The organism is Halobacillus sp. HZG1, from assembly GCF_035818575.1.
Lineage (GTDB): Bacteria > Bacillota > Bacilli > Bacillales > Halobacillaceae > Halobacillus > Halobacillus litoralis.
Map to the genome: position 1 here is coordinate 1 of NZ_JAYLVQ010000083.1, position 40431 is coordinate 40431.

The 40431-nt window shown below is 43.7% G+C and carries 41 protein-coding genes and 1 riboswitch; of the genes, 16 read left to right on the forward strand and 25 right to left on the reverse strand.

Annotated features, from left to right (window positions below; translation table 11 throughout):
* Positions 1-290: 290 nt before the first annotated feature.
* Positions 291-1736, reverse strand: a complete 1446-nt coding sequence (locus VKA52_RS17775; protein WP_326316666.1) for a carbon starvation CstA family protein — start codon at positions 1734-1736, stop codon at positions 291-293.
* A 364-nt stretch (positions 1737-2100) separates the two neighbouring features.
* Complete coding sequence (locus tag VKA52_RS17780; protein WP_160914160.1) at positions 2101-2268, reverse strand: aspartyl-phosphate phosphatase Spo0E family protein; 168 nt, start codon at positions 2266-2268, stop codon at positions 2101-2103.
* Between the two features lie 277 nt (positions 2269-2545).
* On the opposite strand from VKA52_RS17780, the gene VKA52_RS17785 reads away from it, so the two are divergent.
* Entirely contained in the window at positions 2546-2926 is a 381-nt protein-coding gene (locus VKA52_RS17785; RefSeq protein WP_326316667.1) for a RidA family protein, read from the forward strand.
* A 100-nt stretch (positions 2927-3026) separates the two neighbouring features.
* On the opposite strand, the gene VKA52_RS17790 is transcribed toward VKA52_RS17785, so the two are convergent.
* Positions 3027-3257 (reverse strand): excisionase family DNA-binding protein, encoded by a 231-nt coding sequence (locus tag VKA52_RS17790; RefSeq protein WP_160914156.1) that lies wholly within the window; start codon positions 3255-3257, stop codon positions 3027-3029.
* 116 nt (positions 3258-3373) lie between these two features.
* On the opposite strand from VKA52_RS17790, the gene VKA52_RS17795 reads away from it, so the two are divergent.
* From VKA52_RS17795 to VKA52_RS17815, 5 genes are all read left to right on the forward strand, one after another.
* On the forward strand, positions 3374-4222 hold the full coding sequence (locus VKA52_RS17795) for a DUF1206 domain-containing protein (RefSeq protein ID WP_160914154.1): 849 nt from the start codon (positions 3374-3376) through the stop codon (positions 4220-4222).
* Between the two features lie 229 nt (positions 4223-4451).
* Entirely contained in the window at positions 4452-4907 is a 456-nt protein-coding gene (locus VKA52_RS17800) for a hypothetical protein (RefSeq protein WP_326316668.1), read from the forward strand.
* Positions 4908-5005: 98 nt separating this feature from the next.
* The gene (locus VKA52_RS17805; RefSeq protein ID WP_326316669.1) at positions 5006-5755 is read left to right on the forward strand and encodes a VCBS repeat-containing protein; all 750 of its coding nucleotides are present in this window, start codon (positions 5006-5008) and stop codon (positions 5753-5755) included.
* Between the two features lie 178 nt (positions 5756-5933).
* Entirely contained in the window at positions 5934-6755 is an 822-nt protein-coding gene (locus tag VKA52_RS17810) for an STAS domain-containing protein (protein ID WP_160914148.1), read from the forward strand.
* Between the two features lie 12 nt (positions 6756-6767).
* A complete protein-coding gene (locus VKA52_RS17815; protein WP_326316670.1) occupies positions 6768-7760 on the forward strand; it encodes a Gfo/Idh/MocA family protein in 993 nt (330 codons plus the stop codon).
* A 38-nt stretch (positions 7761-7798) separates the two neighbouring features.
* On the opposite strand, the gene VKA52_RS17820 is transcribed toward VKA52_RS17815, so the two are convergent.
* The 4 genes from VKA52_RS17820 to VKA52_RS17835 all read right to left on the reverse strand — a co-directional run bounded on the left by VKA52_RS17820 (position 7799) and on the right by VKA52_RS17835 (position 12866).
* Complete coding sequence (locus tag VKA52_RS17820) at positions 7799-8281, reverse strand: GNAT family N-acetyltransferase (protein WP_326316671.1); 483 nt, start codon at positions 8279-8281, stop codon at positions 7799-7801.
* Between the two features lie 102 nt (positions 8282-8383).
* Positions 8384-9685, reverse strand: a complete 1302-nt coding sequence (locus VKA52_RS17825) for a Na+/H+ antiporter NhaC family protein (RefSeq protein ID WP_326316672.1) — start codon at positions 9683-9685, stop codon at positions 8384-8386.
* Positions 9686-10036: 351 nt separating this feature from the next.
* A complete protein-coding gene (locus tag VKA52_RS17830; protein WP_326316673.1) occupies positions 10037-11365 on the reverse strand; it encodes an aspartate aminotransferase family protein in 1329 nt (442 codons plus the stop codon).
* A gap of 118 nt (positions 11366-11483) precedes the next feature.
* A complete protein-coding gene (locus tag VKA52_RS17835; RefSeq protein ID WP_160914139.1) occupies positions 11484-12866 on the reverse strand; it encodes a YjiH family protein in 1383 nt (460 codons plus the stop codon).
* Positions 12867-13054: 188 nt separating this feature from the next.
* On the opposite strand from VKA52_RS17835, the gene VKA52_RS17840 reads away from it, so the two are divergent.
* Entirely contained in the window at positions 13055-14305 is a 1251-nt protein-coding gene (locus VKA52_RS17840; protein ID WP_326316674.1) for a cytochrome P450, read from the forward strand.
* Positions 14306-14346: 41 nt separating this feature from the next.
* Here VKA52_RS17840 and VKA52_RS17845 read toward each other — a convergent pair whose 3' ends face one another.
* Complete coding sequence (locus VKA52_RS17845) at positions 14347-15408, reverse strand: AI-2E family transporter (RefSeq protein WP_326316675.1); 1062 nt, start codon at positions 15406-15408, stop codon at positions 14347-14349.
* A 208-nt stretch (positions 15409-15616) separates the two neighbouring features.
* Entirely contained in the window at positions 15617-16315 is a 699-nt protein-coding gene (locus tag VKA52_RS17850; protein ID WP_326316676.1) for an RsbR, positive regulator of sigma-B, read from the reverse strand.
* 275 nt (positions 16316-16590) lie between these two features.
* Between VKA52_RS17850 and VKA52_RS17855 the strand changes: the two genes are divergently transcribed.
* The 3 genes from VKA52_RS17855 to VKA52_RS17865 all read left to right on the forward strand — a co-directional run bounded on the left by VKA52_RS17855 (position 16591) and on the right by VKA52_RS17865 (position 17760).
* Positions 16591-16746 (forward strand): Fur-regulated basic protein FbpA, encoded by a 156-nt coding sequence (locus VKA52_RS17855; RefSeq protein WP_160914131.1) that lies wholly within the window; start codon positions 16591-16593, stop codon positions 16744-16746.
* Positions 16747-16774: 28 nt separating this feature from the next.
* On the forward strand, positions 16775-17077 hold the full coding sequence (locus tag VKA52_RS17860; RefSeq protein ID WP_160914129.1) for a MerR family transcriptional regulator: 303 nt from the start codon (positions 16775-16777) through the stop codon (positions 17075-17077).
* Positions 17078-17229: 152 nt separating this feature from the next.
* Positions 17230-17760 carry a YceI family protein gene (locus tag VKA52_RS17865; RefSeq protein ID WP_206947188.1) on the forward strand — a complete coding sequence of 177 codons (531 nt, stop codon included), beginning with the start codon at positions 17230-17232 and terminating at the stop codon, positions 17758-17760.
* Positions 17761-17920: 160 nt separating this feature from the next.
* Here the strand turns inward: VKA52_RS17865 and VKA52_RS17870 are convergent, their stop codons facing one another.
* From VKA52_RS17870 to VKA52_RS17915, 10 genes are all read right to left on the reverse strand, one after another.
* Positions 17921-18244 carry a CHY zinc finger protein gene (locus VKA52_RS17870; RefSeq protein ID WP_160914125.1) on the reverse strand — a complete coding sequence of 108 codons (324 nt, stop codon included), beginning with the start codon at positions 18242-18244 and terminating at the stop codon, positions 17921-17923.
* Positions 18245-18266: 22 nt separating this feature from the next.
* Complete coding sequence (locus VKA52_RS17875; RefSeq protein ID WP_326316677.1) at positions 18267-18440, reverse strand: hypothetical protein; 174 nt, start codon at positions 18438-18440, stop codon at positions 18267-18269.
* A 95-nt stretch (positions 18441-18535) separates the two neighbouring features.
* Complete coding sequence (locus tag VKA52_RS17880) at positions 18536-19729, reverse strand: MFS transporter (protein ID WP_326316678.1); 1194 nt, start codon at positions 19727-19729, stop codon at positions 18536-18538.
* A 15-nt stretch (positions 19730-19744) separates the two neighbouring features.
* Positions 19745-21391 carry an SLC13 family permease gene (locus VKA52_RS17885; RefSeq protein WP_237417486.1) on the reverse strand — a complete coding sequence of 549 codons (1647 nt, stop codon included), beginning with the start codon at positions 21389-21391 and terminating at the stop codon, positions 19745-19747.
* 204 nt (positions 21392-21595) lie between these two features.
* The gene (locus tag VKA52_RS17890; protein WP_160914120.1) at positions 21596-22870 is read right to left on the reverse strand and encodes an exo-beta-N-acetylmuramidase NamZ family protein; all 1275 of its coding nucleotides are present in this window, start codon (positions 22868-22870) and stop codon (positions 21596-21598) included.
* 67 nt (positions 22871-22937) lie between these two features.
* A complete protein-coding gene (locus VKA52_RS17895) occupies positions 22938-25040 on the reverse strand; it encodes a glycoside hydrolase family 3 N-terminal domain-containing protein (protein ID WP_442788861.1) in 2103 nt (700 codons plus the stop codon).
* A 330-nt stretch (positions 25041-25370) separates the two neighbouring features.
* Entirely contained in the window at positions 25371-26777 is a 1407-nt protein-coding gene (locus VKA52_RS17900; protein ID WP_326316679.1) for a Na+/H+ antiporter NhaC family protein, read from the reverse strand.
* Positions 26778-26827: 50 nt separating this feature from the next.
* Positions 26828-26935: riboswitch (SAM riboswitch) on the reverse strand.
* A 70-nt stretch (positions 26936-27005) separates the two neighbouring features.
* Positions 27006-28079: an ABC transporter substrate-binding protein gene (locus tag VKA52_RS17905; RefSeq protein ID WP_326316690.1), complete on the reverse strand. Its 1074-nt coding sequence runs from the start codon at positions 28077-28079 to the stop codon at positions 27006-27008.
* Between the two features lie 27 nt (positions 28080-28106).
* Complete coding sequence (locus VKA52_RS17910) at positions 28107-28880, reverse strand: ABC transporter ATP-binding protein (protein WP_160914114.1); 774 nt, start codon at positions 28878-28880, stop codon at positions 28107-28109.
* Positions 28881-28902: 22 nt separating this feature from the next.
* On the reverse strand, positions 28903-29724 hold the full coding sequence (locus VKA52_RS17915; protein WP_326316680.1) for an ABC transporter permease: 822 nt from the start codon (positions 29722-29724) through the stop codon (positions 28903-28905).
* A 122-nt stretch (positions 29725-29846) separates the two neighbouring features.
* On the opposite strand from VKA52_RS17915, the gene VKA52_RS17920 reads away from it, so the two are divergent.
* From VKA52_RS17920 to VKA52_RS17935, 4 genes are read left to right on the forward strand one after another with little or no spacing between them, the layout of a single operon-like run.
* A complete protein-coding gene (locus VKA52_RS17920) occupies positions 29847-30170 on the forward strand; it encodes a PadR family transcriptional regulator (protein ID WP_160914111.1) in 324 nt (107 codons plus the stop codon).
* Entirely contained in the window at positions 30167-31033 is an 867-nt protein-coding gene (locus VKA52_RS17925) for a permease prefix domain 1-containing protein (protein WP_326316681.1), read from the forward strand. Before VKA52_RS17920 ends, VKA52_RS17925 begins: the two co-directional genes overlap by 4 nt.
* Before the next feature lie 14 nt (positions 31034-31047).
* Positions 31048-31296, forward strand: coding sequence for a hypothetical protein (locus VKA52_RS17930; RefSeq protein WP_326316682.1), 249 nt, complete (start codon positions 31048-31050; stop codon positions 31294-31296).
* A gap of 8 nt (positions 31297-31304) precedes the next feature.
* Positions 31305-32333: a hypothetical protein gene (locus tag VKA52_RS17935; protein WP_326316683.1), complete on the forward strand. Its 1029-nt coding sequence runs from the start codon at positions 31305-31307 to the stop codon at positions 32331-32333.
* A 68-nt stretch (positions 32334-32401) separates the two neighbouring features.
* On the opposite strand, the gene VKA52_RS17940 is transcribed toward VKA52_RS17935, so the two are convergent.
* Genes VKA52_RS17940 through VKA52_RS17955 form a run of 4 tightly spaced genes read right to left on the reverse strand, consistent with a single transcriptional unit; the run spans position 32402 to position 35115 of the window.
* Positions 32402-33109: a hypothetical protein gene (locus VKA52_RS17940; protein ID WP_326316684.1), complete on the reverse strand. Its 708-nt coding sequence runs from the start codon at positions 33107-33109 to the stop codon at positions 32402-32404.
* A complete protein-coding gene (locus VKA52_RS17945) occupies positions 33106-33855 on the reverse strand; it encodes a hypothetical protein (protein ID WP_326316685.1) in 750 nt (249 codons plus the stop codon). Before VKA52_RS17945 ends, VKA52_RS17940 begins: the two co-directional genes overlap by 4 nt.
* Positions 33824-34741 carry an ABC transporter ATP-binding protein gene (locus VKA52_RS17950; RefSeq protein ID WP_326316686.1) on the reverse strand — a complete coding sequence of 306 codons (918 nt, stop codon included), beginning with the start codon at positions 34739-34741 and terminating at the stop codon, positions 33824-33826. Before VKA52_RS17950 ends, VKA52_RS17945 begins: the two co-directional genes overlap by 32 nt.
* Positions 34738-35115: a GntR family transcriptional regulator gene (locus VKA52_RS17955; protein ID WP_326316687.1), complete on the reverse strand. Its 378-nt coding sequence runs from the start codon at positions 35113-35115 to the stop codon at positions 34738-34740. The genes VKA52_RS17950 and VKA52_RS17955 overlap by 4 nt, the downstream gene beginning before the upstream one ends.
* Positions 35116-35283: 168 nt before the next feature.
* Here VKA52_RS17955 and VKA52_RS17960 point away from each other — a divergent pair, with 168 nt between their 5' ends.
* Complete coding sequence (locus VKA52_RS17960; RefSeq protein WP_206947166.1) at positions 35284-36618, forward strand: short-chain fatty acid transporter; 1335 nt, start codon at positions 35284-35286, stop codon at positions 36616-36618.
* A 134-nt stretch (positions 36619-36752) separates the two neighbouring features.
* On the opposite strand, the gene VKA52_RS17965 is transcribed toward VKA52_RS17960, so the two are convergent.
* Positions 36753-37532, reverse strand: coding sequence for an ion transporter (locus VKA52_RS17965; RefSeq protein WP_160914319.1), 780 nt, complete (start codon positions 37530-37532; stop codon positions 36753-36755).
* A 76-nt stretch (positions 37533-37608) separates the two neighbouring features.
* Positions 37609-38961, reverse strand: a complete 1353-nt coding sequence (locus tag VKA52_RS17970) for a hypothetical protein (RefSeq protein WP_326316688.1) — start codon at positions 38959-38961, stop codon at positions 37609-37611.
* 453 nt (positions 38962-39414) lie between these two features.
* Between VKA52_RS17970 and VKA52_RS17975 the strand changes: the two genes are divergently transcribed.
* Positions 39415-40212: a CAP domain-containing protein gene (locus VKA52_RS17975; RefSeq protein ID WP_326316691.1), complete on the forward strand. Its 798-nt coding sequence runs from the start codon at positions 39415-39417 to the stop codon at positions 40210-40212.
* The last annotated feature ends 219 nt before the right edge of the window (positions 40213-40431 follow it).

The following is a 40431-nucleotide window of genomic DNA, read 5'->3' on the forward strand; positions in this document are numbered from 1 at the left end:
AGGCACTCATACTGGGCAAAGGGGTTCGTTTCTCACCCTTTTTCGTATGGGGTGGTTGGGAAGCTGCGAGACTCCCGTGGGAGAAAGGAGATCGGCGAGATCCCGCAGGGCGTAGCCCGAGGAAGCTCGCCACTCCCCCACTGGAAAGCGAGTAGCTTCCCAGCCACCCCTGACGCTCAACCCGGGCAACGAACCCTGGAAAGTCTCGAAACTGAGTCTTCAACAATCCTGCCATTATCTCTAATAAATATTTAAAAGCCGCTTAACCATGGGGTTAAGCGGCTTTTGGATTATCCTGCTTTTGATGTAATGATTGGATCTTCTTTTCTTACTTTTTGTTTAATGACTTGCCATACAAACCATGTTGCGACAACAATCCAGATGATGGAACCTAAGATCATGGACGTAGAATACTCCAATCCAAAACCTTCAGGAGCGTAGAAAATATAAGAACTTACTACAGCTGTCATGAAAAGAGCGGGGACACTGCAGATCCAGTGGAACTTGTGGTTCTTCAATAAATACATAGCTCCTGTCCAAAGCATGACTGTCGCTACCACCTGATTGGACCAACCTACATATCTCCAAAGGAAGCTGTAATCCATTTGTGTTAACAGGAATGTTGGAATCGCAACAGGGATCGCGAAGAATAGCGGTGTCCACTTTCCTTCAAATTTCTTTTTACTGACCTGACGCGCAAAGTCCACAAGCATCATACGCGAAGATCGCAATGCCGTATCGCCCGTAGTAATAGGCAGGATAATGACACCTAGAACGGCCAGAATACCACCAAGCGTGCCCAGGGTAGTACTGCTGATTTCATTGATAACCCCGGCTGGCCCTCCTTCAGCTAGTGCTGTTTGAAGTCCACCTGTATTACCGAAGAACGTCATGCCGGCAGCTGTCCAGATCAAGGCGATAATTCCTTCAGCAATCATCGCGCCATAGAATACTTTTCTTCCTTCACTCTCTTTTTTCAGCGTTCGAGCAAGAATTGGACTTTGAGTACTGTGGAAGCCGGATATAGCTCCGCAGGAAATCGTCACCATCAGCATCGGCCAGATCGGTAGTTCATCTGGATGGAGGTTGCTGACCGTCAAATTAGGAATCGGATGCTCAAAGAAGAACATTCCTACTCCGATGGAGACAGCCATGAAGATTAAGATTGCCCCAAAAAACGGGTACACTTTCCCAATAATTTTGTTTATGGGTAAAAGGGTTGCCACAAGAAAATATGAAAAAATAATTAAAACAGATGTAAAAAATCCCAAGGGCGTGATTTCTGCCATTAATTGAGCCGGGCCGGCAGTGAATGCTGCGGCAACCAAGACCATAAGACCAATAGATAGAAGATTGATCACCGACCGGGCAGGGCGGCCTAAGTATTTTCCGACAAGCGTCGGGTATTGGGCACCATCGTGACGAAGGGAAAGCATTCCTGAGAAATAGTCATGGACAGCTCCTGCAAAAATGGAGCCCACAACGATCCAGATAAAAGCTACGGGACCGTATAACGCTCCCATCACGGCTCCGAATATAGGTCCAAGCCCAGCGATATTTAATAGCTGGATAAGACTCGCTTTCCACCAGCTCATAGGCACATAGTCAAAACCATCGTTCTTTTCATATGCAGGTGTGTTTTTTTGATCATTGATCCCAAAAATTCGTTCAACCACCTTTGCATAAAAAAGATATCCGACGACAAGTAAAGCAATAGATGCGATAAATGTGATCATCGCTGAGCCTCCTTTCAAAATTGAATGTAAGGAGTATTCTAGCGATGATTATGTCGAATCACAACCCTTTTTCTGAATATTTATATTTTTATCTTTTTTTTCTTAAATATAAAGCGATTCCATGAAAATTCCCTTACTTATAGGAATCATCCTGCTTCCAATGCGATGCATGGCAAGGTTAATTGAGCACAAAAAAACTCCTGCGATTCAACGCAGAAGTTTTCAGGTTTGTTATGTAACCTGCCACCCTATAGAAATGGTTAAGTTTCCCGCAGTCGTTTCGATTGCAAGGGTGGCATTGTTTTAAAGATACCATAGTGACTGCAGCGTTTCAAACACCTAAGGCCCTATGTATTCATATCATTTAATTAGAGCATTGGTATTGTCTATGTTCACTAAAACGATTCAGTAGATCATCTAACTCTTGTGAAATTCTCAATAGTTCAGCATCCGTTGGATTATTGTTATAAATCTCATACATGCGCGTTCTTAATTCTTCTATTTGCTTTTCTAAACGTTCTTTATAAGGCATGATCTCAGCTCCTTCACTCGTACCTTACCCTAAATAAACCACTCTAAACTACTATTTTAAAATATTTTCCAAAAATAATTATTCTTCCTATTAATTACCTTTTTCTCTACATATAATATCGGACAAAAATATTTCTGTATAAGTCTTTTCCGCCATTTTTTCAGTACTTTCATAGAGATTACAAAAAAATTGTCGACATTTCCCGGGGAATGATTCTATTTCTCTATCACAAAAATCATGATAGGATGAATAAAACCTACATAAAGGAGTGGCAGTCATGTTTAAAGCTGTTTCTACAAATCAAGCCCCAAGTGCGATTGGTCCATATTCTCAAGCCACAGACCTTGGACATATCGTATTTATTTCTGGTCAGATCCCTCTAGATCCTGAGACAATGGAATTTGTTTCTAGTGATATTACAGAACAGACACACCAGGTTATGAAAAACATTCGTGCAATACTGGAAGAAGCAGACCTCTCTTTCAAGAATGTTGTAAAAATGAACATATATTTGGACTCCATGGATGATTTTGCAGCGGTCAACGATGTGTATGCGAGTTATTTGGCTGAACCGTACCCTGCCCGTGCAGCTGTAGAAGTTAGCAAACTCCCTAAAGGAGCAAAAGTGGAAATAGAAGCGATTGCTACGCGAGAGTGAATCTGCATTCATAATATTCGAACATCAACGTGTTTTTGTGTCCACTTTATTCCAAAAGAAGCAGAGCTCATCAGGCTCTGCTTCTTTTTTGTTTTAATCATTAATCTTCATCTTTAACATCCGGATCCTCAGGGAGTGGTTCACTCAAATATTCTTGAATCATTTTCCGGTAGTTCTCTATCTGTTCCAGATGATTGTGGAATTGGTTCTTATTGATTAAATACTGCCTTCCATCATGGATGGCTTTAATTTTATGATTCAAAATCAAATGCCTGAGGTAGTCTTCAGGAAGATCGAGATATTCTGCTGTTTCTTCAACTGTTAAATACATAACCTGTCACCCTTCTTTCCCTTGCATTATATCATTTCTTTTTTTACGGAAAGTTTCTTTTTCTATAAATGTGGGAATTACATTAGAAAATATATCAACGAAATGAGAGGGATACTATGGCTTCTACGATGGCCACAAACAAAAGTAAGCGTTCAGAAGCAAGTGAAGAAATCAAACCTTGGGTAAGGAGGTTCGGAAGGATCGGGTACATGGCCAAGGGGATTGTTTATGCCCTGATTGGGATATTAACTCTGATGGCCGCTATTGGCGTGGGCGGAAAAACTACCGGAACGAACGGATTGTTCCGCTCCCTTGCCGGTGTCGCTTTTGGAGAAATATTACTTTGGATTATTGGTATTGGTTTGGTCGGATATATTTCCTGGCTCGCTACAAAATCCATCATGGACCCCAACAACGAAGGAACAGATGGGAAAGGATTGATTACTCGGTTCGGGTACATTGTTGGTGCTGTCATTTACGGTTCCCTGGCTTTCAATGCCATTAAAATCGCACTCAATGCTGGTTCCAGCAGCGGTAACTCAGAGCAGACGCTCTCAGCTAAACTCTTATCCCAGCCTTTTGGCCAGTGGCTTGTCGGACTTCTTGGAGCTATTGTTATCGGGTATGGTCTTTATGAAATTTATCAAGGCAGCACAGGGAAATTCATGAAAAAAATGAATACAGGTGAAATGGACCGTCATAAAAGGAATGTAGCCGAAAAATCCGGAAAATTCGGATTATCCGCACGGGGCATCGTACTCGGGCTCATCGGATTCTTTTTCATTCAAACCGCCTTGACTGCAAACCCTGATGAGGCCAAAGGGCTGGACGGGGCACTTTCTGAAATTGCCCAACAGCCTTTCGGGCAAATATTACTGGGAATAGCTGCGGTTGGATTAGTTTTATATGGCGTCTACCAAATGGTGCGTGGACGTTACGCACGCATGAACTTCGGAAAAAAATAAATCCCATTAGAAAAAGCCTTTCCTCAGTGAGGAAAGGCTTTTGATTTTTGTCGCGAATATACCGACGACCACATTCGTCGTTTAGCTTTATAAAAAGCATGTACTTCGTCTTACACAAACAGCTCATCGCTCAAATAATATACCATAATTATTATCTGAAAGCAACAAAGCGTTTACGCCTCTCCTTATGCTATACTAGGGCTACTAAAAAACACCTCAGGAGGAGCTTATGCTTACATTTGAAGAAAAACTGAACATCATTGAGGAATTTCCTGAACTTGATAAGAAAGAGATTTCTCTCGGAAGAGTGAATTTCCATTATGAAGAGAGCGTCTATGATAAAAAAATTGTTGTCTACCGCCTCCACCCGAATGGCAACGGTTTTGTTTATGCCGGGGAAATGGATGGTTATAATACAGACGACAAAGGGATGGTCAATATAAAGGAGATCGGCCGTGATGAACTCCGCACGTTGATCCGGGATGCGATCGAATCCTTGTCCCTCTCCCCTGCTGAAAAAAATCCAGTCATGGAGGAATGGCTGAACGACAACGACCAGTCCCTGGTTCTTATGCGTGAAGAAGATGGCTTTCATGTGTACGCGGAAGAACAGCTGGAAGGCACGTTCAATTCCTACGAAGAAGCAGTAAACTTCCTTGAGCAGGAAGGCTTCAACCGCCTTTAATGATTCCTGAGCCGTTATATACGGCTCTTTTTTATATCTTGCATAATTGTCACGTCACGCCCATTTTGCATAAAGTATTAAAAAAAGGTGGTAGTCTCATGTACACGTACCCCTATTTTTACAGGCAGCAGCAACCCTCAGCAACTTCAAACATTCTTTCCTATGCTAAGGGTGATGTAAATGGAGACTTTATCGAAGATCAAGTTTATCTAGTCGGTGAAAAAACACCGGACAGTCCTTATATTATAAACATCACTCTGATCATTCAGGATGGCCAAACAAACCTTTTTTATAGCGTCCCGTTAAAAACGAACATGGCTTATCAACCACGACTTTTTCTTGGGGACTTCACAGGGGATGGCGTCGATGACATTTTGATTAGCATGGACTCTGGCGGTAGCGGCGGTTATGGATTCTATTATTTGTATTCTTTTTTAAACAACCAAGCACAAGTCCTCTTCGACTACGAAACATTTGATGAAACATACGAATATGAAGTCAACTATCAAGACCAGTATAAAGTTGAAGTCCTGAACAAGACTCTTGGTCTAACTTTTATTATCAACCTTAGCAACAGAGACTCAGACTATCTATCAGAACTTTATAATAAGGATGGGACATTAAAAGCACCGCTCCAGGGCTCCGTCTCCGGATTGAATACCCTTTACCCTGTTGATTTTGACGGTGACGGGGTTTATGAGTTGTTCGCTTTCCAGCGAATTATCGGACAATATAATGCAGATGGACTGGGTTTGGTTCAAACCCCGCTGACGTGGAAAGACAGTGGTTTTGTCCCTTTTTTTGATAATCAATATGTGGCAGTTTTAGGAATGAGCACGGACGTGTAAACCTGGCACTAATCCCCCTTGTACCTGGTCCTTTATTCAATCTTTCTGGTACCAGGTACATGATTGATTCCCTGGCCTTCAATAACTGAAGAAATTCATGATGAAAATTTCACATTCATCGTTATACTAAGATAAAATGGGGTATAAGAAAAACTAACGTTAATGGAAGGAGAACGATATGGAACGATTAAATGAACGTTTAGCCCAATATTTTAATGATAACCAAACCACATTGGTGAACGAATTACTCCCAAAAACCTTGGACAAGCTTCAAATCAACTATACAGATCAAGATCTGAATTACCATTTTGAAATGCTTCGTCTACTTCTTGACCGCGTAGCCAAAAGTCTTCTGCAGCACCCGGATGAAGCGAATGCAGCTGCCATTGGTTACGACACCGAAAATTACCTCTACTCTAAAGGGGTCCTTTTAAAACAAACCGTAGATGTACTGAGTGTTTTCCGTCTTTCTCTTATGAAGCACATGAGGAGTTCCAACCTCATTCAGGAGGCAAAAATAGAAGAAGGCTTTGTCGTGGCGGAAGAAGTGGTGAACGCCTTTGATGCTGCGATTCGAGCTACGACAGACAGTTATAATAAAACAAAAGAAAGAGAACATGAAGAAATGGAAAAGCACTTGAATTCCGTTTCCACCCCTGTCGTTCTGATCGATGAATTTCAAGCCGTCCTTCCATTAGTTGGAGAATTTTCCACGGAACGTTTTGATGTGGTCAAGGATCATACGCTACATAAAATCAAAGAGCATGGATTAAGGCTGCTTTTCATTGATTTTTCGGGAATCGCTACGTTCAATGAAGTTTTCATAAATGATTTGTTCAATTTGACAAAAACCATTAAATTACTGGGAACGAGAACGGTGTTGACCGGGATAAGAACAGAAATGGCGATTGCAGCTATCCAGTCTGAAATGAACTTCGAGGAACTGGAGACCTTTAATGATCTTAAGCAGGCTTTGATTACCATTAATGATAACGATTAAGGAGCTGAACCGATGATTCGCGTAGCTTTATTAAGCAAGTGGCACGTGCATGCGGTTGATTATGCACGTGAAGCCTCCGAAAATCCTTCTGTTTCCATTTCGAAAGTTTGGGATGAAGATGTAGAGCGGGGGAAAATCTGGGCAGAAGAACTCGGAGTACCTTTTGATGACCAACTGGAACGCGTACTTTCAGATCCAGAAATTGATGGTGTCATTGTCACAAGTCCAACAAACGCCCATAAGGAAATCATCACGGCCGCCGCAAACCACGGAAAGCATATTTACACAGAGAAAGTCCTCTCCTTCAATAGAACGGATGATGAAGAAATTTTCTCTACTATTGAAAATGCTGGCGTGAAATTTATGGTCTCCTTACCGAGATTAACTTCCCGTTATTATCTTTATGCTCAAAAAATCATCAATGACGGTACACTGGGAACTGTCAATATGATCCGCTGCCGTGTGGCCCATAATGGAGCGGTACCCAATGAAGACCATAAAAACGGCTGGCTCCCAGAACGTTTTTTTGACAAGGACCAATGTGGAGGCGGTACATTAATCGACCTTGGAGCCCACCCGATTTATTTAGCAAATCGCCTTGCCGGAGAACCCAAGGCTGTGTCTGCCCAGCTGCATTCACTCATGGGGCGCGGTGTGGATGACCACTCTGTCGCCACGGTAGAATATGAATCTGGTATCCTGGCAGTATTGGAATCAAGTTTTGTATCATCCGGAAGCCCTTTCCAGCTCGAAATTTACGGAACGAACGGGACACTTATGGTGGAGGGAAGCGAAGTGCGGATCAAAAGCCGTACCCACGGAATGGATGAGTGGACGTCCCCTGACCTCCCTCCCGCCACGCGCTCTCCTATGCAGCAATGGGTGGATGATATCCTCCTTCAAAAGAACCCGGACATTACGAAAGAAGATGCTCTTCGCTTGACCTCCGTCAATGAAGCAGCCGCTCTTTCACACAAAAATGATAAGAGAATAATCATTGAATAAAAAACACCTGACCCATCATGTACATGATGGGTCAGGTGTTATTTCAGCTCTTTTTTTAATGTTACTAATGGCCTTTTCTTACCTCGAAACCATTCCTCTATCATTTCCCCAGTGGGTCTAAATCCATTCTTTTCAAAAAAGCGTAAGCTTCCCTGATTATCCTCATAAACTTCAGCGAAAACGTTCTCCATGCCAAAAAGAGTCTGAATCTCTTCAAGAAATAAATGCAAAGCCTCAGTTCCAACCCCACAGTTCCTCTTTTCTGCGATCACCATACCGATAAAATCCCTCTCTGGCGTTCGAAACAATTCCACTTTTCCAATTAAGCGTTCATCCAAAACCACAGCTTTCATGTACAAATTCGGGTTTTCACCATTGAAGTAGGCTTCATAAGCATTAAGAAATTGCTCATATGTACGTGGAACATCCACACCTGTCTGCACTTGTAATTTTTCATCCATTTCCCACTTATGCAACACTTCAACGTGACTGTGGTTAATGCCTTCAATGGAAACTTCCATAAATCAATCTCCTCTTTAAGAATAAACCCGGAACACATAAATTCAGTACCAGACGGAACGCCTGGTACTGTGATTATTCCCTATTCTTTTATTTTGAACCCATTAATTTCGGACTGTAAATTTAGGAAAACGAAACACGATAGCCAGAAGCCCGGATATTGCAAGCAGGATGGGATAAAAACAGTAAGGGACAATACTGACAGGTGATAGGCTGGCTACTCCTGCTACGGACAAGATTTGAGCACCATAAGGGAGCAATCCTTGAACAGAACTTGAGAAGATATCCAGTAAACTCGCTGACCTCTTCGAGTCAATCTCAAACCTTTCTGAGATTTGTTTAGCAAGCGGCCCAGCTGTCATGATCGAGATCGTATTGTTGGCCGTCGATACGTTCACGGCACTTACCAACCCTGCAATGCTGAATTCTCCACCTCGATTCGAATGAGCACCTCGACTTATCTTTTGAAGAAGAAAATCAATGCCCCCGTTTTGACGAATCAATTCCACAAGGCCGCCCAGCAGAATCACCAACAAGGCTAATTCCTGCATGCCTGCAAAACCATCTCCTACAAGGGTCACAAATTCCATCACTGAAAAGTCTCCCATAATGAGGCCGATCAAGCCCGCAAAGCCGATACCTCCCATAAGGACATAGATGACATTGATTCCCATAACGGCAAAAATAAGAACTCCAAGATACGGCAGCACTTTTACAATATTGAACGGATGGTCCTCCTGAAGCGTCGACGCTGCATCCGTTGTCAACACACCAAAAATAACAGCCGTCACAATCGCGGCAGGAAGCACGATAAAGAAGTTTGCTTTGAACTTGTCCTTCATTTCTGTTCCCTGCGTACGGACGGCCGCAATCGTCGTATCAGAAATAATGGAAAGGTTGTCACCAAACATCGCTCCACTGACAATCGCTCCCATCGTCAGTGCCACCGCAACATCTGTCTGCTCTGCAATCCCCATGCCGACAGGGGCAAGAGCAACTATTGTCCCCACAGAAGTCCCCATGGAGATAGAGATGAAACAGGCGATAATAAACAAGCCTACGATAAGCAAGTTGCCTGGCAGTACACTCAAACCTAAATTGACAGTTGAATCAACAGCTCCCATCCCTTCAGCGACTGTAGAAAAGGCGCCGGCCAATAAGAAGATGATCACCATCAAAATGATATTGGAATGCCCTCCGCCTTCCGTCAATTGTTGCAGCTTCGTTTGAAAAGCTGTTTTTCTATTCATGAAAAGGGCAACGAGAATAGCAGCAAAAACAGCCACCAAAACAGGCATTTTATAAAAGTCACCGGTCAATATTCCTGACCCGATGAACAACAGGATGAATACCCCGAACGGAATCAATGCCCATCCATTCCCCTTATTCAAATCTTTCGTTTCCATAAAAATCCTCCTTTGTCAGGATTCGTTCATAATATCCACTTAAGAAGCAAAATGACCTTGATAAGCTCTTTCATACTCTACAACACGAGAAGATGAGATATCAAGTCTGAGAAGCTTTCCCAGCCTACAGATTCACGATTCTATCCGAGTACAGGGTACATCTTCCACTATCCCTCCCATCCCATGTCAGCCGCTCCGATCTTCCATGTTTTTTTGATCGATACATTAAAGAACGTTAAGGACTATCCAAAACCCCCAAAAAGATGAAGGGATGAGCGAAACTTATGCATGTAATGACCTCCCCTATTGTAAATAAATGAGGCGTAGCTGAATGTTCAGCTACGCCTTTTTTTATCTTACAGTTATAGAAGAATGCCCGATCTCTTTTTCGTAGGCAATCAATGCTTCTTCAAACATCTTCAACCCTTCGTCAATTTGCTCCTCTGTTACAGTTAATGGAGGGATCATCCTGATGATTTCCGTTTTATTGCCACCAAAATAAAACAGGACCCCATGTTCCAGTGCTTGATCCAAAATTTTAAAAAGCCCTTCACTGTCGGGTTTCTTCGTTAACGGATCAATAATTTCAATCCCGATCATCAACCCAATCGCTCGAACATTTCCAATTACCGGATGGTTGGCCTGCAGCTCTCTTAGCTTATTTGCTGCATGCGCTCCCTGCTTTTTTGCATTTTCCAGCAGGCTCTCTTCTTCCATCACATCGAGAACGGCATTGGCAGCAGAACAAGCGATGGGGTTCCCGCCGAAAGTCGTAGCATGACTTCCAAGGGGCCATTGATGCATCAACTCTTTGGAGGCCACCGTTGCACTCAAAGGCAGTCCATTCGCAATTCCTTTAGCAATAGCCATGATATCCGGAACCACACCGAATGTATCAGCTGCGAACCATTCACCTGTTCTCCCAAAACCTGTCTGAACTTCGTCAAAGATGAGTAAAAGATCATAGGTATCGCATAGTTCTCTCAGCTTTTGCAGCCACGCTTTCGGAGGTACAACATACCCTCCTTCGCCGAGTACAGGCTCTACGATGACCGCGGCGACCTCCTCAGGGGTTACCTGATGGTCAAACAACCGTTGAAAGTCCCGCTCTAACTGACGGACTACATAGACTTCCGGATCTTCTCCATTCGGACAATCTTCAACCCTTGCAAAAGGAATAGAATAGGAGCCTTGAGGTTGCAGAAACTGACGGTATTTACTCTTTGAACTTGTTACACTTAAAGCTCCCATTGACCTTCCATGGAACCCTCCGATGAAAGAAACGATATAAGGCCGTTTTGTTACATGTTTAGCTAATTTGATAGCTCCCTCTACTGCTTCCGTTCCGCTATTCCCAAAAAAGAAACAGTCCAGGTTTCCAGGCATAATTTCAGCAAGGCGATCAGCCAACTTAAGGATAGATTCATAGATAATGACGCCTGAAGGTCCATGCGCAAGACTGTCTGCTCCCTCTTTAATGGCTTCCACTACCTTCGGATGACGATGACCGACATTTGTCGTAGCGATTCCAGACGTAAAATCCAAGTACTTCTTCCCGTCTACCCCATAATAGTAACAACCTTCTTCTTTTACTACTGGTAAATTAGGATGATCTTTAGCCATACTTGGTGCGAGCCTCTCCGACATCCGTTCTAATCGATGTGTCCAATGCTGTGTCATAATGTTCCTCCTGATGTTAAATGAAAATTTCATGGTGTTTTACGTAATTCTCATTAGGAATGGTTTCTAGAATGTTTGTTTTAGGGTTAAGACATTCTATCCTTTCCCTGGAAAATTGTTAAAAGAATAATAGATGAGCTAACAGAGCAGCAATTGGTAGTGTAATGACCGTACGCTGCAGGAAAATCACAAAAAGCTCGAAGAAGTTGATTGGAATTTTGGACTTAATCAATAGAATTCCGATTTCAGACATGTAAATCAACTGCGTTAGTGACATGACTCCAATAATGAAACGGGTAAGTTCTGATTCAATTCCACTCCCTACCACAGCAGGCAGGAACATATCTGCAAATCCAACGATCATCGCTGGTGCTGCCTCCGCGGCTTCTGGAATTTGCAACAGATTCAAAAATGGAACGAATGGGTATGAAAGCCATGTGAATACAGGTGTGAATTCGGCAATGACCAGGGCAATGGTTCCAAGAGCCATCACCAGCGGGATGAGACCGAACCAAATGTCCGCTACATTGAAAATCCCTTTTCTCACGATTGATCCAGCGCTTTTCACTTGATCCGCTTTAGCTACCGCCTGGTCAAGACCGAATTTAAATGTCGACGTCCCTTCTGGCACGATTTCATCAATCTGTTTTCCGACCGGCTCATGGTAGGTTTCTTTTTTCAAGGAAAGCGGCGGGATTCTTGGACAAACGACTGCAGCGACAATTCCACAAATCACTACGGTAAAGTAAAAAGATACAAACATATGGTCAATGGATAAAAACTTAGCAATCACCAGACTGAACGCAATGGACGCAATGGAGAAATTACTAGCCACGACTGCCGCTTCACGTTTGGAATAGTAACCATTCTCGTACTGCTGAGTGGTCAACAGCACACCTACCGTCCCGCTTCCCATCCAGGAAGCCATCGCATCTACAGATGAACGACCAGGCAATTTGAAAAGGGGATGCATCACTTTTCTTACGACCGTGCCGATCAGGTCCATCAGACCGAACTCCAGCAGCAACGGCATAAATAAACTCGCAAAAAGAAACCAAACCATAAGCACAGGAATTAGATCATAGAGGACAACGCCCCCTGTCAGTTCGGAACCGATAAAAGAAGGTCCTGCCTCTGTAAGCGTAAGGATAGCAAAAGCTGCTCCCAGAAAACGCAAAATCATCCAGAACGGTCCAACATCAAAAACATTCGCAATGAATGGATGATTTCTTATTGTATTGTTGGCGCCCTTAATTGCAAGACTACCAATGGCAGAAATAGAGATGACAATGGTCATAAATAAAGGAATCCAGGTACCGATCGCTGCTTGAAGTCCATCTGCCATTAAACCGAGTCCGATCGTCACTCGTCCATCAACAGAGATGGGGACGAGGAATAATAAGACCCCGACCAAAGATGGTAGAAGAAATTTCATCCATTGCTTCATTGTATAGGATGTGGATGTTGGAATAGTGCTTACTTTTGATTGTTGAATAGCCATGATTCGTCCTCCTCTGTCATTTTTATGCAAAATAAAGTATAAATACACAACTCATGATAGTTAGTAACTATACATTTTCATGCATGAAAATTCAATAGGTTTTATCAAGTTTTTTAAGACGGTTTATTCTGGTAAAGAAAAAGGAATAAAGACAATTAGAAGATTGCTAGTATAGGAGGCGTTACATAATGACGGTTAAGGTACCGAAAGACAAGACGATCGATAATACACTCGCCATTTTTAAAGAGGGCTACAACTTCATACCAAAACGCGTGCAGAATCACCATTTGGATGTATATGAAACGAGGGTACTTGGAGAAAAAGTGGCTCTACTGAGCGGAATCGAGGGGGCGAAACTTTTTTACGACACCAGTCTTATGAATCGAAAGAATGCACTCCCTAAAAGAGTATTGAAAACTTTATTCGGTGAAAATGCGATTCAGACGATGGATGGCGAGGCGCACACTCACCGCAAATTGCTGTTCATGTCACTGATGACTCCTGAGGCTCTACAGGAACTGTATGAAATCACAACGAAAAACTGGGCACGTTTCACTAAAAAATGGAGCGGCATGAAAAAAGTGACGCTTTACGACGAGTCCCGTGAATTGTTGTGCCGGACTGCGTGCGAATGGGCCGGCATTCCATTAGAAGAAAAAGAGGTAAAGAAAAGAACCAGAGATTTGAGTAACATGATCGATGGATTCAGTGCGGTCGGCCCGAAACACATCGAAAGCAGAAGAGCGAGAAAACGGTCGGAAGATTGGATAGAAGGCCTCATTTTACAAACGCGACAAGGGGATCTTCATGCAGAAAAAGGAAAAGCTATATATGAAATGGCTATGCATAAAGATTTGGAAGGTCAGCCGTTAGACGCTAGAATGGCAGCCATTGAAGTGTTGAATGTGATCCGCCCACTTGTAGCCATATCCAAATTCATCGCTTTCGGCGGTGTCGCTCTTCATGAACATCCAGAAATTCAGACACGTGTTTCCCTGGATGACGAATATTTATTCCGATTTGCGCAGGAAGTACGGCGCTACTTTCCTTTTGTCCCGTTTCTCGGAGCAAGAGTGGACCATGATTTCACATGGCAGCAGTATCCGTTTAAAAAAGACCAGCTCGTCTTGATCGACATTTATGGAATCAACCATGATCCTAAAGTGTGGGAAAATCCGGATCAGTTCAACCCTGAAAGATTCATCGACTGGGATGGAGGATTGTTCGACTTGATCCCTCAAGGTGGAGGCGGATATTATACAGGACACCGCTGCCCAGGGGAATGGCCGACCATTGAAGTTCTGCAAGCCAGTTTCCGGTACATGACTAAACACTTAGGGTATGAAGTACCAAAACAAGACTACAGCTATAATTTGAAAAAGATTCCGACTCTACCGAAGAGCGGGTTTACGATAAGCAATGTTCACTTTAAGAATTGATGAACGAAAAAACCGTCCAGGAGATTTCCTGGACGGTTTTTTCAAGGGTGATAAAGACGGTAAAAATCATACCCGTGTTTCAGTAATACTTTTATTACAGAATACGTAGGAACAGCGATGATCATCCCCACCACACCATATAAAGGGGCCGCCACTACCAGTAACAGAATGACTGTTAATGGGTGGATATCCAAACGTTCTCCGAAGATTAAAGGGGCCACTAAATTCCCCTCTAATTGTTGAACGACAATGAACGTGATAATGACATAAATGGCCATGGAGGGTTCCTGCATAAGGGCAACCACAATCGCCGGAATCGCTCCTATGACAGGGCCCACAAAAGGAATCACACACGTCAACATCACAAATATCCCTAGTATTAATGCATAATCAAGTCCAATAATCACGTAACCGATATAGGTCAAAACACCATCCACAGCTGCAATTGTCGCTTGTCCGATAATATAGGATGAGACCGTATAATCTAAATCCTTAAGCAGCTTCTCTCCGCGTGGTTTATGTTTCTCAGGCAGGGCCCTTTCTAAAAAAGGAACCAGTTTATGGCCATCCTTCAAAAAGAAAAACAAGACGAAGGGAACGATAATCAGGACCGTAGTCGCTCCTGCAATAGTGGAAAAAACACTCATCATGTGTTCCCCGATTTGTTGAGTCAACCCACCGAAATATTCAGTGACCCGCTGTTTAATCGAAACAACGGAGACCATCCCCATATCGTTTTCCTCAAGTTTCTGTCCTGCTTCTTCCGCCGTCTGTCTTAGTTTTTCAGGCAGTTCCGATATATCCGTAATCTGCTTTTTTATCGTACCTGCCAAAAAACGGATGCCCCCGTAAATCATCCCACCAATTCCTGCAAAAACGATCAGAATAGCCACAGGCAGAGGAAAGAATTTTGATTTCGCCATAGCATTCACGAGAGGCCTCAGGATATAAAAAAGGAACCCGGCAATCAGCATCGGATAAAATAAAGTTCCAAAGATCGTCTTGACCGGATTCAATAGCTCTAGTTTTTCTAAGAAATAATACAAGATAAGTATAAGTATAGCTGCTGTGATGTACTTAAAGAATGAGTGTTTGATCCACATGTTCCTCACCGTCCTTTTACCCCAATAATTCACTAAATGGACGGATCGTAAACTCAATGATCAGAGGTACTTAATAAAATCCTTCCATTTTTGACAACTCCCTCAAATTTAATACACACCACAAAAAAAGACCTACCCATGGGCAAGTCTTTTCAAGAATCATGTTGGATGATATATCGTAATCCTGCATACGTATTCTTGAATGTTTTCAGGCCTTTGTCAAAGTATTGAAACGAAAGAGCCAGCCTTGGTGTGATCCCAACCACGAGACATTCAGTCCCTTCCCTACTAGTTGAAGCGACTGATTCAGCTGCTTTAAGTGTCTGCTGAACTGGTCATTGAACTTATGGATACCGCTCAAATCTAATAAAGCGTATTGTATATCACCCTCTGTACATTTTTTCAGTAAAGAAGAAATCAGGTGATCCACTCTTTTTTCATCCAAATCACCAATGAGCGGTACAGCCACAGCATGGTCCCACACTTTTAAAATAGGAATGGAAAGCGATTCAATAAGATGGTCCTTCCGCTCCTCTTCTTCAGTCTTTGTCGTTACATCCATTAACATGATGGTATAGTAACTTGTTTCTCCCTCTGCATTTTTCATTGGAGTGATCACGGTATCTGCGACAAATCTATTCTTGATGTTGATTCTCACTTGGTGTTTCTTACTCAGCCCTTCCATAAGTCCCCGTTGTTTAAACGGATAAGAATGGAACTTATCCATATTTACACCAATTAAATCATCAGGACTCTTGTATCCGAATAACGGAGCGATATCTGAGAAAAGATCACGGGCCGCATCATTCATCCACACCAGATCATAATTGTGGTCTGCAAGCAAGATACTCTCTCCTATGCTATTAAGCGCATCTGTCATCGTGAGATCTGAAGTCATTATAGCCATCGTTGCTCCCACCTTATCCAATTAATTTCCTTTATTATAATCTCTTTTCCTTTTCTGAGGTAGAGGTGAAAAAAGTCGAATGTGTTCATGTTAATAAATATAACAACCGAATTATTTTATGTTAGATTTTCTAACATATTAAGTGACATACAGATTTTTTTCAGCTATTCTATATTCATCAGATACGAATAGGAGGAGATCATGGTCCCTTTTGCAACCCGACGATCCATTGCGCCAGAGAATGAAAGATTCTACACATACGGGAGTGAACCTTAATGAAAAACCATTTGAGGACCGCCGTTGAAAGTATGAAAGAACATTACATCCAAAAACTTATTGATGCAGGGATGTATCAAGCCTCTGATGAAATGCTCCAGTCGTTGACATTAACGGAGCTCGAAGCTCTTGCTTCAAGGATTGAACGGCCATAAGGAGGCGCAACATCGAGGAGGAGAAGTGATGTCATCTTACAAGCACAAAAAGGTCATTTCGATTGGTACAGTCAATGAACTCACAGGCCTTTCCCTCAGGCAAATACGATATTATGAAGAGAGGGAATTGATTTATCCAGAACGTACCAAGAGAGGAACACGAAAGTATTCCTTTTCTGATGTTGAAACCCTCTTGCAAATTGCTGACAAACGGGAAGAAGGTGTACAAACCTACGAGATCCGAAAAGATTTACAGTCTTCCCACAAAGGAAAGATGATGGAGCGCATGCTTCGCGGGCAACTGAATGCCCATTTTCGAATGAATAAATGAATTCACTTACAGGCAGCCCGGACACCCCTAGGTCCAGGGCTTTTTTTTGCACACTTTAAATATCTCGACATAAAATATCTTGACTTCAAAATAAATAGAGCGTATAGTTTTATTTAGAATTCAAACTATTTTATTTCAAAGGGGAATATAAAATGACTAAATTAACGTTAGATCAAGTCCACAGCAGCTTGAACTTCCAAATTAAACATATGATGGTATCCAAAGCGAAGGGTGAATTTGAAACATTCGACGTGGAATTTTCCGGTGATCTCAATGATTTACCCTCTGCCGAAGTGACCGTTACCATTCCAGTGACTTCTATTAATACTGGAAACGAACAGCGCGACGGTCACCTTCGTTCCGGTGACTTTTTCGAAGCCGATCAATATCCGAACCTTGTGTTCCGCAGCACTTCCATCAAGAAAATATCAGATGATGAATTTGAAGTTACCGGTGATTTCACAATCAAAGAAATGACTCACACGGAAACCTTCACCGTTGAATATAACGGAACTTCCAAGAGTCCACTGGATGGCAGCACAATCGCTGGTTTCGATGTGAGCGGGAAAATCGATCGGGAAGCATATGGCTTAACCTATAATGCGGCCCTTGAAACTGGCGGAGTTCTGTTAGGGAAAGATGTTAAATTCGAAGGGAACTTTGAGTTTGTTGTAGGAGAATAACGTGAAAAAAAGCTGAGTCCGGTTACAGACTCAGCTTTTCCATGTTTTCAATTTCTTTAATCAAAAAGGTTAAGGGCATAAAGTCCCTTGGATTTAAAAACAGGACCCTCCCCCTGCTGCCTTGCCGAAGATATGAAAACTCCGCCATCAAGATCTAAAGCTACATATCAAAATATAGAGGATAATGCAGTTGGCAGCCTTCATTAAAACCATGCTGACAGACAGGACATTGAGACGATTTCATATATTCATCAATGGTCAACTCATGGTCACAGCTGCCACAGAGAATCGCCCGCTCCTCCCAGGAGCTCTTCGGCCAGCGCTGCGGTTCATGACCCGCCTCTTCCTGATGACAGGAATAACACGCATAATATTCCCCGCAACAGTAAAAACGGATGGCAATTACATCCACCTCACTGTGATAGTGCGCACACCTGGTCTCGGTATCTACTTGATTTCCTTTCACGAGAGGTGCGTCTCTCATTCTATTCTCTCCTTTAAATCTTTTATCTATCTTCATGACGGGAAGCTTGATCCATTTTTTCATGAAGTCGTTCTAAGGATACTTTCATTTCTTGATGATCATACTCCTGCTTTTCGATCATCCCCTCAAGATTTCTTACTTTTAAAAATAAGTAAAGCATAATAGCAAACTCAGCCACATAGATGATCCAACCCACACGAATCCTCCTACTATATCCATCTTCACTCGATTATAACACGAGTAATTACCAAAATAAGGTGTACCAGGTCATCCAGGAAATGGATAAATCTATCAATCGTTCTGATAATAGGGCAGAAAGATAAATAGAAGGATGAGCAGGAGAGTTACACTTAAAACACCTATCCAGTGATAGTTCTCCCATAGGGTGCCGATGGCGGTACTTCCGATGGCTACGCCAAGGTAATAGCTGATCAAGTAGAAGCCTGATGCCCCGCTTTTATGATGGGTGGCGGATTTACTGACAAGAGCGGCAGCCATGGAATGAGCAACAAAGAATCCCATGCAAATGAGAGACAATCCCAAGAGCACAAACATTCCAGATGGAAGCGCGGTTAGACTCGCCCCAACAAGGAGGACAGTCACCCCAGTGAACATGACTTTTTTCAGACCAATTACATCAGAGACCCGTCCTGCAAGAGGAGGCGCGAGAACTCCGAAAATATAGGCAAAGTAAGTGAAGGCAATCCATTTCAAGGACCAGTTGAACGGCTCTCCCTGCAAATGAAAAGGGAGATAAGTCCAAATGGCCGTAAAGACGATTTGAAGCAGCACCCCCATCAAGAACAAGGCAAGCATGGAACGACTTTTCAAGTGGACAAGCATCCCTTTCAAATCATCACCGATGGCCTGATTTGTTTTTTCGAAAAAGCGTTCTTTCGGAAAAATGATGAAAAACAGAAGAGCAGAAAGCAGCCCGAAACCCGCAAAGATATACAATGTCGACTGCCAGTTAAGCAAATCCGTCACGTATCCGCCAACTACTCTCCCTCCCATTCCACCGAGGGCATTGCTGGATATGTATAAGGTCATAGCTAGTCCCAGGTGTTTATGAGCTACCTCATCTCCCAAATACCCCATTGCTGCAGCCGGGATGCCCGCTAAAAAGAACCCCTGGATCAACCTAAGCAACACCATCCACCCGAATGTCGGAGTCAATGGCAAGAGGATGAGGGTTCCAGCTGTGATAAACAAAGAAACTTTCATGACAACAGCACGGCCATATCGATCGGCAGAAAAGCCGAGAACAAAAAGGCCGACAACCATAGCCATAACACAGGAAGACATGAGAAAACTGGACTCCGTAGCCGATACTTGGAATTGATCTGTAAACACAGGGAGTAGTGGCTGGAAAACATACAACGTGGAGAATATGGATAAGGAAGCTAACATCAAAGCGATGGTCACCCGCCAAAATTCACTCTGTTCAGGTGTGTACGGTTGTCTGTTTGGTTGTGCAGCTTCCATATCCATCATCCTTTGTTATGAATTAAAACGGTCTGGGAATGTCGTTAAATCGATCCCCCAAACGAACGGCAGGTAAAAGTAAATGGCGATGGTAATCAACACGACCGCGACAATATTCAACCAGAGTCCGGCCTTAGCCATGTCCGGAATTCTCAAATATCCACTTCCGAAAACGACGGCGTTCGGAGGTGTCGCAACCGGCAGCATGAAAGCACAACTTGCTGCTACACCCGCCGCAATCATTAAACTGTATGGGTGAACCGAAATGGCGCTGGCCAAAGAGGCCATAATGGGGAACATCATCGTCGCTGTCGCTGTATTCGATGTGATTTCCGTTAAGAAGATGACTAGCGCTGCAACGATAACAACGATCAGGATCAGACTGACACCCTCTAAAATCGTCAGTTGCGTACCAATCCATTCAGCTAGCCCCGTTTCCTGGAATCCTGCGGCAATAGCCAGACCCGCTCCAAACAGAAGCAGGATTCCCCACGGCAGCCCTTTCGCTGTCTCCCAGTCCAGGAGGTAATCCCCTTTCTTGTTCTTGGAAGGAATGAGAAAAAGGAGAATGGATGCGCTCATAGCGATCATCGTATCGTTAATATTTTCATTGATATTTACGAGTAAAAATGACCGGGAAATCCAAGCCACTGCTGTCACAGCGAACACCGTCATGACGATTTTTTCTTCTACACTCATGACCCCTAGCGCACGCCTCTCTTCCCCGATGACTTTCCTGCCCCCAGGCAATTCTTTAATTTTCATAGGGTACGCAATTTTCACTAAATAGAACCATGCGAGTGCCAGGAATAGAATCGTCAACGGAACACCGAAAGCCATCCAGCCAGCAAAGCTGATTTCTATTCCGTACGTTTGTTCAACGACAGCTTTGAAAATCGTATTCGGCGGCGTTCCTATCAGAGTAGCTAGTCCCCCAATAGAAGCACTATAAGCGACCCCGAGCATAACTGCTTTTCCGAAATTGAAGTTTTCATGGTCCACGGCTTCCCCTTTTTTCTTCAATTGTTCAGAAGCTTGATAGATGACCGCCATGCCGATCGGGACCATCATCATGGCCGTCGCTGTATTGGAAATCCACATCGACAAGGTGCCTGTTGCGACCATAAAACCAAGGACGATTTGTTCTGTGCTTGTTCCTACGGATGCGATAATGAACAAAGCCATCCGCTTATGCAGGTTCCACTTTTGCATCGCAAGGGCAATGAGAAAACCTCCCATAAAGAGGAAGATCGTATTATCTCCATAGGAAGAAGCTGTCATCCCCCCGTCCAATCCTCCAGTGAGAGGAAAAAGAATCAACGGCAGAAGAGAAGTCGCAGGGATCGGAATCGCTTCCGTAATCCACCATGTAGCAATCCACACCGTACTTGCCAACACAGCTACGGCGCTTTGCGACAACCCGTCCGCTTCTAAAAACAAAAGTGTAAGCGCAAACAAAATCGGCCCTAAAAAAAGCCCTACTTTTTGACGTGTATCAAAGGACGGACCCGGGTCCTGACCTTCCGTCTTTTGGTTCGTTTCCTTCGCTGCTGATGAACCGTTGGAATTTCCAGTGACTGTAAACCTCAATAAATCCTTCGCTTCGTCGTGCATGGACCAAAGGCGGCTCCATACACCACTTATCAATGACTGCGCACCCATCCAAGTTCCCTCACTTTCTATTAGTCAAATATGTATGAATATTTCCAAATTTTATCATAAAATGTCCCCTCTTGTAACGAATCTGCCTCCACTTAAGACTCCGGAATCAGCACCTGCCGATTAATGGTAAAAATACACACACCAGGTCATCCATATTATGGATGACCTGGTGTGCCAAATTATTCCTTATAGCTTTATTACTTCTTAATATAAGAGGTAGTGTTTTCTTACTTTATTGAATTCTTTCAGTCCATCTTCCCATTGGTCCTTCATGTCTTCTACGGACTCTCCATTTTCAATAGCTTCACGGACCCATCCGTTTCCAATAAGATAATCGAAGAAGGAGACGCCTGCTGAGTTTTCCGCACGGAATTGGAAGTCTTCCGGATACATATCATGAATCGTCTTCACAAGATATACGCCCGTCTCTACCGCGTTGAATTCTTCACGATCGATCACATGGATCTGCACGCCATGCGTCAACTCCCCTGCATGCTTCGAGAAGGATGGTGTAAAGGATGCTGCTCTGAACCTTACCCCTGGCAGGTTGTAGGCGTTCATCTCTGCAGCTAAATCCGTACTATTGATGAAAGGAGCACCAATCAATTCGAACGGTCGTGTGGTGCCGCGCCCTTCAGAAACATTCGTCCCTTCGATCAGTGCCGCTCCCGGATAAACGAAAGCTGTATCCACAGTCGGCATATTCGGTGAAGGAGCGACAAATTCAAGTCCTGTTTCATCATAGTCCATGCTCCGCTTCCATCCTTGCATTTCCACAACCGTCAAATCTGCGCCAATATCAAACTCGTTATTGAATAACTTCGCAAGCTCCCCGACCGTCATGCCATGGCGAAGCGGAATCGGATAGTTTCCGACGAAGGACTTGTAATCTTCATCCAATACCGGACCCTCCACTTTTTCTCCACCCAGCGGGTTCGGACGATCAAGCACGATGAATGGAATATCATTTTCCTGAGCTGCTTCCATCGCATAAGCCATCGTGTAAATGTACGTGTAAAAACGTGTCCCTACATCCTGGATATCAAACAGGAGCACATCAATGTCTTCTAACATTTCCGGAGTCGGCTTGCGCGTCTTTCCGTAGAGACTGTACACAGGAAGTCCTGTCTCTTCATCTGTGTAAAACTCCACATATTCACCAGCCTGAGCACTGCCTCTGACACCATGCTCCGGTCCGTACAAAGCCGTTAGATTTACATCTTCATCATTGTGAAGCAGGTCTACGATACTGTTCAAATTTTGATCAACACCGGTAGGATTTGTAATCAACCCTACATTCTTGCCTTCAATCAAATCTTTTTCTTCATCTAAGAGGACTTCCACTCCAAGCTTGAAAGACTCTGTTTTTTTATCGTGCCCTTTGTGTTTCCCAGGATTGCCGTTATGATCTGCGAAAACAACGGAGAATGTCGACCATGTCATCATCAATACCAAGGCAAGCATCAACCACTTTTTCAAAATAAACCTCTCCCTTTTGATTATATTGAAGAAGGGCGTGAAGCCCCTCTTCCTAAAAAGTCATGTACTAGTAACTCAACCCCGTACCATATTCAAACAAAGTGCCTCCATCAGCTCCTGGAATCGTCACAGGGAGCTGTCCAGTCGGGTTGTTTGCACCGAAAATGGTAGCAGCCGTTGCTTCAAAGCTTGCATCTCTGAATCCGTACTGAGCGATATAAGCATCCACTCCTGGATAAGCCATGACGTCATAAGGGTTTCGAATGCCGACTCCGATTACTTCTGCATTCGTATTTGCCATCACATCCTGCATGAGCTGCATTTGAGGATGAGTGGCTGAACGCGTGTACACATTGTACGTGTACGTACCGAAGATAACCTTGTCTGCTTCTGCCACCGTTTGCTTTTGCTCAGCTGTTAATTCACGTTCCCCTGTTTTGATTAAGGTCGTATTTGAATGATGAGCAGATACAGCCTTTTCAAGATCACCAATAAAGGAGTTTCCAATCACCACGATCTGCTTATCACCCGATGCGTCTGCAGGCAGAACCCCATCATTTTTCACTAGTGTAATGGAACGCTCCGCCGCCTCTTTTTCAACCGCTTTATGGGCTTCTGACCCGACGACTTCCTCCGCTTCTGTAATTTTCTCATCAATCGGCTGAGGCGTTTCTTCTTTAATGATGCCTCGATTCAACTTCAATGTAAGGATTCGTTCAACAGAATCTTCAATCGTAGCCATCGGGATTTCGCCAGACTCGACAGCTTCATAGACACCTGAGGCCACTTCTTCGAGACCTACAGGCATAAGCGCAATATCTGTCCCGGCATTGATCGCACGAATAACAGCATCCACCGGTCCGAAATGGTCAGCAATTGCTTTCATATTCAAAGCATCAGTAACGACGACTCCTTCGTAATTCATCTCTTCACGCATCAAACCTGTCAGTACTTTTTTAGAAAGAGTGGCTGGAAGCGCAATTTCGGAACCATCCTTCTGAGAGATTACTTTCGTATCATCGATTTTCGGGAACGTAATATGCGCAGTCATGATCGCATCAATGCCCGCATCCATTGCTTGTTGGAAGGGATACAGTTCAACTTCCTTCAGCCGCTCAAGGTCATATGGGACTTCAGGAAGACCGAGGTGGGAATCTGTCGCTGTATCCCCATGGCCCGGAAAGTGTTTTGCCGTTGCGGCTACTCCATGTTGCTGCAGCCCTTTCGTATACGCCACGCCCATTTTCCCAACAAGTTCAGGATCTTCTCCGAAAGAACGAACACCGATGACAGGGTTGTCAGGATTATTGTTCACATCCATGACAGGGGCAAAGTTCATGTTAATACCAAGAGAGGAAAGTTCAGCCCCGATTACAGATCCTACATCTTCCGCGATCTCTTCCGAACGAGTAGCACCCAGAGCCATGTTTCCAGGCATGTCCGTTCCTGACTGAAGACGAGTCACAATCCCGCCTTCCTGGTCAATCGTCATAAGCAGTCCATATTTTTCAGAGGCTGCTTGATAATCAGAAACAAGCTTCGCTGTTTGTTCCGTGGTCACAACGTTTTCACGGAATAAAATGACACCACCCAGATGATATTCCTGTACCATTTCTTCGATTTCAGGAAGCATTTCCGTCACGTTTTCACCTTCCCATTTCCTGAAATCAGGCATGAGCATCTGGCCGACTTTTTCCTCCATAGTCATGTTGGAAAGAGCATGTTGGACGAGGTCGTAACGATCACCATCCTGCTTTTTGATGGTCGGTTTAAATTCCGGCTTCCCTTTTTTGGAGTGGTCCGGTTTAAAATCAAGGGCAATCCGATCTTTAAAATCACCGTTCGATACCGTCACCCATGTACGTCCAGGTTTTCCTGTAAAGGTGACTGTACCGTCATCCTCCACAGTGGCAACGTTCGAATTCTTCGATTTCCAAACGAGTCCTTCCTCCACTTTTGTAAAATGTCCGTCTTCATACACATTCAGTGCGGAAAGAGTAAACTCATCCCCTTCCATCGTTACATCTGCCTGTGGTACGTTCTCAAAGATGATTAAATCCGATAATCCTCCATCTTCAGCCGCTTCCACCTTTGTACCCATCAACCACGACGGCAGCATCATCCCAAGGGTCAGTGTAAAGATAAACATCCATTTCCCCGCCATTCTCATTCACCATTCCTCCTTGATTTATCTATTTGTAAAAGGTGCCTTTCTATCCAAAAAGACCCTTTCGCAAAACATTTTCTAAAAAGCAGTTCTTCTATAAAGTCGGTATAGGAGAAATATTGTTGTAAACGTTTACATTTTGTAATAAAAGCGTAACGGAAATAGATATAGTCGTCTATACCACTTAAGGCCCGAATCATCCTTTTCTCCTTCGATTTCCAAAGCTTTCCTACTATTCCAATCGACTCATTTTAAAATAATATGTCAACTTTTCTTAAAATTAATGTAAAAAAAGTACATAAAAAAGGTACCTGGACCAGGTACCTTTCTCTCTTAAGAAGCACTTCTCATTACGGCTTTTCTTTTTTCTACGGTGAATTTTGGGTATCTGAAAGCGATCGCTAAAAGTCCGGCTGCGGCTGTGAGTAAAGGATAAATGCAAAACGGAACAATCGCGACAGGAGAAATACCGGCCACACCTGCCACTGCTAAAATCTGTCCACCATAAGGAATGATTCCCTGAACGGAACTGGCAAAGATATCGAGGATACTTGCGGATCGGCGCCCTTCGATACCGTATTCATCAGAAATCTGCTTCGCCAGCGGGCCTGCTGTAATGATGGAAATCGTGTTGTTCGCAGTAGAAAAATTGACGGCCGTCACAATCCCTGCAATACCAAGCTCCCCGCCACGGTTCGAATTCACTTTCCGACTCACGGCTTGTAATAGAAACTCGATCCCTCCATTTGCACGGATCAATTCCACAAGACCGCCGAGCAAAATCGCTATCATTGCGAGCGTCTGCATATTCGTAAATCCATCCCCTACCAAAGTGACGAACTCCATTCCGGAAAACTTACCAAGCAGAAGGCCGACACCTCCGGCGGAAACAATGCCACCAATCAAAACATAAATGACATTCACTCCGGCAATCGCAAAGCCCAGCACGCCTAAGTAAGGTAAAATCTCTACAATGTTGTACGCATAGTTTTCATCCAGGCTTGCCGAGGCATCCGCTGTCATTACAGCAAAAATAACGGCCGTGATGATGGCTGCCGGTAAAACGATAAAGAAATTCGCTTTGAACTTCTCTTTCATTTTCGTGCCTTGCGTACGGACAGCTGCAATGGTCGTATCTGAAATAACGGAAAGGTTGTCCCCAAACATTGCACCACTGACAATGGCACCCATGACCAGGGCAAGGCCAATGTCCGTCTGTTCTGCCACGCCTACGCCGATAGGGGCGAGGGCAACCACCGTACCTGTTGAGGTCCCCATGGAAATCGAGATGAAGCAGCCGATGACAAACAAACCGACGACCATCCAGCCTCCAGGGAGATAAGTCAAGCCGAGATTGACGGTGGATTCAACTGCACCCATTCCGGATGCTACGGCAGCAATTGCGCCCGCCAGCAGGAAGATGACCACCATTAGTATGATGTTCGGGTGCCCTCCTCCTTTCGTCAACTGGGAAATTTTCGTTTGGAAATCCGTTTTCCGGTTCATGGCTAAGGCGAAGAGAATAGCTGCGAATAGGGCAACTAGAACGGGCATTTTATAAAAATCACCCGTGATGACCCCTGATCCGATGAAAAGTAAAATAAAGACCACAAATGGGATGAGTGCGAAAGCATTGCTGCTTGGTTTTGTCATGATTTGACCTCCTTTTTTATATAACTCATCAGAATAGTTGGTTTTATCCCGAGAAAAGTTCCTGATCCAAAAGAAGGCGGCCAACAAAAAAGAGCCTTCTTACATAAGAAGGCTCTTGAAACGTATCCGTTCATTCCTTCTTATCTCTCAAGTGATCATCACTTGCTGGACTTAGCACCGGCCAACTGATGTTGGTGGTTGCTGAAGCTTCACAGGACCAGTTCCTCAGCTTCTCTTGATAAGAAATATTCGATTGAGTTAATGGTAACTTTACAATAAAAAAGATCCGCTGACAAGAGATTTTCAGAAAAAGTGTTATCGATCGTAGCGCCCGATCATTTCCATCGCTTCTTCAGAAAGAGACGTGTCGATGGCATCATTGAAGTTAATATCTCCACTGATAGCACCGTTCGCATCATACATCTCGAACTGTTTCTTAATATCGTCAATAAACATTTCTCCGTTAGGGTCAAGCCCCGTCACACCGACTTTCTTCCAAACTTCTGCGTCCTTAAGCGCCGTATGTTTGGTCATGATATCAATCACTTCATCAAGACCTTCATCATGAAGGAACGCATCATTATAATCACGGACCCCCTTCAGATAGGCAGCCATAAAACGTACAGAAACGTCGGTTTCTTTTTCAATGAAATCGGGGGATCCCAGCACCATCGCAATCTGTGCATCCGGAGCGAAATCTGTAGCGTCACCGAAACGAACGTGCAGGTTCTGTGCTTCTCCCTGAGTGATCAGTGGCTCGATTTGAAGAGCAGCATCAATCGATTTGTTCCCCATGGCGGCAAGCATGTTTCCAAAGTCAGACATGAGAACAAATTCGACATCGTCTTCTGTCAGACCGGCATGTTCAAGCATGCGCTGAAAAATATAATCATCCACAGCATTTCTCGATGAAACGGCAATCCGCTTTCCTTTCAAGTCGCTGTACTCTTTGATTTCATCCTGCAGATCTTCACGAATCACAAAACTGAAATAGGAGCTGCCATCGAAATAATGCCCTTTATCGGCAATGATCTTCACGTCAATCCCCTGGGCGATAGCATTGAAGAAGGAAGCCGTGGAAACACCACCGGCAATATCCACTTCCCCTGCTGCCAGAGCTGGAAGCATATCGTCACTATTGGCGAACGTTGTGAACTTGATATCAATGTTGTAATCGTCAAAGTACCCTTTTTCTTCAGCAATATAAAAGCCAGCCCCTGAAGCTGCTCCATCTTCAGCTATTACTACCGTCGCCTTCTTATCTAATGGAGCAAAATCACCGTCTGTGAGGCCACCGCTGCCTGTATCTCCCCCGTAATCACTGGAGGAACACCCGAACAGCACAAAGATAATCAACAAAAAAGAAAACAGATGACATACTTTTTTCATCATGGGATTCCAATCCCCTCTCTTCCTCTATTTACGCGAACGCTGTACTTCTTCCTGAAGATGATTCCAAATCTCCACAAAATGCTCCGCCATCAAAGGGTCCGCCCGTACCTGCTCCATATTTCTCGGGCGCGGCAGATCAATCCGCTTTTCATCGATAATCGTGCCGGGCTGCGAGCTCATTAACAAAATCCGGTCGCTAAGTAGGAGCGCTTCATCTATGCTATGGGTAATAAATAAGACCGTTTTCTTCGTTTCTGACCATATATTTAAAAGTTCTTCCTGCAATATGAATTTATTCTGCTCATCGAGCGCAGCAAAAGGTTCATCCATAAGAAGGATTTCCGGATCGTTCGCAAATGCTCTCGCAATGCTGACACGCTGCTTCATCCCACCGGAAAGCTCTTTTGGATAGAGCTTGGCGAATTTCTCGAGCCCTACTTTATTCAAATAATAAGCGGTCCGCTCTTTGATTACATCTGCAGGCATGTGTCTCATCTTTAACCCGAAACTCACATTCCCTTCCACGGTCAACCATGGAATGACTCCTCTTTCCTGAAAAACCATCGACTGCAGCGGCCGTTCTTTTTTACTCTTTGCAATCGTGAAGGAGCCACCACTTGGTTTTTCTAACTCCGCCAGAATCCTTAACAGCGTCGTTTTCCCACAGCCACTCGGCCCGACGAGACAGACGAATTCACCATCCGCAATATCAAGAGAAATCCCCTCTAAGGCCGTCACGCGGGTCTCTTTTTTATAAAAAACCTTTGTTAAATCCTGAATCGATATTTTAGCCTCCATCCCCTGTCGCTCCTTTCATCAGTTAGCGCCATGGCAGCAATTTGGCCTGCAGGCCCCGGAGAATGATCGAAAATAAATAGCCGAAGAACGAAATGAGCACAAGCCCGACAAACATTTCTTTCAACAAAAAGGCTTTATACGACGTCCAGATCAAATACCCGATCCCTGAATTGGCTCCCATCATTTCCGCTGCGACAATCGTAAGCAGTGCGATCGCCTGCCCCATCTGAATCCCTTCGAGCATGACCGGAAGCGAACCCGGCAATGCAATCTTGAAAAAGAACTGCTTCGAATCGGCCCCATAATTCTTTGCCACATCCAAATAAATGCGGTCAATGTTTACAACGCCCGCTACTGTGTTTATGACGACAGGAAAAAACACACTCCCCGCAATCGTCACCACTTTGGAAACTTCACCGACACCGAATAAGATGATGATGATCGGCAGGAGCGCAAGGGTCGGGATCGGCATGAGTGCCATGATAAGAGGTGAAAGGAAATGGCGGATGGGTCCATAAAGTCCCATCAAAAGGCCGATCACAATCGCCGGTATGACCCCAAGCAGGAACCCGGCAAAAATACGAAATAAAGAAATCCCGACATGATGGAACAGCTCCCCACTCATCCCCATCGCCCAGAACGTCCCAACGATCTCTGTCGGAGGCGGAAAGAAACGGGCATCAATCAGTCCCGTTCGCGATAAAAACTCCCATAGCAATACAATGAAAATCGGCGAGGATATGGTCAGTATCTGCTTCAGACGGTGCTGCATCTGCCGCTTTTTCCACTCTTGTTTTTCCATTTGTAAAGGGTCTGTCACAGATTCCCTTTGATCATCTTTCATTCTCACCACCTCTACTGCTAATTTATGTGCGGGTGCCCAATTGTGTGAAAAATCATGACCTTGCTTTACGATGTACATCGTATTACAATGTTTATAGAAATTAATGGAAAAGGAGTGTGAATATGGATAGGGAGATTATGAAAGGGAGCATAGACATTCTCATGCTCAATCTTGTCAACAAGCGGGATATGTACGGATATGAAATCGTCAAACACTTAAAAGAAGAAAGCAATCAATTGTACAACATGAGTGAAGGAACCCTTTACCCTGCTCTCAAGCGTTTGGAGAAAAAGGAGTGGATGACATCCTACTGGTCAGAAACTGACTATGGACGGAGGAAATATTACAGGATTACCGATGAAGGTCGTACGGTCCTCCTGCAAAAGCTTGAGGAATGGAAGAGTGTCAATGACCTCATCACCAAAACGACAGGGGAACTTCCATGAAGAAATTAGAAAAACATGTCAATCAGATCCTGAATCAGATGCAGAGTACTGACGACGAGCGGGATGAAATTAAAGAAGAATTATTGGCACACCTAAAAGCTTCTAAGCAAGACTACATAAACAACGGGGAAACAGAGAAAAGAGCTGAAAGACTGGCAATCAACGATTTCGGTGCTCCTGGACTGATCGGAGATGGTTTACAGGAAACCCTCTACCCGTTTCAGCGTGGACTGCTTTATGGAATTGGAGTGGCTACTCTGCTATTAGGCGTGTTCATACACCTGATTATGACCTTTTCATTCGGGGATCCTGAACCAGTCTGGCTCTTCATTCAACTCGTTTTTGGCAGTTTGGTCACACTAGTAGCGATGAACATCTCCTGGGTCGGAAAATATTTCTGGTCTGTCAATACCGTCGTCTTCCTTTCAGCATTATGGAACGGATTCAACCTTGTCATCATTACACAATTTTATTCACTTCAAGTCATCCTGTTCATGACCTACATTTTCACTCTTATCCTCTTGTGTCTGATTTTTATCGTTCGTAATTCATACTTCGCTTCCTTAAAAACGAACAACGATCCCAAAGCAAAAACGGTAACGAAAATCAGTCATATCATGAATATTATTTTTGGTGTGATCATCAGCACAGCAGCGTTATTTATGGTCTGGGGAATGCTTGTTTTCACAGGCTTTACGTGGAGAGGTCTCCTTCCAATCGGTGTCATAGTTGCCTGGCTTGGTTTTTATAAGTTCCAGATGTATTTGATCGGAAAGCGTCCGGTTTTAGCGATTTTTACCGGTTTATTATTTATGGCCGCCGCAACCGTCTCTCCTTTCACCATTCTGTCAACATTTATGTAAAGGAGGATATTGGGATGGAAGAATTACTAAACAGTGTTGGCTGGCCTGTTCTTCTAGGTTTTGTGATGATCCATATCCTTCTGTTGTTATTCAAACGCAGAAAGGTTGTCCTGTTCATCAGCCAAGTGATGGCTGGAGCGGGGGCTCTCTTAATGGTTATAGGACTGATTGAGCACCTGCTCCTGGGTGTTTATGGTGCTATCGTTCTGCTCTTAGGGATAGTTTTCCACTTTATTACAAAAGATCAAATGGAAAGTAGGTGAATGGAGCATTGTCTTTAAAAAAGAAAAACTTACTCTTTATAAGTGGCGTGTTCATTCTATACTTATGTCTTTATTGGACAGGGACTTTTGCGGCTACTCCGACCGGCTACACAGGAATTGGCAAGGAACCTGCCCTCTCTCCAAACGACGAGGAACTGACCTTCACTTATTTTCAAAATGATCATGGCGCTCTTTACTCAGCACCAATAGAAGGCGGCATGGCTAAACTTCTATTAAAACCAGAAGAAGGTAAAGATGACTTGCAGCCTGCTTACTCTCCAGACGGCGAGTCAATGCTCTTTCTACGTGAATGGGAAGGCGAAGAGCACATGCACAAACAGCTGATGCTTTATAAAGATGGGGGTTTACGCCCTCTCCTTGGTGAGGAGGAATACGTCCCTTACGCTGCATTCGCTCCTGACGGCGAACACGTATATTTTGTGAAAAACAGCAAGTACACAGAAACATATAATAACCGGACCCAGCCCAACGGCTTTGACATCTACAAAATGAACCTGAATACAGAAGAAATTGAACAGATAACCAACATGAATACAGTCTCGATCTCTTCCCTGCAAATCATCGAAGGCGGAAAAAAACTGATGTACAGCAAAAGCTACGAAACATCCAGCATAAAAATACTCGACCTGGAATCCGGAAAGACTAAAACCATCCTTCCTGTGTCGTCGGATTATTCAAAAGCTCAAAGTCCAACGCTGTCTTCACCAACACGATCACCAGAAGGAAAAGTGATTGCCTTTGCGGATGTTGCATCAAAATCGAGCAACGGTACGTTTCAGTACGAAATTTTCACGATGGATACAAAGGGGGAAAACATTAAACAAATCACTAATTTCTCTGACTACGCCGGCCATCCACGTTTTTTCCAACATTCCAATCATCTGCTCGTAACGGTAGACCGTAACTTTGCCGGCAGGGAACCAGATTATGAGTATTGGGTTGTTGAAAGAGATGGCAGCAATAGAAAAGAAATTCATATTAATATCCCTGAAAAAGAAACAGAACCCCCGTCATAAAAGGAGTTCTGTTTCTTTTATTCTTCAATATTATGAAAAACATACCCTCTCAAGGAGAAGCTGTTTTTCTATGATGGGTCCACTTCGGTATAGTTACTCTGATCAGCAAATACCTCCAGTCCTTCAGGGACACGGATATAAAGCGCAGAACCGTTCCAGTGCGAAACAATTGAATCCATCCACATCGTCCCTTCCTCTCTGTTAAACATGCGGAAAGGAAACTCAGAACCAAACATTTTATATTTCAGATCCTTTGTCTCTCCTGGATAAATTGTGAGGGTTGTCATGTCCATATGAACCGCCGGTGTGTACTTTTCTTCCACTTCGAACCCGTCAATCATCAACGGTGTCTGATAATAAGAAGCTTCTATAGTATCTGTAAGTCCATCCGTATGTTCGACAAAAATATTGATGCTGTTCACATCATTTGCCCCAACTTGAAGAATCAATTGTTCTTCATTAAAAGGAAACGACCATTCATGGATGAGCCATTTTTCCATTTCGTTTATCTTCCCTTGAAGAACGGCATCATAAAACGCCTGAGACGTTTGTTCTTCCTTTCGCTCGCTCTCCTTTCCTTGCAAATCCGTGTTACCAATAGGAAGCGCAAGGAAAACAACTGCTGACACCACTAACAGGCACGAATAACCGATCAGCATCCAGAGTCCTGCTCTACCTCTTCCAAAACCGAATCGGGAACTTTTATTAATGAGGAGAATCAAACCAATAATAACTGCCAACAATAGAAAAATTGGCAGAAACGCTGCAACAATCATCGTTTCACCTCCAGACGATTAGAAACGAGGACAGCCAGTGCGTAAAAAATGGTGGTCACAGCAATCGTTTTCAGAGTAAAAAGCCATGCCTGGTTTTCTTCAAAAATGAATTGAAAAAAATACTCCTCCACTTGAAAGCCGCCTCTGGATAACAAAATCATCAATCCTACCACAACGACAGGCAGAACGATGACAAGCATTTTGTTTAACTGAATGATCATGCCAGCCAAGTAGCCTAAGCTGCTGAACATAAAAACGATAAGAATGGTAGCAAATATTCCTTGCAGCCAAGTGCCCACATCCCCCATCCCTTGAATGAGAAGCATCTCTTCCCCCGGCAGGATGACATACGCAAGCAGTTTTAAAGCAAAACTGGAGAGCAAAGCCGTCAGCGCGCCGATGACACAAATCGTAAACAAGAAAGCAATCGTAGACAGTGTACTCGTTTTCCTGTTTGTTACAAATGCGAAGTCATCTTCTCGATAGGCTTTCGTCGTTAACAGAAAGGCCGTTAGAAATCCCCAGAAAATCGTGAAGCCTACAATGATATCTGCAGTAAAATAGGTGATTTTAACATCGTATCCTGTTCTCCCGCTACCCATCTGTCCTGTTCCGTTCAGGGAAAAGAATAAGCCGAGAAGCTGGATAACGACAAGAGATGTGAATACGCCTGTATAAGCCCTCCATTTATATCCGATCTGCCGCTTGACGATTTCAGACGTCTGCACTTCGATCAAAGACATCATCCACACTCCCCTTTCCATTTTGAGATTCAGTCAGGTAGATACATAGATCATTCGCTTTAACGGGGGAAACTTGAACCCCCGATTCCTTCAGGCGCTGATAGTCATCACCCGTAAGATCATTTTTAATCACGGCATAGCATGTATCAAAGGCCTGTTCTTTTTTCCACAGCATCTGTTTTTCTTTCAGAAATGAATCAACCGCATCCTTCTTTCCTGTGAGCCCCACTCCATACTCCTTCAATTCATCCATCGATATATGCAGACTCAAAGCTCCCTCATGAATCACGAGTACTTCTTCAAGTAAATCTTCCATTTCCTCCAAATGGTGCGTCGATAATAGAATCGTTCTAGGATGCGCCAAATAATCCTTCAGTAACGCACGGTAAAAGTCTTTTCGTACCGCTGCATCCATCCCTGTCGTTGGTTCATCAAAGATGGTAAGCGGCGATCTTGACGCAAGACCTACGATCATATTGAACGTGCTTTCCTTCCCTTTGGATAGTTCATTGTGACGCTGTTTCGGTTCAAACTCGAAAAAATGGAACAAACGGAGGGCCAGTTCATGATCCCAATGATGATAAAAGCGTCTTCCCTCCTCAAGAATTTCTTTTAAGGTGAGCGCTGTAGGGAAATTCATAGCATCATCAATATAAATGGTATTCGCAGACACGAATAAATTGTTAAACGGCCTTCTGCCGAAAACTTCGATGACTCCTGACTTTTCCTTTAATAACCCCGCTAGGATTTTCAAAACTGTCGTTTTCCCAGCTCCATTCCTGCCGATCACGCCGACAATTTTATTCTCATCCACAGAAAAAGAAAGATCATTCAACGCACGCTTCCGATAGAATTGTTTGTTTACATCCTTACATTTAATGGCCTTCATCCTTGTTCCCCTTTCCAAGCATCCCTGATGAGCTTTAAGATGTGTTCCTCAGAAAGCTCCAGTCTTCCGGCTTCTGTGACGAGATCCTCGACTAATTTTTTCAGCGTCTGATTTTTACGCTTTTCGACAATAATCGCTTTAGCGTTGGTCGAGACAAATTTACCAAGTCCTCGTTTGTCATAGAGGACCCCTTCTTCTGCAAGCTTCGTCAGACCTTTGGCGGCTGTTGCCGGGTTGATGTTATATAAGTCGGCCAGTTTATATTGAGAATACACTTTTTCGTCTGCCTGGAAATTCCCATGCAGAATTTCGCTTTCCAGCCACTCAGCAATTTGAATATAGATTGGTTTTAAGCCATCGGTATCGAGAATCAATGAATCACCTTCTCTCTGAATGGGTGCATTAGTGTTGTAATGTAGTATATGTCTTTTTCTAACTTTTGACAAGGAAAAATTTATCTCGGACCTTGAAATTTCCTCCTCACTAAAGGACACTTAACAAGGAGGGTTGAAAGCGATTACATAATTAGGAGGTTGTTTAGGATGCTTCGAGGAATCACAAACTTTTTTGACCGGATGGTGCAGCGTTTCTTACCCGATGCGTTTTTGTTTGCCATCATTCTGACACTCGTCGTTTTTGGATTAGGGATTTTCTTCACAGGCAGCTCACCAGGACAGATGGTGCAATTTTGGGGAGATGGCTTCTGGAACCTGCTCGCATTTGCCATGCAGATGTCATTGATCGTTGTGACGGGATACATACTTGCAAATACCCCTTTAGTTAAAGCTGCATTATCTAAAATAAGTACGCTTGCGAAAACTCCGGGACAGGCCATTGTATTAGTTACTTTCGTAGCTGGAGTCGCTTGTGTGATCAACTATGGTTTCGGCCTTGTAGCCGGAGCACTCCTTGCCGTTCATGTAGCGAGACGTGTACCGAATGTGGACTATCGTTTATTGATGGCCAGTGCTTACAGTGGATTCATCCTATGGCACGGAGGGTTTTCAGGGTCCATTCCATTGACCATTGCGACAGAAGACCATTTTTTATCTGATTCAATAGGTTCCATCGCTATTACGGAGACATTGTTCAGCAGCATGAATATCTTCATCATTGTGACTTTACTTCTCTCACTTCCTCTACTTAACTTGTGGTTACTGAAATCCAGTGGAGACCTCAGTAAAAACAACCTGGACTTCTTAGAAAACGAAGATAAGGCGGAGCAGCAAATGGCCGCAACAACTGCCGACCTGACCCCAGCCGAAAGGATGGAAAACAGCAGGATCATCTCTTATTTAATTGGGGCGCTTGGCCTGGCCTTCATCGTGTATCACTTTATTAGGAACGGATTTGACCTCAATATTAATATTGTGAACTTTATCTTCTTATTCCTCGGAATCCTTTTTCACCAGACACCAAGAAGATTTCTGAACAGCGTAAATGATGGAGTGAAAAATGCCGGCGGAATCATCATTCAATTCCCTTTCTATGCAGGAATCATGGGCATGATGGTTGCTTCCGGTTTATCTGAACAGATGTCGAACTGGTTTGTGAGCATTTCAACGGAATTCACGTTTCCCGTGCTCGCCTTCATCAGTGCCGGCATCGTCAACTTCTTCGTTCCATCCGGTGGCGGACAGTGGGCCGTTCAGGCACCGATTATGATTCCAGCTGCCATGGATCTTGGCGTAAGCACAGCCAAAACGGCGATGGCTGTGGCCTGGGGGGATGCGTGGACGAACATGATCCAGCCATTCTGGGCATTGCCACTTTTAGCTATTGCCGGGTTGAAAGTTAAAGACATTATGGGCTTCTGTGTCATCATTCTGATTTGGAGCTTCATCCCAATCTCTATTGCCCTTTTATTTTTCAACTAAATATACACTATCCCTTCCCTCCTTACAGAGGAGGGGATTATATTAGTCTCAGGAAAAAAATCAGTGGTTAGAAACGTTTATCAGGAATTAAAAAAGGGTCGCTGTCCAATTGCTGGACAGCGACCCTTTTGGGTTTAACCTGTTTTATTATTCTTATGATCTTGTTCACGTATCATTTGCTTAAGCTCATCAAGGTCATTCATAATCTTCGCCATATCTTTACTTTCTTCCTCCGCATGTTCAGATAGCTGCTGGGCATTGTTAACAATTTCACCAATAATCAGATTTAAAATGATAAAGGCAGAAATAACAATGAAGGACACGAAATAAACCCAGGACCATGTGATTTCAGCAAAAATCGGTCTAAAAACACCACTCGCCCAACTTTCCAGCGTAAACACTTGGAATAATGTCAAAGTACTAAGGCCGACGTTTCCAAAGTATTCAGGAGCGATATCTCCAAAAAAAGTGACTCCGATAATCGCATAAACATAAAAGATGATGGCCATTAGGATCATGACGGACCCGATGGCGGGAATCGCAAGGAACAAAGCGCTTGTCAACCTTCTCAAGGAAGGTACCACTGATATCGTCCTCAATACTCGGAGCACACGCAAAATTCGTAAAACACCAACGAAATGAGTGTTATAGAGCACGAGACTTCCAAATACGATAACAAAGTCGAAGATGTTCCAGCCATCTTTAAAAAAGTGACGGCGATAAACGACAAGCTTTAAAATAATTTCAACCGTAAAGATGGATAAAACTAAAATGTCTAGAAATATGAATAACGACTGATAGTTTTGATAAATGCTGTCATCCGTAGAGATCCCGATAATGACAGCATTGATCAAGATAACCGTTAATATAAAACGTGAAAAACTTTTATGTTCAATAAAATGGCGTAACTTGATTCTCTTCTCCCCACTTTCTTCCCAATATGACTCTCTCGTCTTTTATATAGGATTTACGCCCCGCCGTCAATCACCTTTATGCCCACTTTTGTACATCGACACACAGTTGCTGGTAGGCCTTTGATTCATCCATCATTTGTTTATCTGCATACACTTTCGACAACCACCTCAACGGCTCTGGTGTACTCGGCTTCAGCTCCATTTCCATTTGAAAACATTCGATAGATTTCTCAAGCTGATGAAATTCATAGTACAGTTCTCCGAGCTCCTGCATACAATCGAGGTCTTCGCAAATGTCGTTCATCCGCTCCACTTTTTTCATAAGGGAACTCTTATTCGGAAAAGACTTTAAAGATTCATGGACTTGGACAAGTTCCTGCGTTTGCAGAAGCCTTATAACAAAAGCGTCCAACAGGTCTTTCGATTGCCCCGGCTGTTCGTCTGTGATTCGTTTCATTAAAGGAAGAAGGTTCTCAGGATCCTCCGCAAACCGGTTCTTCTCTAGCAGGGCCTTCAACTGGTTGAATTGTGCTTCATCGAGCTGCAGGTCCCGTTCTATATAGAGTTGTGCTGCTGCATGGACATTTTCATTGACTAGATAGTGTTGGAAAAGATCTTCAGTCACTGATTCAAAGGATGGAACAGCTTGAGCCATCTGCTCAAGTAAGAAGGTTCGGCTATCGTTATCGAAATACCTGGAGAATGAGGATCGACACAATTGATAGCTTTCAGAGGTCGGTTGGTTATAAAAATCAGCGAACAGATAAGAAGTCGCTTCAACCCAACGGTTTTCTTTTTCCAAGAGACGTTGGTGGTCTTCGAATGAGGCACACGTTTCCTTAAACAAAGGATCGCGTTCCATGAGTTCATGCGATTGTTCTAAGTATTGATTGGCATGCTCTCGATAAGAAAGATCATTAGCCATTTCTTTCACGAACCGATTATTAGGCGCGAAGTCACGCATCACGCGGATGACCCTATAGGCACCGGACATGTTTCCTTCCCGACGGTATTGATAAAAAAGAGATTTTATATCTTGGAATAGTTGTTTTTTAGGAATGAATGATTCAAAAAAGGTGAGGATTTTCGCTTGTTCCTGCCTGGAATACGGTCGTGCAATGTTCTTTTTCAGCTGAGGATAGCTGATTTTTTGTAGGGGATGATTCATTTCTATCAATGCATGTATAAAAGGATGCGGAGATTCATATACAGTACCTTCCTTGAATGCACGGGCCACATAGGAATGGAGCTTAAGCCGTGTCGTCTTGACGGCTGTAAGATATTTTTGTTTATAAAAGAAAAGCATATGGCATTCAGATTGATCATTGAAGGTTTCAACGAGTTGCATTTGCTCGTAAAAGACAACCCGGGATGGAAGAAGCGCTACATCTTTCTTTTGCTGCTTGACGTGAATGGTCATTGGGTTCATTAACATCCGCCTCCTTCTTTCCTTCACTATACCACAACGAACGTCCGTGTTAAAAATATGTCTCCGGTTCTTCAGCTGTTCGGCTCCGGTCTTAAGTCTTTCCTGAAGCTAGCCTCGGTTGCAAAGAAGCGTAATGATGCTTTTCTGCAGTCCTTAATGTCCCACTAATCTTTGTAAAGGTGTTGTCATAATCGTAAAAAACAGACCTTTCTCAAAAGTCTGTCAACCCTGGTAAACTAGTAAAATATAAGTGAACAGGATTTATATTCCAACATGACTTCTATCATCGAATTTTAAAAATCCTTGAATGCATAGGAAAAAGGCTTCACCTTTGAATCTATTTCTCTTTTCTTTTAATTATATGGAAAGATCCTCCTCCTATATTACAAAAGTTCGATGGTACGATAGAGTCGTTCCAAAAAACAAAGGTTTCAAGGAGGAATTTTCAACATGATGAAAAAGTCATTGATTGTAACAGGAGCACTTGCTCTATCCTTACTAGCATCACCAGCTACTTCCCTTGCATCCACAGGTGAAGTACAGCAAAACGTACAAGTAGAAACAAAGACCATTCAAATAGATCGCGGTCAATTGAACAACTGGATCACTGAAAATGAAGAAGCTTTAAAGAATAACAATCTTCAACAGGTAGATTTCCAATCTTTCTTTGATCAGTACGCTCAAAAATATCAACAAGTTCCAACCGAACAACCGAAGCAGGAAGAGCCAAAAGCAGAAGCACCTGTAAAAGAAGAACCTAAACAAGAAGCACCTGCTCCACAACCTGAAGCTGAACCAGCTCCAGCACCAGAGCAGCCTGCTGAAGAAGAAGTTCAAAAAGAAGAAAACACACAGGACGAAGCAACATCTGAAGTATCCGCTTTTGAAAAGCAAGTCGTTGAATTGACGAACCAGGAACGTGAAAAACAAGGACTCGCTCCACTGAAATTAGACACGGAGCTAAGTGCCGTAGCTAAAGACAAGTCACTTGATATGCAGCAAAACAACTATTTCTCTCACAACAGTCCGAACTACGGTTCTCCATTTGACATGATGAAGTCATATGGCATCGACTACCGTACAGCCGGCGAGAACATTGCTATGGGACAAACAACTCCAGAACAAGTTGTCCAGGGCTGGATGAACAGTCAAGGTCACCGTGAAAACATCATGAATCCTGACTTCACACACATCGGTGTAGGTCATGCAGAAGACGGGAACTACTGGACACAAATGTTCATCGGTAAGTAATAGAATATAGGGCAGTCGCCACCGGGATGGATCTCCCGGTGGTTTTTTTGTGCACTCGACCTCTCTTTGGCGCGACCCGACCTCTCTTTGGCGCGACCCGACCTCTCTTTGGTGCGACCCGCCCTCCCTTTGGCGCGACCCGACCTCTCTTTGGCGCGACCCGACCTCTCTTTGGCGCGACCCGACCTCTCTTTGGCGCGACCCGACCTCTCTTTGGCG

What these genes read in the sequence shown, in the direction of transcription:
- VKA52_RS17775 (WP_326316666.1), bottom strand. Translation starts at nt 1,736, where the DNA reads ATGATCACATTTATCGCATCTATTGCTTTACTTGTCGTCGGATATCTT.
- VKA52_RS17780 (WP_160914160.1), bottom strand. Translation starts at nt 2,268, where the DNA reads ATGCCTTATAAAGAACGTTTAGAAAAGCAAATAGAAGAATTAAGAACG.
- VKA52_RS17785 (WP_326316667.1), top strand. Translation starts at nt 2,546, where the DNA reads ATGTTTAAAGCTGTTTCTACAAATCAAGCCCCAAGTGCGATTGGTCCA.
- VKA52_RS17790 (WP_160914156.1), bottom strand. Translation starts at nt 3,257, where the DNA reads ATGTATTTAACAGTTGAAGAAACAGCAGAATATCTCGATCTTCCTGAA.
- VKA52_RS17795 (WP_160914154.1), top strand. Translation starts at nt 3,374, where the DNA reads ATGGCTTCTACGATGGCCACAAACAAAAGTAAGCGTTCAGAAGCAAGT.
- VKA52_RS17800 (WP_326316668.1), top strand. Translation starts at nt 4,452, where the DNA reads ATGCTTACATTTGAAGAAAAACTGAACATCATTGAGGAATTTCCTGAA.
- VKA52_RS17805 (WP_326316669.1), top strand. Translation starts at nt 5,006, where the DNA reads ATGTACACGTACCCCTATTTTTACAGGCAGCAGCAACCCTCAGCAACT.
- VKA52_RS17810 (WP_160914148.1), top strand. Translation starts at nt 5,934, where the DNA reads ATGGAACGATTAAATGAACGTTTAGCCCAATATTTTAATGATAACCAA.
- VKA52_RS17815 (WP_326316670.1), top strand. Translation starts at nt 6,768, where the DNA reads ATGATTCGCGTAGCTTTATTAAGCAAGTGGCACGTGCATGCGGTTGAT.
- VKA52_RS17820 (WP_326316671.1), bottom strand. Translation starts at nt 8,281, where the DNA reads ATGGAAGTTTCCATTGAAGGCATTAACCACAGTCACGTTGAAGTGTTG.
- VKA52_RS17825 (WP_326316672.1), bottom strand. Translation starts at nt 9,685, where the DNA reads ATGGAAACGAAAGATTTGAATAAGGGGAATGGATGGGCATTGATTCCG.
- VKA52_RS17830 (WP_326316673.1), bottom strand. Translation starts at nt 11,365, where the DNA reads ATGACACAGCATTGGACACATCGATTAGAACGGATGTCGGAGAGGCTC.
- VKA52_RS17835 (WP_160914139.1), bottom strand. Translation starts at nt 12,866, where the DNA reads ATGGCTATTCAACAATCAAAAGTAAGCACTATTCCAACATCCACATCC.
- VKA52_RS17840 (WP_326316674.1), top strand. Translation starts at nt 13,055, where the DNA reads ATGACGGTTAAGGTACCGAAAGACAAGACGATCGATAATACACTCGCC.
- VKA52_RS17845 (WP_326316675.1), bottom strand. Translation starts at nt 15,408, where the DNA reads ATGTGGATCAAACACTCATTCTTTAAGTACATCACAGCAGCTATACTT.
- VKA52_RS17850 (WP_326316676.1), bottom strand. Translation starts at nt 16,315, where the DNA reads ATGGCTATAATGACTTCAGATCTCACGATGACAGATGCGCTTAATAGC.
- VKA52_RS17855 (WP_160914131.1), top strand. Translation starts at nt 16,591, where the DNA reads ATGAAAAACCATTTGAGGACCGCCGTTGAAAGTATGAAAGAACATTAC.
- VKA52_RS17860 (WP_160914129.1), top strand. Translation starts at nt 16,775, where the DNA reads ATGTCATCTTACAAGCACAAAAAGGTCATTTCGATTGGTACAGTCAAT.
- VKA52_RS17865 (WP_206947188.1), top strand. Translation starts at nt 17,230, where the DNA reads ATGACTAAATTAACGTTAGATCAAGTCCACAGCAGCTTGAACTTCCAA.
- VKA52_RS17870 (WP_160914125.1), bottom strand. Translation starts at nt 18,244, where the DNA reads ATGAGAGACGCACCTCTCGTGAAAGGAAATCAAGTAGATACCGAGACC.
- VKA52_RS17880 (WP_326316678.1), bottom strand. Translation starts at nt 19,729, where the DNA reads ATGGAAGCTGCACAACCAAACAGACAACCGTACACACCTGAACAGAGT.
- VKA52_RS17885 (WP_237417486.1), bottom strand. Translation starts at nt 21,391, where the DNA reads ATGGGTGCGCAGTCATTGATAAGTGGTGTATGGAGCCGCCTTTGGTCC.
- VKA52_RS17895 (WP_442788861.1), bottom strand. Translation starts at nt 25,040, where the DNA reads ATGAGAATGGCGGGGAAATGGATGTTTATCTTTACACTGACCCTTGGG.
- VKA52_RS17905 (WP_326316690.1), bottom strand. Translation starts at nt 28,079, where the DNA reads ATGAAAAAAGTATGTCATCTGTTTTCTTTTTTGTTGATTATCTTTGTG.
- VKA52_RS17910 (WP_160914114.1), bottom strand. Translation starts at nt 28,880, where the DNA reads ATGGAGGCTAAAATATCGATTCAGGATTTAACAAAGGTTTTTTATAAA.
- VKA52_RS17915 (WP_326316680.1), bottom strand. Translation starts at nt 29,724, where the DNA reads ATGAAAGATGATCAAAGGGAATCTGTGACAGACCCTTTACAAATGGAA.
- VKA52_RS17920 (WP_160914111.1), top strand. Translation starts at nt 29,847, where the DNA reads ATGGATAGGGAGATTATGAAAGGGAGCATAGACATTCTCATGCTCAAT.
- VKA52_RS17925 (WP_326316681.1), top strand. Translation starts at nt 30,167, where the DNA reads ATGAAGAAATTAGAAAAACATGTCAATCAGATCCTGAATCAGATGCAG.
- VKA52_RS17930 (WP_326316682.1), top strand. Translation starts at nt 31,048, where the DNA reads ATGGAAGAATTACTAAACAGTGTTGGCTGGCCTGTTCTTCTAGGTTTT.
- VKA52_RS17940 (WP_326316684.1), bottom strand. Translation starts at nt 33,109, where the DNA reads ATGATTGTTGCAGCGTTTCTGCCAATTTTTCTATTGTTGGCAGTTATT.
- VKA52_RS17945 (WP_326316685.1), bottom strand. Translation starts at nt 33,855, where the DNA reads ATGATGTCTTTGATCGAAGTGCAGACGTCTGAAATCGTCAAGCGGCAG.
- VKA52_RS17950 (WP_326316686.1), bottom strand. Translation starts at nt 34,741, where the DNA reads ATGAAGGCCATTAAATGTAAGGATGTAAACAAACAATTCTATCGGAAG.
- VKA52_RS17960 (WP_206947166.1), top strand. Translation starts at nt 35,284, where the DNA reads ATGCTTCGAGGAATCACAAACTTTTTTGACCGGATGGTGCAGCGTTTC.
- VKA52_RS17970 (WP_326316688.1), bottom strand. Translation starts at nt 38,961, where the DNA reads ATGAACCCAATGACCATTCACGTCAAGCAGCAAAAGAAAGATGTAGCG.
- VKA52_RS17975 (WP_326316691.1), top strand. Translation starts at nt 39,415, where the DNA reads ATGAAAAAGTCATTGATTGTAACAGGAGCACTTGCTCTATCCTTACTA.